This is a genomic window from Pseudoalteromonas sp. P1-13-1a, assembly GCF_001401875.1.
Taxonomy (GTDB): Bacteria; Pseudomonadota; Gammaproteobacteria; order Enterobacterales; family Alteromonadaceae; genus Pseudoalteromonas.
In genome coordinates this window covers 1-57,671 of the sequence record NZ_LKDV01000025.1, presented here as the reverse complement: position 1 = coordinate 57,671, position 57,671 = coordinate 1, and the positions used below count along the sequence as shown (strand labels likewise).

Here is a 57,671-nt window from a genome sequence, read left to right as displayed (position 1 = left end):
CATATTGGCAATTTCTTCAACGCCTGAACTAATTTGTGCAACGGTTGCTACTTGGTTTGATGTGGCTTCTACAATTTCAAGCACATTATTTAATGAGTCGTTGGCTTGTTGTTGTATTTGGTTAAGCAGCTCATTTGCCTCGTGGGTTAGAGTTAAGCCATTTTCTACCTGGGGTACGGTGGTTTCCATAGCGGTCACCGACGCTTGCGTGTTTTCTTGCACTTGTAAAATCATTTTTTCAATGTCGCCGGTCGCATCGCCTGTACGTTGGGCAAGCTGCCTTACTTCGTCGGCTACAACAGCAAAGCCTCGGCCAGATTCACCCGCTCTTGCTGCTTCTATTGCCGCATTAAGTGCTAATAAATTTGTTTGATCAGAAATACTGCGGATCACACTTAATATATCGCCAATGTGTTTTACATGTTCTTGCAGCACATTCACTTGATGTACGGTGGCTTTAACCGTTACGGAAATTTGCTCAATTTCGGCTGCCACCTTTTGCACTGCAATACTGCCTTGCTGCGATAATTGCGCGGTTACCTTTGAGTTATCTTCAGTTTGTTTAACAGAGCCTGCAACTGCGTTTATACTGCGGCTCATGTCTTCTAAGCTACTTACTGCAGAGTTTGTGTAGGTAACCTGCGCATCGGCTGCGCTAAGTGCTTGTTGTGAGCCAGAGGCAACACTTGCCGAGTGCGTAGAGAGCTCATCAGATGAATTAATAATGCTATCTACAATAGTTTTTAATTTACTTTGCATAACGGCTACTGAGGCCATCATGCTATTTGGGCAGCACGAATCTACATTTGCAGTTAAATCGCCTTGTGAAATTAGCGCTATTACTTTAGCGGCTTCTTGTGGCTCACCACCTACAGAATCTCTTATACGCAAACTAATTACGTACGCCACGCTTGCACCAATTAAAATAGCAAACGCAGTAAGCGCAATCATCCATACTGCAAAGGAGCTAGCTACTTCGCGGGTTTCAACGGTTGTGGCCTGATTTGCTTGCTCTTGTAAATCTATAAACTGGTTTATAGTGTTTAACCAAAGCGTAAATGCAGGGCGGGCATCGGTTAATAAAATACGCGACGCCTCGTTTAAGTTCTCGCTATTTTTAGCATTAATAACCGCTTTAATATACGGCTGCGTTTGTTGTTCTATTTGGTTAATTTTAGTTATTAACGCGCGCTCTTCGCTGCTCATTTCACTCACTAAAGCATGCATAGCACGACTTGAGGTTTGATAAAATGCATCCAGCTCTTTTATATCAGTTAACACTGTATTTAATGTGCTTTGCTCGGTTATTAAAACTACATCTCTAAGTGCTATAGCACGGTCGTGTACGCTACCTCTAAAGTTAATTGCGTAACGCTGTTTTACCGAATTTACGTCGGTCATATGCGTTATGTTGCTATTAATAAGGCTTACCCGCGATATACCAATCACAGTCAAAATAAGCATCATAGCTAAAATAATGCCAAAGCCCGTTACTAGGCGCATGTTGATTGTCATAGTTATTTTCCAATTTAAACACTAACCAAAGGTGATTAATGAGGTATTTATAATATTATGCACCCAAAAAAGTGCATTTAAGCAATAATAGACCGGTAATTGTTAATTTATTTTACAAATTTTATCGGGAGGAGTGCATTGTTGGGAATCATTGAAGCAGACGTATTAAAAAAGGGGCTTAAAAGCCCCTTTGGTTTATCTGTGTTTTGTACTTAATCGTATTTAGCTTCTAGCTCATTAGCCGTATGAAACTTTTCGTGGCTTTGTAATTGCTCATCGTATTTAACGAGGTTTTTAAAGTGGCCTAGCTGACCAGAGTTTTTAACAATTTCAACAATAAACGACATCATAATATCGGCACCAGTTAAGGTGTCGCCTACTAAATAACGTTTACCTTGCAGTCGGTCGTTAAAGTAGCTAATTACTTTAACGGTTTCTGCGTCTGCGTAATTTTCTAAAAAGGTTGTTTTAGCGCCATCTTTTAAAACAAACATTTTAAGTAATAGCGGTAAAATAGCTGAGCTTTCAGCAAAGTGCAGCCATTGCTGATAATCTACATATTCAGCGGTGCCTGCCTTTGGCGCAAATTTTCCGTTACCGTACTTAGTAATTAGGTAATCGGTAATGGCGCCAGATTCGGTAACAATTAAACCATCGTCTTCAATAACAGGTGACTTACCTAATTGGTGTACTTTTTTAAGTTCGTCAGGGGCTAAAAAAGTTTCTGTGTTGCGCTGGTAGGCAACAATTTCGTAATCAACATCTAGCTCTTCTAAAAGCCAAATAATACGTTTAGAACGGGATTTATTTAAATGGTGTAGTTTTATCATGTCAGTCCTTGTTGGCGTTACTGCGTGTGCAGTAACGCTTTGTAAAATTTAAAGAGGCTCGTTAATTTTAACCACGGTTTTACCAAAGTTTTTACCACTAAGCATATCGTTAAATGCGCTTACAGTGTTCTCAATACCTTCTACCATGTGTTCGCGGTATTGTACTTTGCCTTCTTTAAGCCATTTTTGCATGTCTTGTGCAAATTCATCGTAGCGATGGCCGTAATCGTCAAAAATTATAAAGCCTTGCATTTTAATACGTTTAGTAAGCAATTGGCCCATTAGCATACCCATACGGTCAGGCCCATCAGGCAGGCTGGTAGAGTTATATTGTGATACTAAACCACATAGTGGAACACGGGCTGCGGTATTAAGTAGAGGCAATACGGCATCAAACACTTTGCCGCCCACATTTTCGTAATAAACATCTATGCCATTATCACAAGCTTTTTCTAGCTGATCTGCAAAGTCATCGGCTTTGTGATCAATACAAGCATCAAAGCCTAGCTTTTCAACTGCGTGGCTACATTTTTCGCTGCCACCAGCAACGCCTACCACTTTACAACCTTTAATTTTAGCTATTTGGCCAACGGTTGCACCAACCGGCCCTGTAGCGGCGGCTACTACAACAGTTTCACCTTCTTTAGGTGCGCCAATATCAAGTAAGCCCATGTAAGCGGTAAAGCCTGGCATACCTAAAATACCCAGTGCGTACGAAGGATTCTCTGGCTCTTTACCTAATTGCATTAAGCCTTCACCATTACTAATGGCGTAACTTTGCCAACCAGTGTAGGCAAGTACCCATTCACCTTCGCTAAATTTATCGTTTTTAGACTCTTCTACTTGGCACACGGTAGCGCCTACCATTACATCGCCTACATTGACCGGATCGGCATACGATTTAGCATCGCTCATGCGGCCACGCATATAAGGGTCAAGTGAAAGGTATATAGTACGTAATAGTACTTCGCCATCCTCAAGCGCTGGTAAATCTACTGATTTCAGTTCAAAGTTTTCATCGGTTGGGGCACCGTGCGGACGTGATGCTAAAGTAAGTTGACGACTAGTTGCAGACATAAAAATCTCCTTTTGGGTTAACCCACTTAACGAGTGTTTATGCGTTTAATAACCTAATTGGCATAAACAATAATGCGCGCTAAGCAGTATATGTATGTACAAATTTGTACCTTATAACAGGAGTTTTGGGCGGGGGGCTGGTAATTCAACCTTTACAGAGTATTTATTCTAAATGGTTTATTTTAGTTTGCTAAAAATATGGCTATCGTAAAATACACCATTTTTATAAATGGCTTGTTTAAGTATGGCCTCGGCTTCAAAGCCGCATTTAGTCAGTGCCTTTATAGAGCCGGTATTACCAGCAAACACAGCGCCAAAAATACGGTTTAGATTTGAGTTTTTAAAGGCCTCATCGCAAATTTGTGTAATTGCGTGAGTTATTATTCCTTGCCCCCAAAAGTGACTATTAAGCCAATAACCAATTTCGCCACTGCGGTTGTACTCAAACTCTCCGGGCGTTATGCCAATGCACCCTGCAAATTGCTCATTTACAACAATGGCTTTAATAATCCCATTTTTAGCGCCTTGGTTTATCCACCAATCCGCATCGGCTTGCGTATACGGGAACGGAATTTTAGAGGATAGAAAACGCGTAACCTTTTCATCGTTTAAGGTTTTAATAATGTGTGGTGCGTCTTGTTGTTTAAAGTCTCTTAGGGTGATCATTGTTTTAATTAAGTGTGTGGTGCATACGAGGCAACTTAGCAAGCAATTAGAGATTGCACAATCACAAAGATTAACCGTTTACGCCTATAACTTTGTTTTAAAGTACTCTAATATAAGCAAAATATGATACCTGTTTAAGATACCTTTATGCACCCACACATAGCCGCCCTTTATAATAGTGCCCAAAAACCAAGCCGTTTAATTATAGGTTTAATGAGTGGTACCTCGTTAGATGGGCTCGATGTAGCACTGTGTAAAGTAACGGGCGCAGGTATAAATACGCAAATTGAAGTTTTAAATTTTACCACCGTTGAGTATAACAACGATTATAAAACTAAAATAAAGCAGGTATTTGCCAAACGAGAGTGCGATTTAGAACTAGTAACCTTACTGCATCCGTGGGTAGGTAAACTCCATGGCGATATGGTTAATCAGTGCTTACATACTTGGCAGGTAAAGCCGGCAAGTATTGATGTAATAGCCAGCCACGGGCAAACCATTTACCACTGCCCCCAGTCGCAGCATAATCATAAAAGCTTTACTAATGGCACATTACAAATTGGCGACAGCGACCAAATAGCCGTTACCACCGGCATTACAACAATTGGCGATTTTAGGCAAAAACATATAGCAGCTGGGGGCGAAGGCGCACCACTTGCGGTATATGGCGATTACTTATTTTTTGCAAATCCCAATGAAAACCGCATTTTATTAAACATGGGCGGTATTGCTAATTTAACGTTTTTACCTAAAAGCGGTGATGCAAATAGCGTATTTAGTAGCGACATAGGTCCAGGTAACACCATTATGGATGCGTACGTGCAGCAGCATTTTAAAGGCATGCACTTTGATGATGACGCAAAAATAGCTAAAGCCGGAAATGTAAATACACCCTTATTAAATGCATTGTGTGGCAACGACTTTTTTAAACTTGAGCTGCCTAAAACAACGGGGCCAGAGGTATTTAATTTAGCGTACTTGCATGCTGCTCAGCTGCAAACAAATACACAGCACTTAAGCCATGAAGATGTAATGGCTACTTTAAATATGTTTAGCGCGAGGGTAATTGCAAATGCGTTAAATGAATGCGGGCAAAGTGCTAAAGAGTGTGTGGTGTACGCAAGTGGTGGCGGTATTCATAACCCGTTATTAATGGCGCACCTTAATGCGCTGTGCCCAAGTATAAAAGCGTTTAAAAATACCGATGATTTGGGCATAGACCCTGATGCAAAAGAGGCTGTATTATTTGCTATTTTAGCAAACGAATGCCTAGCCGGTGAGCAGCAACACCTAAATAACACTGCGCAGGGTATTGTTGGGGTGACTATGGGTAAAGTGAGTTTTGCTGATTAAGCTTTTGTAAATTCGTATATCAACACATTAAAAAAACGAAAATAAACTTGAGCTCATATTACGAAAGTACTTTTTAACGCCGTGAGGCTTAACTTGGCTTTTAAGCTGCTGTTGTTTTTTATAACCTGCCTCAAATGCAGTTACTTGCATATCAAACTGCAAACTATTTTTTAAAGTGGCGTTTAAGCCGTGCAGCATTAATTGCATTACCAAGCAGTGGCTTTGGGTAATTTTACTCAAGGTTAAATACACATAGCCACGCTCTAAATCGGCATTAGTGAGTGCTTTTTCAGTAAAGTATTGCGCATCACGGGCACTGGGATACGTTGCGCTCAACGAAATAATATCGTTTTCGTGGGCGTCGTCGGGCAATACGCATTGCAGCGTTATTTCATGCATAGCACTGGCTTGTAAGGTTAACTGCTCGTATTCCATTGTGTGGCCCATCGCCGCAGAGAGAGGATCTTCAAAAGACTGTAACGCAAATGTGAGTTGCGTCATTGGTGTGCTCATTTACTTCAACTTCTAGATTATAAAAAATACAGTTCGAGTTTAAATTATCACCTATTTTGATTGCAGTTTTATGACAAATTGCACATAAGTGGATAATCGCAGTTTTTAGATCAAAAAAGATCGCTATATGTTCTTTCTCATTCAACTTTGGAATGGTTTGTCACACATCTGGAATGAAGAGCTATATGTGGCAAGGCTTGTAGCGGTGGTGTTATTGTTCCTTATTTGGGTTTTTATCATAAGGTTTGGAATTTAGTTTTTAGGCTTAAAATCAATAAAACGTAAAATCGAGATGCCAATCTAAAGTTTCATTCTTTATTTTTTTTGGTTCAATACACTATGGATAGCGGTATATTGTTGGAACCCGTATTAAAAGACTGTCCTCATAGGCCAAGTTATTTGACGCTAAAAATTTAGCAAGGCGTTTATGAGCGAATAGCAGATGGGTGCTAACTCATTTTTGGGTAAAAATAGTCAGTTACATTACTAAATTAGAGAACAACGGATTATTTAGAGTATTACAAAAACCACTTATCTAGAGACCGACTCTAGAAGCAATTCATAAAAACGTTTTGTAGCTTGTCCCGTTTTTGCCCCTTTAGGTAAAGTCAGATGTAATGGAACCTGATAACCACCGCCATTTTCCACATTCAAAATAGCCAGTTTCCCACTACCTCGGCTATCAACAATATGCTTTGGCAGCCTGCAATAACCCACACCCTGTTCTACCGCACTAAAGGCATGGTCGAAATTATCAACCGTAATACGCTGACTCGACTTCAACCAACCCACATCTTTTTTCTCGCCCAGCTTTTCAACCGAACCTAAATCCCTCACCACGATTTGTGGTAGCATCGAGAGCTGATTGAGCGATATAGACGTCATCCTAGTTAACGGATGTGAGCTCGCCACAACGGGCTCCATCATGGTAAAACCAAAGGCTTCCGCAGGGTAATTGGTAATGGGTAGATTAATAATGGCAACATCGGCCACTTCTTGAGAGACCATTTCAGTGGTCTTCGATAGCGAAGTTTCTACCACTTGTATCGATGTACTGTTATTTTCAGCTAGAAAATTAACCATCGGTTGATAAAGGCGCTCAAGACAGCACAAATGATCAACTGCGACCACTATTTCAGACTCAACCCCCTTTGCTAACTGCGCACTGATCAGCTCAAGTTCTCGCGCTTGTTCTAGTATGCTGCTAGCCCTGCGCAATAACGCTTTACCGTCTTCAGACAACACTGCTCTGCGACCTTCAACCTGAACCAACGACACACCTAGTTGACCTTCCAATTTTCTCAACGCATAAAGCAGCGTGGTATGGCTCTTATTTAGTTGCAATGCCGCAGCCTGAATGCTTCCAGCACGATCTATCTCATAAAGAGTTTGCCATTGATCTAGGGTTGTTTTTAATTTCATCGGTCTAAAATCCTGACAGTTAATGGCAATATTATGAACTTTTTTGTCTATTTTTTACAGGTAATATATATCCTAACTGGCAATCAAGCCTCTTATGTTTGCGATTTGACCATGAGTCTCAGCGCAATACCATGTATCTGTTTGGAGAAATAACCATGAAATTATTACAAGTCGATTTTGAATTTAACGGCCCATTTGGCGAAGAGATGTCGAACGCACTCGTTGACCTAGCAAAATCTATCAACTATGAACCAGGTATGATCTGGAAAATATGGACAGAAAATCAAGCCGAAAAACTGGCTGGTGGTGTTTACCTTTTTGAAGACCAACACAGCGCAGAGATTTACCTAGCAATGCATAGCGCACGCTTAAAAGAGATGGGCGTGGATGAGGTCCGCGGTGTGATTTTTGACGTGAACCAACCATTAACTACCATTAATAAAGGCCCGATCAACGGCTAATTCAACCGTTCATTCTTGAGTAAAAATAGAAATAATGATGAGGCCTAAATTTTATAGATATTACATGTAAAAAATTAGGCCTAATCTCATACAATAACTCCTGATGTAAATCGAACGAAACAAGTAATGGGTCAAAACCAATTTGCAAAATATGCAGTTTGCTAACTCGAAAAGGGGCAGAAATGAGTTAAACTGGAAGTGCAGTTTATAGCAATAATTCGAACTTTGGCTAAGAGCGATCAGCAGACGATCGATCAAAATCATTTTTGAACATGAATCTTCTAAAGTCCTTGCTAGGTTCTGATGGACGGGGTTAGGAAAAGTATGACTAATTCCCCCCCGCTTTATTTGGGTTTAGATCAAGTTTGGGCGAAAGTAAGAAAAGGGTTAAAGGGGTCAAATCTTGACTTAAAAGGGTTAAAGGGGTCAAATCTTGACTTAATACATCAAGGTATACCAGTGCCTGCTGATGCCGCACTAGCGAAGTTTGCCAGCGTACGCCTATCAAATTAACTATAGCCTTATACCTTTAATGTAGTTGAGTGGCTAGTAACGTACGGGTGAACCCTTCCTGCGTTAATTGAGAAATAAGCTCAATTCCAGCATTGAATGGGAAATATTCAGACTCCTATTGGAAACTTACTTATCAAAGCCTCGCCTTATAGGGGGCTTGCGTTTTTTATTTGGTTTTTAGGCTTTAACTAATCAAAGCATTAAATAGAGATTCCAAATTAAAAATTCATACTTACCTTAAATGTTTTGGGGCGGTTATGGGCGAGGTATAGTCTTTCTGATGAATCGTTATTAACTTAGTAAGGGAAAATTTACCGCTTTTTGACATGCTTATATAAACTTCAGAAGACATAATATTTATAGCCGACAATAGCTTACACTATTTCCATTGATATAAGTTCATTAAATGGGGATGTTTTCGTGCTAAAATAGGGTAAGTGTTCTCTAGTAAGGTTGTTAGCTGCTTTGAGGCTAATCATTAGTAAGGTGTGGTGATGAGAGTTTTAGTAACAGGCTCTGCCGGTAGAGTCGGGCGTGCAATCTATATTAAATTAATGCGCACCCATGACGTGGTTGGCATTGATAAAACGCCTTGCTCAACAGCCGATTACATTGGTGATATTCTTGATAGTGATCTGATTGAACGGGCTCTTAAAAATGTTGATGTCATCATTCATACAGCGGCTCTTCACGCTCCCCATGTGGGTTTAGTACCTGATTCTGCGTTTCAGTCTATTAACGTAGACGCGACCGAGAAACTCGCTCTGGCTGGATTAAAAGCAGGTATTAAGCACTTTATTTTTACCAGCACTACTGCATTGTACGGCTATGCTTCAACACCTAAAGGTATTGCAGGTTGGATTAATGAAGACGTTACTCCTCAACCCAAGTCGATTTATCATAAAAGTAAAATTGCGGCTGAAGCTAAGCTAGAAGAAATTTCAAAGTTGTTTCAGCTTCCAGTTACTGTGCTGCAAATGTCGAGATGCTTTCCTGAACCTGCGGATTTAATGGCAGTATTTCGCCTTACTCGTGGTATAGATGCTCGTGATGTAGCAAACGCTCATTTATGTTCTGTGGAAAAACGCTTAAGTGGTTTTAATCGTTTTATAATCTCAGGCGCTACACCTTTTCAACTTTCTGATTGTGAAGCGCTATATACTGATGCTGCATCTGTCATCGAGCGTCAATGTCCTGACATCGCGCTAGCATTTAAACAAAGAGATTGGCAACTACCTCAAAGCTTAGATCGCGTATATGATTCATCATCTGCATGTGACAAATTAGGGTGGTCACCTATACATGGCTTTAAAAGCGTTTTGGAAATGCTAGATACTGAAACACCAGAAGTATTGCCAATTTTGAAACGCAGCTAACAAAGCAATTAAGAGTGATTCGGCATGGGTAGCATTTTTACTATGCATTGCTTTTAACATTAGGCAAAGCGAGTTCGCCCTTAGTACACTTTTTTAAAAGTTTTTTACTTTGCCCCTAAACCCGTTTGCAAGTTTAGTTTATCGATAGCGGCCTGTACTAGCCCATAGCTCACCTTTTGTTCACTAAGTTTCACTGTAATTAGTACTTTCAAGCTAGTGGAGTAAGTACCAGCTTGATAAGTAACTTTCAAAGAGTGTGTATAATCATATTGTTTATAACAGCCCTATTAAAATAGCCCCTGTATTAAACGTAACGTGTAACACAGGGGCTTTATAGTTTTAGGTTAACCGATTAAACACGCTAAGCCCATTAAAACGAATACTGCAGCCTTAATGAGATTGCATTACCCGATGTGATAGTGCCGCCTGCCTCAAAGTAATCGGCTTTAATGTAGTCGGCCATAAATTTTATGTTTTTGTTTACGGTGTAGTTAACGCCAAGGGCGTAGGTTTTTGCGTCTTGGTTTTCTTGCTTGAGCTTAAGTAGGCTGTAGCGGCCTGTGATTTCCCAGCCTGGCTCTGAGCTTGCGCCTAGTTTTGCGTTTTTATACTTACGGTATCCGCCTGATAGTTGATAACCAAATTGCAAATAGCCGCCTTCGTAATCATTGGTTGACTCTTCAATACTGGTTACTTGTGCTTGTTGCCACTCGGCCATCATGGTAAATCTATCCTTAAGCCATAGTAGCTCTACGCCTTGTTGCGAGAGGTTATCGGCATTAATTTTATCGCCTTCTATTAATGAATCGGCGGTATAAACTTCAAGAGGTTCATTCACTCTAAATTCGTTGCCATCGTACTGCCTTTCACTAAATGCAACGCCAAGATGTAATAAGTTAGTATCTTGCTGCCATGGCACCCAAGTTACGCGCCCTGTAACAACAGACGTTGCTTCGTCTTCGTCGGGCTCGTAATAGCCTAGTTGCCAATTTACTGAGGCTATGTCTCCCGAAAGGCTAATACCTAAGCTACGCCCTGGTGAAAACGCTTCGCTTATCATGCTACGTTCGAGCATTAATAATTTACGCGAGCTGGTTAGTTTTTCTAGGCCAAAACCTTCTTTTTGTTGGCCTATGGTTAAATCGGCAAATTCCCAGCCAGAGTATTCTAGGTAGGCGTCTTTTATTTCGGTTTCGCCATCGGCAAAGCCAAGCTGAAATTTACTTTTCCAGTCTTTACTTATGTCTGATTTAAAACTTAGCCGTGCGCGGCGTATTTCAGAGGTGCTTTCTGAGCTGTTGCTGTCGTATTGCCCCTCTAGTAATGCGGTATCAAATTTGTTGTAGTCGAGCATGATATAGCCGCTTAGGTCTATATCGTCGTTAATTTTGGCAAAACTTGCGTTACTAACAAAGCAAAGCGCTGAAAGAGCCGCATAAGTAATCGTTTGTTTAGGGGTCATGTTAGGCTACCTTTGTTTGTTTTTCAGCTAAGTAACTTACTTTTAGTTGCGCTACGTCTCTTAAAAAGTCGATGTGTTCTATATCTACGGCCACTACGTTTAGGCCTGTGCGCTGTTTTAAATCGTTGATGAGTGTGGCTTGGTTTTGCGGGGTTATGTTTTCTATTCGCTCGTAGCACACGCTTTGTACTTCGTAGCGTTTGACAAATACGCTTGAGTCAATCAAAAAAGCAATTAAGCAAATAATGCCATTAAGAATACTTAGCTCAATTAGGCTCATTTGCCCTACAGAGGTCAGTAAAGCAATGGCAGTAACAAGGAATAAGTAGGTCATTTCTTTAATAGAAATAGACTCTGTGCGGTACCTTAGCATGGTGAATACGGCAAATAAGCCAAAGGCAAACTCCATCGACATATCAACCCCGTGCAGTAAAAAGGTAATAATAAAAACGCCTACGCCAAATAAAATAAACGAGCCTGCCACTACTGCATTTTTACTAAACCGAAAGTAACAGCCATAACAAAGTACAGCCAACGATAAGATGTTTATTAAAAAGCGGGAAAGAAAAATAAGATCTAATTTGGTCATTTTAATTATTCTCTAAAGGTAAAAGTGGGTTAGTGCGGTTAAGGTGTTTTAAACGGGCTAAAACAGGTTTAAAGCGGTTTACTTTTAAGCGCTCGGGGTAGAGCAAAGCACAGCCAATGCAGTATTTACTAAACGAGACTGGGAATATGTGGTGTTTGCTCATAAGCTTATAAAATGGCGAGTGTTTTGTTTTTTTACTTTGCTTAAGCTCGGCAATAAAAAAGCCCGGTAAGGTTATTTTGTTATCGCCTTTTGGGGTGTTGTACCACAAGTTAAAATCAAGCGTTAAGCGCTCGGCTTTTTCTTCGTTAGCTAGGGCTATGCGGTTATAGCCGCTTTGCTGTGTTACGTTTAAATGTGCAAAGTGGTTTTGCATTTGCTCTTTAATAAACGCCGTGTTGTTAGCGTGCTGGTTATTTTTTTCGAGCTTTATACGTGTTTTAACTGTGCGGCTTTGGTTGTTTTTTAGTTTTACTTCTAGGTATTCGGTAGCGGTATCAACATAGCGCCTTTGGCGTACTTTGTAGCGATTAAGCTTACCGTTATGGTGGGCTTTATATAAATCGAGTTCGGGCGTGTCAAAGTACTGATTATAATAAGAAAATAAACGTTTTCCTTGTATGTCAAGTACACGGTACTGCCCTTGTATATGAGTAAGCAGCTCAGGTAAAAACGATAGTGGTAGCATAAACTTGCTGTCTACACGGTTCATTAAATTAGCGTTGTTAAGATCGTTTAATCCGTAACCTTCAAACGGAATAAGTAACTCGTTAATTAAGCTTGTTAATGGGGTACGGGCATTTGGCTTTTCAGGTTGTGCCTGTTTATTTTTAGTGTTTATAGCAGTAATTGCTACTGGTGATATTGAAGCGTCCTTTTCAAAAATTTCATCCTTAAAACGTGCTTGAATTGTCATAATTTTCTCAGATTATTAAATTGCAAAGTAGTAAAGTGCAGTGCCAGCGTACTGGCACCGCACAAAGGATGGATTGTTTATCTTGAGCAAAATCCGCTGCCATCACCCGCTGAGGGCAATGTGCCATCAAGCTGCGCGGCCATATTTGCTACGCGGTACTGCATAAACGAGGTTAAGCCGTAAAACTGCCCGGTGGTAGAGGTTAGGTTTTGCTCAAAGTAAGTTGAGCCATAAAAGCTAGTTGGGTCGTTTTGTACGTGCTCACGAATTAAATCGGCTATTTCATTGACGCGTGCGTTAAATGTGTCGCTTGAAAGTGAGCCATTAATAAGCTGCGTTAAATAACTGTGGTATGTATCAAGGTTGTTTTGCTCGGCAAATACATTAGCAATTAATGGGCGCTCGCTTAATGCGCCGCTTACAGGCTCATCAATGTAAAGCTCTCTTACATCTACGCCATTACAGTTCATGTTAAATGTGCCGAATGACTCGTTAAAATCCCATGGCAAAATGCTAAATACGCCATCGTCATCATAAATATAGTAGTTATGTGCAAGCGGCCCGTGGTAGCTATCTAAATTAGACAGTGAAGTACTTACCGACATATAACGCAGCAGTGTATCTATATCTATGGTACTGGTTTCGCCTTTATCGAGCGATTCTACAAAGTTAATAAAGGCGCCGTTATCGGTGCTCTCTTCGTTGGTTTGCAGGTTTATATCGGTGTAGTTTTGTATGTCGTCACCTAGCCATAGTAAATCGCTGCCTGTGCCATCTGGCTTGTATAAATCGCCATTACTGTTGGCAAAGTGTTTTTCTACAAATTCGCCATCTACGGCTTCTACCATTAAGTACAAACCAAATAGTTCGCCGTTTACATAAAAGTTAACGTAGGCATGCTCAGGCGTTGGTACGCCCATTTCATCCATTAGCTCGTAGGCGATTACTTCACGCATATACGACGGGTCGTTGAACGAGTTTTGTAGTGTGAATTTTTTTAGCCCAAAAAACGTTTGCCCCGACACGTATTCGTTAATATCAACCTTAAAGCTGTAACGGTCGCTGCTAGAGTTTGCAACGCTGCTTAAGCTTGAGCCGCCTTTGGTGCGAATAGCCACGCTATCGAGTGTTACCCCATTAAAGGTAATAGCGGTTTCGTGGTACTCCTCATCTAGTGGGTTATCTAGAATGTCTTGCCAGTTTTCGTCGCTAATTGTAATAGAAAGCGTATTTACCGCTGTGGGTGTAAAGGCGGTTGCAACTGTATTTTCACTACTTGGGGTAGGTGTTAAAAACGCATGAGTAAAGCCTGTACTACTACTTAGGCCGTAACTAAAGCCTGTGGCTACATCACTTTCATCCCAGTCAATGTAGTCAACTACTTCATCGTTGAGTATTAAGCTTAGCTCGTCTTCTTTGCCTAGTTTAAAGGGTACGTAGTAAGTACCTGGATCTTCATCGGTGGCATAAATAGTAATGTATTGGCCTGCGTATAAATCTATGTCGGGCAGGGTTACGGGGTCTATGTCGTCGCTTTCATCAATAACTTTGTAGTTGGCTAAGTTAATTGTATTTTCGCTGTTATTGTATAGCTCAAACCAGTCATTGCCATCGTCTGCGGCACTTGCCACCACTTCGTTAATAACGAGTGGCCCGTGGGTTGCTTGGCTGTTTGAGCTGAGCTCTGTTGGAGTTAATACCGCAGTTGCATCGCTGCCATCTGGGTAGCGGCCATAACTGTAACCACTTAGTGCTTGGCCTTTTTTCCATGCGAGTTGTTCTATAATTACATTGTTACTGTAAAGGCTGACGGTATCGCTTGCGCCTAATTTAAACGCTACGCTTGGCAGGTCGCCTAAATCATCGGTGCTTGCGTAAATACGGTAAAACTCACCAGGCGATAACGTAATATCGGGTAGAGCAAATTGCTCGTTATTGTCATCACTTAGTGTGTAGTCTGCTAAATAAACATCGCTACTGCTTGTTACATAAAGCTCTATCCAGTCCTCGCCGCCGCTGCTGTCTTTTGCTACTACTTCGTTTATACGCAGTGGCGCATCTTCAGCAATTAGCGTGGTAACAAGTGTAGAGGTATCGGCTGTTTGGTTAGCTGCGCCCTGTGTTGGCGTTAGTGTTTGCGCGGTGCCGGTGCCATCGGTGTATAAGCCGTAACTAAAACCTTCAGCGGCTTCGCCTTCTTCCCAATCAAGTACAGAGATAGCAGTGCCGTCCTCGTATAACGTAACCGCATCGTCGCTGCCTAGTTTAAAGGTAACGTAATAACCGCTATCGGGCGGTGTATCGGTTTCATCAATGGCTTGAATAACAATAAACTCACCTTGCGAAAGCGCTACTGCGGGTAAAGCTTGAGGCGCTCTGTCGGCGTTATCATCAACAAGTGAAAATACCGATAAGTCGGCTATATCTTCAGTGGCGTATAGCTCAATCCAATCGTAGGTTGTATCGCTTGGGCTTGCGACAATTTCGTTAATAACTAAACCAGTTGACGTGATTGTTGATGATGAGTCAGTACTTTGATCTGTGCTGCTATCGGTTGTTTGCTCAGTACCGCCACAGCCATATAAAAATGTAGTAGAGGCGATAACTGAATAAAATATAAAAGGTTTTATATTCATGTATGCACGCTTATTATTTTATTAAAGTGGGCAAACTATAAAAATAGAAGGTGCAAACAATGTGTAAACTTTTAGTAATCTTCAGTATAGTGAGCTTAATTACTCACTTTAAAAGTTACTTTAACCTTATGTTTAAACAATTAATTTTATTGTGCGCGTTAAGCATGCCGCTTGTAAGTAATGCCGCTACTGCGCCATTTTCAGGCGAGATAAGTACTCAAACCCTGTTAAGCGATTACGATAAGTTTAATAAGCAGTACAACGCATTTACGCCAACCGAGCAAGATATAGCCCTAATGCAAAAGCTAGAAGGCAAGGCATTAGTTGTATTATTTGGCACTTGGTGCCACGACAGCCATCGCGAAGTGCCAAAGCTTATTAAGTTACTTGATGAATCTAAGGTAAAACTTGCAAGCGTTAAATATGTGGCCGTGGGTTACAACAAGCAAGACGACGCCGGAATAGCACAGGCGCACGACTTGCAATACACACCTACGTTTATTGTTAAACAAAATGGCAAAGAGTTAGTTCGCGTAGTTGAAAAGCCAACGGGTACGTTAGCACAAGATTTAACACAGGGTTTGTGAGTAGAGCTTAGGAATATGAGAGCTTACCGGTTAGCTGTTATGACTAGCTCATGAGTATTTTAATGTGTGAAGTCGAGGTTTAACTCCTTTGGCTGAGCAAAAATAGGAATTCAGCTATGGTTTGCATATCAATTAAAACAAATAAAAAACGAATTAATCTACAAGCTCGTTGTAGCATTTCTTAATATGTCTAAAGATCTACGTAAAAATTTGATTGCTGCGATTCTTAGTCCTTTAATTGCATTACCAGTCCTTGGTTTTTGTTATTTCTATGCGGGTATCGAAAACTATACTTCTGTTAGTTCATTAATTTCAGGAGTTGGTTTTGGTGTATCAATAGGGTTGGGAAGTTTATTTTATTTTTATCCTTTAATGTTCATTTACGGATTACCTATTAGCTTATTACTCCAAAAGTTAAATTTATTTAAATTACCGGTAGTTTTAATCTTAAGTATACTTCCTGTTTTTTTACTTAGTCTATTTGGTGAATTTAATCGTGAAACATTGGTTCTTCATTTATTAGTACTTTCAATGGGTTTAACTAGCTGGCTTATATATAATAAATTAAGGTAACACCACTACAAGCGACTCATGTTACATAACCTTTTTATTACCTGCCTTACAGCTCAGATCTAATTTCACTCACATAATCACTACCCACTAAACAGGCTTTTTTCGAACGCTTGCGCAGCGTGTGATGACGGCCTGTCCTTATAATGTAGTTGATAAAGTGGCCGAGAGAGTTGCTCGTTATTTTTTTGGCTCAGGCGTGTTAATTTACCTAACTGGACTAAATCTTCTGTGACTACGTTTGGCAATAAAGCAACGCCCATACCTTGCGCGACGGCCCTTGCTATGGCTTCGTTGCTGCCTAGTTGCATACTTTGCTCTGCTTGTATGCCGTGCTCTGCTAATAACTTTACCGACATTTCTAACGTGCCAGAACCTGGTTCGCGTAATAACCAAAACTGCTTATTTAACCATGCTTTTAAGTTTTTAGTGGGCTTAACGTTACTCGGTATAACGACACTCATTAAATCGTTTTGCCAGTGCTTACTTATTATATGTGGCTCGGTAGGTGTGCCTTCAACCAATGCTAAATCGATAGTGCACTCTAGCAACGCATGCTCAATTTGCGCGGTATTAGCCACTTGCACTTCTACTTTTATATGTGGGTATTGGGCGCAAAATTTAGCTAAATAAGGCGGTAGCCAATAACTGGCAATAGTGGTGCTGGTGCCAATAACGAGCGTACCGCGCTTGAGCCCCGTGCGCGATTTTATATCGTCAACGGCGGCTTTTTCGATAGCAAAAATACTACGTGCGTGATCGTATAGGGCTTGGCCGCCTTCGCTTAAGGTGAGTTTTTTACCTTTAGATGCACGTTCAATAAGTTGTATGTTTAGTTGATACTCAAGCTCTTTTAAAGCCTTTGATACCGCAGGCTGGCTTATAAAAAGCGCTTCGGCTGCGCCTGAAAAACTACCCAATTTAGCCACTGTATAAAACACCCGAAGTGCATGTAAGTTCATTGTATAACCTTAAATTGCATAACTCTTAATTGTATAACTTTAAGTTATCAAATCATGATTTTAATATATTGGAGTTATATTTTGAGCTTTCTTACAATTAAGTCAACACATCAACATGGTTTAAGTGAGGGAATAGTATGCTTAGCGCTATTAAAAATGGGTTTCAGCCTTTGGGTATTAATACTAAGCAGTACAGTGATACGCGCTGGTGGTTAGGTATGCTGCTGGTGGTTGTATTAGCGGGGGCATCTGTTGCATTAAGTAAGTTACAAATAATGCAAACTGCGCAATTTAGCTCCTTAACAATTGGTATTGTGCTTGGCATTATTGTGGGCAACAGTGTGTTTTCGCGCATTGCTACGCGTACCGATGTAGGTGTTGATTACGCTAAAAGTATATTACTTAAAGCAGGCGTTATTTTATTTGGGTTTAGAATTACCTTTGCGCAAGTAGCGGGCGTGGGCTGGCATGGCTTACTAACCGACGTTATTATGCTTGTTGGTACGTTTATATTAGCAGTACAGCTAGGTAAGCGGGTTTTTAAGCTTGATGAGCAAACAACCATATTAATAGGTGCAGGTAGCTCTATTTGTGGCGCCGCAGCGGTAATGGCAACAGAACCCGTTATAAAAGCACAAGCGCATAAAGTATCAGTAGCGGTGGCAACGGTGGTGGTGTTTGGCACGCTAAGTATGTTTGCCTACCCAATTATGTTTGATTATATGGGGTTGAGCGAGCACGCATACGGCGTTTTTGTTGGTTCAACCATTCACGAAGTTGCGCAAGTAGTTGCAGCAGGTACCGCGGTAAGCGCTAATGCAGCCGACACCGCCGTGATAGAAAAAATGCTACGCGTGATGATGCTTGCGCCATTTTTAGTAGGCTTATCTTTTTGGCAAACTAAAAAGCATGCAAACATACACGCACATGGCAGCGAGCATAAATCGGGAATTACGATTCCTTGGTTTGCGGTGTTATTTATAGTGGCGAGTGGCGTGCATTCGTTATCGGTTATACCTCAGGGGGCTTCAAACGCCATTGTATGGTTTGATAATATATTACTTACCATCGCGATGGTGGCTTTAGGTTTGCGCACACATGTTGGCGCTATTCGCCAAGCAGGTATAAAGCCACTGTTATTAGCAGGTTGTTTATTTTTGTTTTTAACTTTGGGTGGCTTTGCCATTAATGTAGGCATTGCTGAGCTATTTTAAATTTGGGATGAATAACCTGAATTCAGGTTAACTAGATTGGCTTAAATAGGCCAATCTACCTCGTTTAAGTGATCGAGCTGCTGTGTTTTATTACTGTGCCCGTACCATTTATTGGTATAAATACCTTCAGGGTCAAACTGCGCGGTTTGCTTTTGTATATTAAAGTGGCGGCCACCACGCGGATCAACCCCCACACCGGCTATGTACTGCCAGTTGCCCCAATTTGCTGCTACATCGTAATCAATTAATTGCTGCTCAAAATAGGCTGCGCCGTATCGCCAATCAAGACCAAGCTCGTTTACTAAACAGCTTGCTGCAATTTGCCTTGCACGGTTTGAAATATAACCCGTAGTGTTTAGCTCTTTCATAATGGCATTTACAAGCGGGTAAGGTGTTGTGCCATTACACCAAGCTGCAAAACGTGTAGGTGTAAAAGTAGTAAGCGGCTTAGTTTGTTTTTGGCCTTTAAAGCTAAACAGGCTACTACCTGCTTTAAGTGCGTGCCATTTAAAATACTCTCGCCATAGCAATTCAAATTTAATCCAGTAAGTAGACTCGTTTGCCGTGTTGCTTTGCTCATAATCCTCCACGGCTTTATATACTTGTTTTGCACTTATACAGCCAAAGGCAAGCCAAGTACTAAATTTGGTGGTGTTGTTAAAGCCATCCAGCTCGTTGCGAGTCATTTTATAAGTGCTTGGCATTGCGCCTGAAAAATACTGCTTTAAATGTGCTTGCGCACTGTTAAGCCCGCCATGCATTTCGCCTTTATTTGTTATACGTTCTATAGGTTTTTTTGCGCATAAAGTTATTGGCTTAGGGAGCAAACCGTTTGGCAAAGTTGTTGGTGTAATAGGGCTATTAGCTGCCTCTACCTTTTTACGAAACGGGGTAAAATGTTTAGGTAATTCGCTTAAATCAAAGGGGAGAACACTTTGCTCAAAGAGCGTGTCTTGCTGCGACCCTGTAAATTGTGTATTGGGGCAATGTGCTTTGAGTAAGTTTATTTGGCGTTGCTCGTACACGCCAAATTGTTCGCTGTATACAACTTCATCAATATTTTGCTCATTTATACGCGCTTTTAAAAGCGATACGGGTTCGCCCTCAAGCACATGCAGGGTTTGCCCACGCTCAATAAGTGCTTGTTGTAGTTCGTACAAGCTTTGCATTAAAAACTGCTGTTTGTGTATGCCGTAAGGTTTTTGTTGGTAGTTATTATTTTTAAACCAGTGCGGGTTAATAACAAATACAATATCAAGCGCGCATTGCTGAAACATAAGGTCACTAAAAATTGGGTTGTCGGTTAGGCGTAAATCGTTTTGTAGCCAATATAAAATGCGTTTGCTCATACTTATGCTCTTGTTTTTGTAATCATTAAGTTTACGAAGCATAAGCGGGTAGGGATTAGTTTTGAGGCGTTTAAAAGGGTTTAAAAAAGAGGCGGCAAATAATACCGCCTCCTTTGATGTTAAATAGCTGCTTTTTGCTCTGCTATCCAATCGTTTATAACGTCTTCAAGTACTGCCATAGGGAGCGAACCTTGGCCTATTACAGTGTCGTGAAAGCTGCGAATATCAAATTGTGTGCCGAGTTCTTTTTCGGCTTTTGCACGTAATCCGCGTATTTTAATTTCGCCCATTTTGTAAGAGAGCGCTTGGCCTGGCCATGATATATAACGATCTATCTGATCTTCCACGGCGCTTTGTGGTAAAGCGGTGTGGCTTGCTAGGTAATCAATTGCTTTTTGACGGCTCCAGCCAAAGGCATGAATACCGGTATCAACCACTAAACGCACAGCACGCCACATTTCGTAACCTAAACGGCCAAAATCGCTGTATGGGCTTTGATAAAAGCCAGCTTCTTTACCTAAGCGTTCTGTATACAGGGCCCAACCTTCGCCAAAAGCAGAGTGGCTAAGTGTGCGTCTAAATTCGGGTACATTTAGCTCCATAGCAATGGCATTTTGTAAGTGATGCCCTGGTATGGCTTCGTGCAGGCTGAGTGCTTCTAAATTATATAAAGGCTGAAGTTTAGGTGTTGAGGCTAAAAAGTAAGTACCTGGCGAGCGGTTGTCGGCCGGTGGCATATAAAACGCGCCACGACTTGCTGAGCCTTTAATAGTAAAGGTGTTACGCGGTAAGTGGCCAAAGTAAGTGGGCAATTTACCATACATTTTTTGCGTGATGAACGCGGTTTTTTCTAGCAAGTCTTGCGCGTCTTTTGCGTAAAATTGCTCATCGGTTGCTAAAAATTCTAAAAACTCACTATAGGTACCATCAAAGCCTACTTCATCAATAATATTTTGCATTTGCGTTTTTATACGCGCCACTTCTTTTAAGCCAAGCTCATGAATTTGCTTTGGTGTGGCGTTTGTTGTGGTGTAGTAATTAACCGTGTATTTGTAGTAATCAAGCCCGCCTTTAACGCTTGCTATGCCCGGCTGCGCTCTACAATGTGGCATATAGTCATTTTCAAAAAAGTCGTAAAAATGCTGATACGCAGGAATTACTTTATCTTTAATTACGGCTTGTGCTTTTTGTTTTAAGTTTGATTTTTGCGCTGTACTAAAGGTATTAGGTATACGAGTAAAGGGATCGTAAAGGGCGCTGTTTTCGGGGTTTTTAACTATGTGCGCGCTAATGCTTTGGCTGTAATTTTCAAAGGTTTTACAGTAATGGGTAAAGCCTGTTTTTATTCCTTCTTTCATTAAATCAATATTTTGCTGATTAAAGCGCGGGTAGTCGGCAAGGCTGATTAAAAATGCGTTGTAATCATCAGCTGTTAAAAAAGCCATATTAGCGGGCGCTTCTGCAAAGTAGGTATGCCAGCCACTTAAAAAATTAACCGGAAAATACTTATCCTGATAAAGGTAGCTTTGCTGCTCGGTTTCTCGCTCATATTTAAATAAGCGGTAGTTCATTAGCTGCTCGTTGTTGAGTGTTTTTGGGTCAATACTGGCTAAGCTTTTTAGTACGCTGTTGTTATAAGCTTGGCGCTTAGCAATGGCTTGCTCGCTCCAATCGGGTAATGTGCCATTTGGTTTCCAGCCGTCTGGGTCGGTTCGAAAAAATATTTTTTCAGCTTTGGCGTTTTGCCAATGGTTATCAATAATGGTTTTTAAATCGCTGTTACTGTCGGCAAGGCTTGGTAGCGAGGTGGTTGCTAAGCACATAGCTAAAATACGTTTTTTAAACATAGTCATCCGTTATTGGCGAGTTAGTCGCGCTTTTTTATTTTAATTTGTGTTTAATATAGTACCAAGTTAACTAAATCAATGCGCTCACTTTTACAGCCCATATTTAGTGGTTTTATTTTTGATTGAACAAATTTCACTGCATAACTGATTGGCGCACTAGTTTATTGTTTTATCAGCGTTTAGAATAATTAAAACTTATTATAAAAAATGACCGCCATGTTTAATAAAGTAATCGCCCTAATTGATGAAGCTAACAACCAAGACCCAAACACTGAGCAATTTAATGGGCAAAGCGTGCCCAAAGAAAGCCTTTATGCTACTCGTATGAGCGACATGCTTAGCCGTTTTAACCCAGGTGCTGATGAGCTAATGCAAATTGCAGTGCGTGGGCAGCATATTCAGCGCTGGAAGTCGCCGCGTAGTGACTTTGCAATGAATAAGCAGGGCTATCATCAGTGGCGCGGTGCACTTTATATATTTCATGCAAGTAGTGTTGTAGCGCTTATGCAGCAAGCTGGGTACGGTGAGGCTGAGCAAAACAGAGTGTACGATGCAGTTGCTAAAAAGAATATTAAACGTAACCCCGACAGCCAATTAGTAGAAGATGTAGCTAGCCTTGTATTTATTGAGCATTACATGCTCGGGTTTGCTAATAGCAAGCCTGATTACGATGAGCAAAAATGGATAGGGATTATTCGCCGTACTTGGCAAAAAATGTCAGACGAAGCACATGAGTTTGTATTGGCTGGACATATTACATTGCCACCACCGCTTGTTGGGCTTATTCATAAAGCACTTGAGTAAAGTAGTGTAAGTTAAGTATTAAAATAAAAGGATTTTAGAATGTTATGCCCACGCACAAATACCTCTCTTGAGCCGCTATTAATTGGCGGGATTACTGTTTACACGTCAGCACAAGGCGGCGTATTTTTTGATAACAGCCAAATTTTTAAGTTTAGCTCGCCTGAGTTAAAGCATGGCCAGGTGCTACTTAAGTACTTGGGTGAATATAGCGAGAGTGAATACGATGTATCGCAACGAATTAATTGCCCAAAGTGTATAAAAGTGGTGATGATGCGCCGGTTTTTTTCACCGCTCAAAGTGGTTGAAATAGACGAGTGCCCAGGTTGTGCAGGCATATGGCTCGATAGCGGCGAGCTTGCAAAAATACACGAAAACCATTTAACCCCCAAAGAGCGAAAGCTGTTAGCGCACGAAATGGCAACCAATCATGGGTTTATAACTATTAAGTCGCCAAAATCTAAGTATTACCCCAAAGCGCCCAAAAATACCCAAAACACCACGGTTGAGCGGCTGGTGCAATTAGCATTACTTAATCTTTAATACCAAGCCTCAAAATAGCTCACTTAATTAAGTGAATTGGTATAAAGCATAAAAAACGGCGTACTAAAAAGTACGCCGTTTTTTTTGAAATAAATTAATGCTTATGCAGTTTATTTATTACGGTTTTCTTTTGCAAAGGCACGTATTTTACGTTTTTGCGAAAGCGTTACTTTGTTTGTACGCCCTGCAAATGGGTTATCACCTTCTCTAAATTCAATTTTGATTGGTGTGCCCATAATTTTAAGTGCTTTACGGTAGTAGTTCATTAGGTAGCGTTTGTAGCTATCTGGTAAATCGTGAACTTGGTTACCGTGAATTACAATACGTGGCGGGTTATAACCACCGGCATGTGCGTACTTAAGCTTAACACGACGACCACGAACAAGTGGCGGCTGGTGATCGGCCTGTGCCATGTCCATAATACGGCGTAGCATTGCGGTGCTAATACGCTTAGTTGCTGACTCGTACGCCTCATCAACCGACTCAAATAAGTGGCCAACACCTGTACCATGAAGCGCAGATATAAAGTGTAAGCGTGCAAAGTCGATAAAGCCTAAACGGCGATCAAGCTCTGTTTTAATACGGTCTTTAACGTAATCATCAAGCCCATCCCATTTGTTCACAGCAATTACTAATGAACGCCCTGAGTTAAGCGCAAAACCTAATAAACTTAAGTCCTGATCAGAAATGCCATCGCGAGCATCAACAACTAGTAGTACAACGTTTGCATCTTCAATGGCTTGAAGTGTTTTAATTACTGAGAATTTCTCAACTACGTCGCTTACTTTTTTACGCTTACGAACACCTGCGGTATCTATTAAAATATATTCTTTGTCGTTACGGGTCATCGGAATATAAATAGAGTCGCGGGTGGTGCCTGGCATATCGTATACAATTACACGTTCTTCACCAAGTATACGGTTTGTAAGTGTAGACTTACCTACGTTAGGGCGACCAATAATAGCCAGTTTTACTGGTTTATCGGCAAACGCTTGATGGTCTGTATCGTCGCCTTCGGCTTCTTGATAAAGGTCAATTAATTCTTCGTCATCATCAGCAACGTCTTCGTCAAGCGCGGCAAGCTCAGCAATTACAGGTTGCAGCGTTTGTTCAAGCAATAGTGTTATACCACGGCCATGGGCTGCCGCGATATGATGTACTTCACCTAATGATAATTGGTAAAATTCAGCACAGTTTGAGTCGGCGTCAATGCCATCTGTTTTGTTGGCAACCACAAAGCACTTTTTCTCTTGCTTTCGCAAGTGATTTGCAATGGCTTGGTCGGCTACGGTCATGCCTACGCGGGCATCAACTAAAAACAGCACAATATCGGCTTCTTCAATGGCGAGTAATGACTGATCAGCCATTTCGGTTTCGATGCCTTCTTCGGAGCCATCAATACCACCCGTGTCTACCACGATAAATTCATAGCCATCGTAATTAGCTTGGCCATATTTTCTATCTCGTGTTAAACCTGGAAAATCGGCTACGAGTGCATCACGAGTACGTGTTAAACGGTTAAATAATGTGGATTTGCCCACATTGGGTCGCCCAACTAGAGCGATCACGGGAAGCATAAACTACCTCTTTAAAAAACAACAAAAGGCTTCGCAGTGCGAAGCCTTACAAAAAACCTTTAAGTGTTAGCTAGTTAGTTCGGTATTGTAACCGCGCTAACTTCACCATCACGGGTGTATAAAATTAGCTTGTCGTCGGCTACAACCGGCTCTACAAAAAAGCCCGAGCTGTCAAATTCTTCACGAGATACTAACTCGCCAGTGTCTTTGTTTAACCAATGAAGGTTACCTTCTTGGTCACCTAAAGCTAAATGGCTACCTGCTACTGCAGGGCCTGTTAGGTACCAACCACGCAGAGCGGGTTGGCTCCAACGTTCAATACCTGAATTTTTATCTAGTGCGTAAATTACGCCTTCGCTATCTACTAGGTAAATAGTTTGGGCATCCATCGCTATTTCGCGATAGCTGCTGTATTCACGTTTCCATACAACATTACCTGAGCGAATATCTACCGCTGCTAGGTTACCGTTATATGCAATAGCATAAGCGTAAGGACCGCTAATAATAGGTTGCGTGTCTACATCCACTAAACGCTCAAATTCTGATGCGCCTTTAGCAACGGCAATTTCTGCGCTCCATGCTGAGTAGCCGCTTTCTGAAATAAGCACACTTAGTTTGCCTGTTTCTAGGCCCAGTAACACCCCACCGTTTGCTACAGTTGGCGAGCTTTGGCCGCGTAAAGTAAGCGGTGGCACTTCTTGCTCAAAGTTCCAGCGTTCTTCGCCTGTATCTGGGTGAAGTGCTAATAATTTACCCGAGCCTAAGTTTACAAAAATTAGGCCATCGCCTGCGGCTGGTTTAGACAGCGCTTCGCCAGGTACATTTTTACGCCATACTTCTTCACCGGTTTCACGGTCAAGCGCAATAATAAAGCCGTGCTCAGAGCCTACGTAAATTTTACCATAAGCTTGTAGTATACCGCCTGATAATTTTGCAGTGCCGTTATCTGACCATGGCCAAAACGATACGTCTTCACGTATGTCGGTTTCCCATAGTGTATCGCCATTAGTAAGCGACAGCGCTTCAATTTGGCCTTCACGGCTGGCTACATAAATGGTGTCTTTGTAAACAGCAGGCGATAAGCGAGAAAAATAATGCTCTACACCACTGCCAACCGACTCTTGCCACACTACCTCTGTTTCAAACTGATTAACAATTTCAGGAAGTACTAACTCGTCTTCGTCATCACTTGATGAGCAACCCATAAGTGTTGCCATGCATAGTGCGAGCGTTGCTGTTGTTATTTTTTTCATACCTAAAACCTTATGCCGCTGGGCTAGTTACTGCTAGGTCGTCTAATTTAATTTGTAATAAAGGGTTTGTAGCTGAGCCCGCTGCTTCAGCCGCTGCTTGGTATGCAGAGCGAGCTTGGTCTTTATTACCTTGCGCAATGTAAATATCGCCTTTAAGTTCTGCTACATTGGCGCTGTATGCTTCTGGTAGTGGCGAGTTTAACGTTGTAAGTGCTTCGTCATACTTGCCTTGTGCAAGTTGAATACGTGCTAAGCGCGTAATGGCAATGGCTTTAAGCTCTTCGCTTTGAGCGTTTGTAACAATCCAGCTTAGTTTTTCACTAGCTAAGTCTAATTTTTTTGCATCAACAGCGTCTTTTGCCGCAACAAAAGCGGCTAAAGTTGCATAGCTTGTGTCTTGGTTGTTTTTAATGAATGTATCGGCCGCGCCAAGTACATCGTCACTTTGTACAAGTGTTGTATATTGGTCAGACGCTTGCTCAGCCGTTGTAATTTGGTTTTGGTTGTAGGCTTTCCAGCCGTATAATCCGCCTAAACCCACAATTACACCTAGCGCAAGTGAAATACCGTTTTCGCGAAAAAAGCGCTTAATGGCTTCTGCTTGTTGTTCTTCTGTTGAATAAATGTCCATTATTACCTCTTAAGTTAGCTTAGCTATTGATAAGCTCAGCTAATAGCGCTTTAGCTTGTTCTAATTCTAGTGTGACTTGCTCTTTACGCTCACGTAAATATTTGATGGTCACAACGCCTTTTTCTAATTCATCTTCGCCGATAATAACAGCCACTAGTGCATCGCTTTTATCAGCTCGTTTTAGTTGTTTTTTAAAGTTACCGCCGCCAGCATGCACCATAACGCGTAAACCTGGCACGTCGCTACGCAATTGAGCTGCAATGGCTGGGGCTTGAATGCTTGCTTTGTCGCCCATTGCCGCTAAATATACATCAGCATTGCGGCGAATGTCACCTACACACTCAAGTGCTTGGAGTAACAGCACTAAACGCTCTAGGCCCATTGCAAAACCTACCGCTGGGGTGGCTTTACCGCCAAGTTGCTCTACTAAGCCATCGTAGCGTCCGCCGGCACATACTGTACCTTGTGCGCCAAGGCTATCTGTTACCCATTCAAACACGGTGCGGTTATAGTAGTCTAAACCACGTACTAACTTTTCATTAACCGTGTATATGACGCCAGCTGCGTCTAAACGTTCACATAAATTTGCAAAATGTTCTTTTGATTCAGCATCTAAATGCTCAGACAATTTAGGTGCACCCACTAAGATTGCTTGCACGTCTGGGTTTTTGCTATCAAGTACACGTAATGGGTTTGAGTACATACGGCGCTTTGAGTCTTCATCAAGTACGTCGGTATGTTGTTCAAGGTAGGCTACAAGTGCATCGCGATAATCGGCGCGCGCTTCGTTAGAACCTAACGAGTTAAGCTCTAAACGGACGTGCTCGCTAATGCCAAACGCTTTCCATAATTGCGCTGTTAATAATATAACTTCTGCGTCTATATCGGCTGTGGCAATACCAAATGTTTCTAAGCCAAATTGGTGAAACTGACGGTAGCGGCCTTTTTGTGGGCGCTCGTGACGAAACATTGGGCCCATGTACCACAGGCGCTGCTCTTGGTTATAAAGCAAGCCATTTTGATTACCTGCGCGTACACATACTGCGGTGCCTTCTGGGCGAAGGGTTAGCATGTCGCCGTTACGATCGGCAAAAGTGTACATTTCTTTTTCTACTATATCGGTTACTTCACCAATAGAGCGTTTAAATAAGTCGGTTGATTCTACAATAGGAAAACGAATTTCTTGATAACCGAACGATGCTACTGTCTCGCGTAAAATGTTTTCTACTTTCTGCCAAACTTGCGTGTCGCCCGGCAGACAATCGTTCATACCGCGAACTGCCTGAATTTGTTTTGCCACTGATAAATCCTAATTACTGTTTATGTGTAATAAAAAAATGCTTACACAACAAGAATGCTAAAAATTGACCCGTCATTATATACCCAAATGACCCCATGATGCGAGCGTCGTTTGAATTAAAAGCGATTTAGGCAAGGCATTGATTGAAAGTAATAGTGGTTCTATTGTTAAAATCAATAACGCAGTATAAATCGCTTTTAAACCAACCCGTTGGGCGGTTTACAGACACTTATTCTCATCGTTGTTACTTTTTAAAAGGGATTGCCATTTTTGCAAAGTAACGCCTTGATATTAAGAGCCTGTGAAACGCTGAATTCTGTACCTTGGGGTCGTTTGGGTATCCTCTAGCTATAAAGGTAAACGCCAAACAGCATGGTTTGGCGCTTTATACGGTATTTATTCGACTATTTTAATGTCGATAGGTGTTTGCTGCTCTTTTTGAGCAATAAAGTCGCGCACGTAGCCTTCAAGCTGGTCAACAATGTTGTTGTTATCAATACGCGCTTTTTGACGCTCGCCATTAATGTATAAACCTGAGCGGCGGTTTGCACCGGCAAGGCCAATATCACTCACAAGGGCTTCGCCTGGGCCGTTAACGACACAACCAATTACTGAAACAGACATTGGCTCAACCACATCTTCAAGGCGCTCTTCAAGCTGGTTCATGGTGCTTACGACATCAAACTCTTGACGTGAGCAGCTAGGGCAGGCAATAAAGTTAATACCGCGTGAGCGTATACGCAGCGATTTTAAAATATCAAAACCGACTTTGATTTCTTGAACTGGGTCAGCAGCAAGTGATACACGCAGCGTATCACCAATACCTTCGGCAAGTAACATGCCTAAGCCTACAGCCGATTTTACCGAGCCTGAGCGCATGCCGCCGGCTTCGGTGATCCCTAAATGCAGGGGTTGATCTATTTCTTTAGCAAGTAAGCGATAAGCGCCTACAGCTAAAAATACGTCTGATGCTTTTACCGATATTTTAAATTGGTCAAAATCAAGGCGGCGTAATATATCTACATGGCGCATTGCTGATTCAAGTAATGCCTCGGGAGTTGGCTCGCCGTATTTTTCTTGTAGGTCGCGCTCTAATGAGCCGCCATTTACACCAATACGAATAGGAATATTATGCTCGCGCGCTGAGTCTACAACAGCTCTAATACGCTCTTCACTACCTATATTCCCTGGGTTTATGCGCAGGCAATCTACGCCATATTTTGCCACTTTTAACGCTATGCGGTAATCAAAGTGAATATCGGCAACAAGCGGAATGCTCACTTGCTCTTTTATACTTTTAAACGCTTCTGCGGCATCCATTGTTGGGACAGATACACGCACTATATCAGCGCCGGCATCTTGTATTGCTTGGATTTGCGCAACCGTGGCATCTATATCTAGGGTGTCGGTATTGGTCATCGACTGCACGGCAATAGGGGCTCCGTCACCAATAGGCACGTTGCCTACATTGATGCGGGTTGATTTTCTGCGTTTAATTGGAGATTCTGAAAACATAGCGACTACTCTGCTAATGGTAATTTAAATTTGGCTAAACGATTTTTAGGATAACCAGAGATATCAACTGGTTCGCCGTTTAGAGAAACACTAACTACGTCGTGCTTACCTAGCACAACCGAAAAAGGCGGGGTACCGCTTACAGTCATTTTATAGCCTGCTTTTTTTACGCCAAATGCAATGCGCTCACCCTCACCATCGTGTATTTCTACCCAGCTCTCATCGTTAAACACCATGTTAATTGTACTGGTGTTACTTTGCGTGTCGGGCTCGTTAGTGGCTGCTTGGGTGTCAGCGGCAATAGGCGCCGTGGCATTAACGGCTTCACTTAAGGGGACTTGTTCAGCACTTATAGGCATCACCGCCGGTGTGCGCTCAACAGCCTGTGTTGCTTGCATTTGTGAGGTGTTCTGACTTTCGTTATTTAGCGCGTTGTTAGTTTGCAGGTTATCTAAAATTGAATTTTCAATATTGATTGTGCTTGTTTGCTCATCGATAGGGGTGGCATTTTGCCAAAACCATAAGGCAGATGAGCCAATAACAATGGCTAAAATAATGTAGCTCACCAGCATTAGGCGGCTGTCGTGGGCTTCTTTTTCTGTGCGGCGCGAAAAGCTTTGCATGTTAGCCGGCTTTGTAGGCTCAGGCGGTGCGGGCAATCTGGCTAATATAGGGGCGCTATCGACGTGTAGTTCACGGCAATAGTTTTTAATGTAGCCTTTTACAAAGGTAATAGGGCCTAATGTTTGATACTGATCGCTTTCTAAGCGTTGTAACTGAGAAATAGAAAGCTTAAGTGGGCCAGTAAGTGACTCTAAGCTTACATTAGCCTGCTCTCTGTGCGCTTTTAATAGTTGCCCAACACTTGGCTCATCGCTTTGTTGCGTAGTTTCTTCTGTCATAATAGGTACGAATTTGGATCCACTAGTAATAGTCTATGCCCAGGTGTAAGTTCTATATCTGGGCTTAATTTATTCCATCGCATTAATTCATCAATTAATACATGCCGCTGGGTAGCTATGTCGTAAAGGGTATCGCCAGCTTTAATCTCGTAATAAATATTAGGATCGTTTAAATAAATTTTACTTCCGTTGATCACACGATCCGACTCCTTTAGACCATTCCACTGCAGGAGTTTTTGTAGTTTAACATTGTATCGCACTGAAATGCTAAATAGGTTTTCACCAAACTCAATAATATGAAAAGGCACCTTTAAAGGGGGGACTTTTGGATTAAGCATTGGTGGCACTTGTTTTACACTTGGTTGATAGTTTTTGAGTGTAATGTCTTGGTTGTCGCTGTATGAATTACCACTAAATACAGCACTGTCTTTTTTAGCCTCGTAAAATACAACTGCATTATTTAAGCCCGTATTCTGTGGGCCATTTGCAGCAGAACGTGTATTTTGTGGAGTATTAAAGTTAGCTTGTTTTGGTGCGCCAAATGAAATTATTTTTACTTCGTCATCCTCTTTAGCTGCTTGTGTAGCGGCAGTTTTTGGCGGCTCAGCTTTGGTTTTAGACGTGTGTTGCGCTTGGTGATCCGTTGTTAATGCCATAAGCACGGCTGCGGTATCTGTTTTAGACTCTGCAGGTGTAGGCTTGTTTACCTCTTGGGCAGGTTGTTCTTTGTTAGTTTCAGGCGCTTGGGCAGTATTTTTTACGGTTGGAGCCGCTGTCGCAGCAGGCACTACTGCTTTAGTTGTTGTAACTACTTTAGTTTGCGCGGCTGGCGTGAGAGTGTTAGCGTCATCACTTTGCTCAGCTACGCTTTTTTGTTTGTTTACAGCGGCGATGGTTGCCTGCGCGCTTGGCGCCTCATTTAATACTGAGCTTGAAGGCTCAACCCCTGGTGAAATTAAGCTGGTCGAATTATCGGTAGTTGGGCGTTTTTTACGAATAATTTTAATTTTTGGTTGCTCAACCCTAATTTGCTCTTCGCCGTACTGCTCTTGAAGCTCTTCAAGCTGCGCTTTACGGTATTTTTCGCGTAGAATTTCAAACTCAGTTTGTTTGGTACGATTATCGCGAATAGCATAGGCTTGCTTACTTGTCGGGTAAGTTTGCATTATAGTAGCGGCAATTTTTTCTGCTTCTTCTATTCTGCCCATACGCTGCTTAATTAAATAACCAAGCAATAAAGCCCGTGCAGACACTCGGCCGGTGTCGTCATGGCGCTTTAGTACTTCGCTGGCTTTATGCAAATCGCTTTTAGCATAAAAAAGGGCGGCTAAGCTTATTAGGGTCGATGTACGTTGCGAGCTGTGATTAAGTGCTTGTTTAAAGTAACTCTCTGCATTTTCAAAGTCGTTAAATTCAATGGCACATAATGCAAGGTTTTCGTAGCTTTCGGCAACGCGTATATAGCTTGGGATATCAATTGCTTTTAAAAACTGATCGGTCGCGCGGTCATACTCTTCAATGCTACATAAAAACACACCGTAGTTATTAAGCGTATTCGGATCGTCAGGGTTAATTGCTAATGCTTTTTGATAGGCTTTATCGGCACGCTCTTTTTCGCCTACTTGTTGGTAATAATAAGCAAGAGAGTAATGTACTTCAGGCAGATCAGGGGCAAATTCTATAGCTCGCTCAAGGTTATACTTTGCTTGCGAGTTGTTGCCTGTTTCTAAATATTGTAAAGCGAGGGCGATACGAGTGCGTGCTGCGCCTGCATTATTGATTTTGTTTTCGACGACGGGTTTGTCACTGCCGTTATAACTACTTTCACTTACACATCCGCTAAGGGCTAGTGTTGAAAGTGTTAAAGCAAGTAAAGATCGCATTACCTTGTCTCTGTTTTTCTATCCATAGCGCCTATCTTACCTAAAACCTTTAGTGTTGCATCATTTATTTAAAAATAAACAACTTAACCACCCTGTATAGGGAAAATACACAGGGTGGTGGCAGGCTTATGCTTGCTGAATATTTACACTAATGGCGTTATCGTCGCGCATTTTCTTTTTCGCCATACGTTTTGTACGGTCAACAACATCGCCAGCTAATTGCCCACAGGCGGCGTCAATATCGTCACCACGGGTACGGCGCACAATACACGTAATACCCGCTGCTTGCAGTACTTTAGAAAAACGGTCAATACGGCTGTTGCTAGAGCGTGTGTATTCGTTACCTGGGAACGGGTTAAACGGAATAAGGTTAACCTTAGAAGGTGTACCTTTAAGCGTTTTAACCAGCTCATGGGCTTGGTCGGTGCTGTCGTTAACGCCATTTAGCATAACGTATTCAATGGTTACGTCTTTATTGGCTTTAGAGCCATCGATATAACGACGACACGCAGCTAAAAATTCTTCAATAGGGTATTTTTTATTAATTGGTACAAGTACGTCACGCAGTGCGTTATCGGGTGCATGAAGTGAAATAGCAAGTGCGACGTCTATTTTTTCTTTTAGTAAATCAAGCGCAGGTACAACGCCTGAGGTACTTAATGTTACGCGGCGCTTAGATAAACCAAAGCCCCAGTCGTCCATCATTAGCTCCATTGCTGGCACGACGTTTTTAATATTAAGTAGTGGCTCGCCCATACCCATCATTACTACGTTGGTAACAGGGCGTTTTTCGCTGTTGCCATCAAGGCCTATGTCTTTAGCTACACGCCAAACTTGGCCAATAATTTCCGATACTTTAAGGTTACGGTTAAAGCCTTGTTGCGCAGTTGAGCAAAACGTACACTCAAGGGCACAGCCCACTTGTGAAGATACACATAAAGTGGCGCGGTCTTTTTCTGGGATCCATACCGCTTCAACTTCTTGGCCGCCATCGAGCACTAAAGCGTACTTAATAGTGCCGTCGCTTGCTTGCTGGCGCACTGAGATTTCTGGCGCAACAATTTCGCATTCGTTTTTAAGCTTTTCTTTAAGCTTTTTATTAACGTTGCTCATATCGTCAAAGTTATCAACGCCAAAATGATAAATCCATTTCATCACCTGGTCGCCACGAAATGGCTTTTCACCGAATGATACAAACAGCTCGCGCATTGCATCTCGGTTTAAATCTAATAAGTTAATCTTTTTTTGCTCGGTCATGAAACAACCTCAATCGGTGACGGTGGAGATAAAATTTACAAGGATAAATTGTACACAATTCACCCACTTTAATCATTAAGTAAAATATCAAAAATGTACTTAAGGATACTTTACGTAATGACTAAAAAAGGGCTCGAAAGCCCTTTTCTTACTTTGCATTACAGCGTTAGCTGTAAAGCTCGAATTAACGAGTACGTGGGCAAAGCTCTTCGTCAGCGAAGAAGTACGCGATTTCGCGAGCAGCAGATTCAACAGCATCAGAACCGTGAACAGCGTTTTCGTCGATGCTATCAGCGTAGTCTGCACGTAAAGTACCTGCTAGTGCTTCAGCTGGGTTAGTAGCACCCATGATTTCGCGGTTTTTAAGAACAGCGTTTTCGCCTTCAAGAACAGTAACCATTACTGGGCCAGATGTCATGAAAGATACTAAAGCACCGAAGAAAGGACGCTCGCTGTGCTCTGCGTAGAAACCTTCAGCTTTCTCTTTTGAAAGGTGAACCATTTTAGCTGCAACGATTTTAAGACCCGCAGTTTCGAAACGGTTGTAGATTGCGCCGATGTGGTTTTTTGCTACTGCATCAGGTTTTACGATTGAGAAAGTACGCTCTAAAGCCATCTTTATGCTCCAATAATTTTTAAATAAAAGTGTGAATATTTACGGGCGCGAATTATACGCGTTTTAATTGAAAAAACCTAATTTTATTAAAAACCAGTTTGGTTGCAGTTTTATGATCTTGATCAAAAGCACATTGTTTGGCGCATTTATAATGCCGCGCTTGTAAATTAATTAATCACATAGCCGATGAGTACTCGGTTAGCTGTATGGAGCGTTTATGCCAGCTGGTTCTTCTATCACTGCTTTTATACCTGAACTGTTATGCCCTGCGGGGAGTTTAAAAAACATGCGCTACGCCTTTGCATATGGAGCTGATGCCGTTTATGCCGGCCAGCCTCGCTACAGCTTGCGGGTACGTAATAACGAGTTTGATTTAAAGACGCTACAAATAGGCATTAATGAAGCTCATGCGCGAAATAAAAAGTTTTATGTGGTCTCTAATATTGCGCCGCATAACAGCAAAGTTAAATCGTATTTACGTGATATAGAGCCGGTGATTGCGATGGGGCCCGATGCGCTGATTATGTCAGACCCTGGCTTAATTATGTTGGTACGTGAAAAATGGCCCACTATGCCTATTCATTTATCGGTGCAAGCAAATGCCGTTAATTATGCAAGCGTGCAATTTTGGGCAAAACAAGGTATTGAGCGGGTGATTTTATCGCGCGAGCTTTCGCTTGAAGAAATAAAAGAAATTCGCACACTATGCCCAAATACTGAACTTGAGGTGTTTGTGCATGGTGCATTATGTATGGCGTATTCTGGGCGCTGTTTGCTCTCGGGGTATATTAATAAGCGCGACCCAAATCAGGGAACTTGCACTAATGCCTGCCGCTGGGATTATGATGTAAAACCAGGCACTGAAAACGAAACGGGCGATATGGTGCACAAAGTTGACCCTAACCAAGTTATACCAACGCTTGGTGAAGGTGCGCCAACCAATAATATTTACATGCTTGAAGAGCAAGGACGCCCAGGGGAGTATATGCCAGCCTTTGAAGATGAGCATGGCACCTACATTATGAATTCAAAAGACTTACGCGCCGTACAGTATGTTGAAAAGCTGACAGAAATGGGCGTACATAGTTTAAAAATAGAAGGGCGAACTAAGTCGTTTTATTACGTCGCCCGCACTGCGCAAGTTTACCGTAAAGCAATTGATGATGCGGTTGCAGGTAAGGCGTTTGATCCTAACTTATTTAAAACACTCGAAAACTTAGCGCATAGAGGCTACACCGAAGGCTTTTTAAAACGCCATGCTCATCAAGATTACCAAAATTACGAATATGGTCATTCGGTATCGACTAAGCAGCAATTTGTAGGAGAGGTGTTAGGACGCGATGAAAAGGGGTTAGTAAACATAGACGTTAAAAACAAATTTTGTGTAGGGGATTCTTTAGAGCTAATGACCCCGCAAGGTAACATCACTTTTGTACTTGATAGCATGCAAAACAAACAGGGCGAAAGGATTAGTGATGCAAAAGGGTCTGGGCATAGTGTAAAAATACCATTAGATGAGAGCATTAATGTAGAGCATGCCATTTTGATGCGTAATTTAGATGAGCAGCAAGATACGCGTAACCCTTATAAAAAAATAGCAGGTGTGTAAGGGATAGGCATGGCACTACTTATTAGTGATAAATGCATTAACTGTGATGTATGTGTAGATGAGTGCCCCAACAGCGCCATTTTTATGGGGGAAGAAATCTATCAAATAGACCCAAGTAAATGCACAGAATGTGTGGGGCATTACGATAAACCCACTTGTGTCATAGTGTGCCCTATTAAGTGTATTAAAAGCGATCCTTTAAATAAGGAGTCACTTGAGCAGCTCGCACAAAAGTATGTAAACCTTGTTGAAAGTGATAGCTGAACACATAAAAACAAGCTTATGCTTAAAAATAGAGTAAAAATTTAGCTTAAACTACTTATTAATTATCGCGTTATCATTAATACCTTCTATACTGAAAGTAACTTGATTTAGTGTTTTTTGGTAGGGAAATTAATGTTTTTTTCAAAAGGTAAGCAAAACGAAATAGCCGCTTTAAAAGCCCAGCTGTATCCCTTGGAGCAGGTATGGGAAGGGCTTTACAAAGAAATGCTGGTACTTAATGTACTTTATGATGGACGAATTTCGCATGCTAACGATAACTTTTTAAACGCACTTGGCTATAACGAAGATAATTTAACAAATAATCAGTTAGGCGAATTTATTGCTGAGCAGTCGCGGTTATCACCAGAATACGAAGAACTTGAAAAAGCATTCCAAAAAGAAGGCCACTGGAGTGGTGCCATAGAGTTTATACGCCAAGATGGCAATGCAGAATGGCTAAGGTTAATAGTGCACCCAGTGGTGGGCGAGCAAAACCAGTTATTGTATTTTTCTGTGTTTGGCACTGTGCTTACCAAAACGATTGCGACTTCTCGCGAGCAAAGCGACACAATAAAAGCGATTTATCGCTCTATGGCCGTGATTGAGTTTGATTTAGCGGGCCACGTGTTAACGGCAAACGATCAGTTTTTGTCGGCCATGGGGTACAGTGAATCAGAAATAATAGGTCAACATCACCGAGTGTTTTGTGAAACCGAAGAAGCTAATTCGGCTGAATACCAAGAATTTTGGAGTAAATTAAGGCAAGGCCAATTTATTGCAGATAGGTTTAAGCGGATAGATAAGTATGGCAACGTGATTTGGTTAGAAGCGACTTACAATCCAATATCAAATGATGCGGATCAACTTTATAAAGTAATGAAGTTTGCCACCGTAATTACTGAGCAAGTAAACCGCGAAATTGCTATATCGCAAGCTGCCGAAATTGCCTACGGCACCTCTACAGAAACAGATAAAACCGCAGAGCGTGGTAGTAGCGTGCTACAAGAAACAGTTTCTGTTATGAATGAGTTAGCCGTTAATATGGAGCAAGCCGCTAATGAAATATCGGCACTTGATCAGCAGTCACAACAAATAGCCAGCATAGTGCAAAGTATTAGTAGTATTGCTGAGCAAACCAATTTGCTTGCCCTTAATGCTGCAATAGAGGCTGCGCGTGCAGGAGAGCAAGGGCGCGGCTTTGCTGTAGTAGCTGATGAAGTAAGGCATTTGGCGTCAAGAACATCAAAGGCAACAGAAGAAATTGTGGAAGTTGTGCAGCGTAATCAATCACAAACTCAAAGTACAGTGGCCGTTATTGAGCAAGGTAAAGAAAAAGCCGAGCAAGGTTTAGCGCTTTCTAAAGAGTCAGGTGATGTTATGGCTGAAATTCAAGATGGAGCACAAAAGGTAGTGAATGCGGTGGGGCAATTCACAAGCCAATTAAACTCTAATAGTTGATTGGCTATAGCGCGATAAAAAACAAGCATATACTAAAACCGCGTTCGCGGTTTTTTGCTTTATGGCGTATTTTAAACAATACCCTAGGCGTTTTTTTACACTTAAAACAGCGTTTAAAACTAGCCATATAAACCAAATATGCCCTAGGTAGTGAGGTGTAAGTCAGTTTTTAAATCATGATAAGGGGAAATTAAGCCATACGTTAACAATAGATTAAGTTTCGCCATGTAAACTTTGCGAAAATTTACTATTGCGTACCTCAATACGTTGACGGAATCACTTATTTGCTTAGCTAAAAGCAACATAAATGGAATAGTTATAAAAATGATTAATTGCCCACGTCATTACCCCTTTTCTAAAATATATAAATCTTTGTTTTGTGTATCCCTTATTAGCTCAAGTTCGCTTAGTTTAGCCGATGGTGTTACCTCACAAAACGCTAAAACTCCGCTTAAAAAAAACATGGAAGTAATTGAAGTGCGAGGAATACGCACAAGTATGGCTGAGAATTTAGATGTTAAGCGGATGTCTGGCTCTGTGGTGGATGCAATTACAGCCGAAGATATCGGGAAATTTCCTGACAAAAACGTAGCGGATTCGTTGCAGCGAGTGCCTGGTGTTGTTATTGAACGCGACGGCGGAGAAGGGGCATCGGTTAGTATTCGTGGCTTATCATCTGAGCTTACATTTACTCAGCTTAATGGCAATTTTATAGCGTCATCACCCGGAGAGCCTTCTCGTTCGTTCGATTACACTTTACTGCCCTCTGCCATGATAGAAAGCGTAGAAGTGTATAAATCGCCAGAAGCACGTTTAGATGAAGGCGGAGTGGGTGGCACAGTATTGATGCATAGCCGCAAGCCTTTAAGCATGGAGGCAAACTCAGGTGTATTTAATGTTGAATCCACTTACGCTGATGTAACAAAAGAATACGAGCCGCAATTTACTGGCTTATATTCATGGAAGAATGACGACGACACCTTTGGCGTATTAATGGGTTATACCTATCAAGAGCGTACTAATCGCACATTAACAGGCAGCACCGATGCCAATGTATGGCGTTACACTGGTGGCGGCCAACCTGCTGATATTAATGGAAATGCAGTTGATAACAATAATGGCTGGGATACTATTAATGATGCCAGTGGTAAGAGTTACGATGGCGTGTGGTTTCCGCAGGTAGTACGTGCTTCAGTGCTTAATGAAAAACGTGAGCGTGAAGGTATTCAATTTAGTACGCAGTGGCGACCAACTAACAACTTAGAGCTTGGCTTTAACTACTTTGGGTTTACGCTTGGGCAAGACAGAACTGAATCAGTCATTGATATACCAGAATGGTCACTCAATCCTGATTTTTTAACCGCCGTTACACTTGATCAAACAGGCACTATTGCAACGGGTATGCAATATAATGCCAGTGTTAGCGGTGTTGAAAACGATATGCAGTTTCCGTGGATGCGTGGCAGTTATGTACGCGAAGAGTCTACCTCCGATACGTTTGATTTTAATTTAACCTACGAAGGCGATACCTTTAAAGCACGTTTTGTTATTGGTAACACGCAATCTGAGGGTGGGCCTGAAGAAAGCTGGGAAGCGGCATATAAAAGCTCAAACGCTGGTGAAAACCAAGCCGTTATAGAAAATGCAGCTCAAACAGCTGGCTGGTCAATAGCGCAAGATAATGTATCACTTAATATTGACCCAAATACATTCGCTAACTTGCAAAGTGGTTTGGGCGGCGGCCGTGATGCTGGCTCGTCAAATTCAAGCTTTGTTCGCAGTGAACTCGAGGAAGATTATTATCAGGCCGACATCGACTTTTATGTTGATTGGGGGTTTTTAAAAACCATTAGAACCGGCGCTAAATATCGCCACGCTAACTTACACCGCGAGACCGGCAATACGTTTTTTTTAGACTCTAACTTTGATATTGCTGCAGGTGAAGCAAGTGAGCAAGGTATAACGCAATTTGATAGCTATCAATGGAATGGTGGTATGCCACTGGCCGAGGAGGTGTTTATTAATCAAACCAATATAGTGGGCGGGTTTAACATAAACCAAATGCCCAGCATAGATTGGGATAAATACCGAAATTTAGTAACAAACAACTACACACCTTATACCCGCATAGAAGATAATTTTGTATACGATATTGAAGAAAAAATATCCGCGTTTTACATTCAAGGCGATTTTGAATTGAGTGACATTAGAGGTAATTTAGGTGTGCGCGTAGTACACACTAAAACATTAACCTCTTCTACCGATTTATATACTTATCAACGTGACCACACCAATGATGAAACAGGCGAGCCGGTAACTGGCGATGCGCGCTTTGTAGATGACTATCAGTTGGTTACACAAAAAAACACCGACACTCAAATTATACCAAGCTTTAACATAGCGTGGGATGCCACCGACGATTTAGTGATTAGAGGCGCTATTGCTAAAGTGATGGCGCGACCAGATTACAGCGATTTAGGCTCGCAGCAGCGTATTACGTTTGTATCAAATGAATGGGCAGATGACAGAGCTGCATTTAACGAGCTTGCAGGCTTTAGTGGCAGAGGCGGTAATAAAAATTTAAAACCTTTTGAATCAGTGCAGGCCGATTTATCTATTGAATATTATTACGCCGAGGGCTCAGCATTGGGGCTAGCGCTATTTCATAAAAAGGTTGATAACTTTGTTGTGCCGCTGGTAATAGATATGCAGCAAGAGTTTGCAGGCAAAGAAAATATAGTAGAAAGCGGGGTAATTACCGTTGCGCCATACAGCACCGTGGGTAACGGCACTGATGCGGTATCAAAAGGGGCTGAAGTATTTATTCAACATGCATTTGCAGGCGGTTTTGGCTTTTATGCTAATTACACCTATAACAAAACCAATAAAGCCGATGTAAGTGTAAATGGTGAAGAATTTGGCCAATCGCCATTAATTGGAAGCGCTAAATACCAATACAACACCTCCGCTTATTACGAAGGCGAGTACTTTACTCTTCGCGCGTCGTACAATAAACGCGGCGAAACTGTACTTGGCTTAAACAGTGGTTTAAATGTATACCAAGACCCTTACGAGCAAGTTGATGTAAATGCCGCCATTAATATATCTGATAGCTTAAGTTTAACAGCCTCTGTTATTAATTTAACTAAATCGGAAACTGTTACGCGTTTAGGTAACGATACTGATGCGCGTTTATTAAGTTCAAGTTACTCAGGTAGGCGCTACTACGCGGGTATAAATTATAGTTTTTAGGTAAAAACCCACTATACGTTTTTAGCACACTAACCTTGTTAATAAATAGCATGGCTATTATGATGAAATTATTATAAAAGGATGAAGAAAATAAATTAATGAGCTACCAACCGTTTATAGATGATTCTGCTTCGCTAATCGAATTTACGCGTGTGTATTTAGCGCTTTTTTACACGTTTGTGGCGGGGTTTTACACCGTTAGAATTATTTATAAAAACCGTTCTACGCCTGCGGGTGTTATTTTTCCTGGCGCTAAGTTTTGTACTAGCTGGTGGAATCATATGGCGTTTAAGTTTTTTCGGGCTGCTATATGGTTAGTGTGTGTGCTGCGTGTGTTTGTACCTGTCACCGACAACTACTTAGGTATGTTTAATTCCTTAAATGGGTGGCCAGGTGTTATGTTTGGCAATATTTTGCTCACGGCGGGCTTTGCACTTAGCATGGTGGTGCATTTTCATATGGCGTCACTTTGGCGCTCGGGTATAGATCCAAATGGACCGCAAACGCTTAAAACCACAGGCTTATATAGTTTTTCGCGCAATCCCATGTATGTAGGCGTGGCAACTGCTCAGCTGGGATTCTTTTTAGCCTTACCGAGTGTATTTAGTTTAATTTGCTTGGCCGTGGGCTTAATTGCACTTTATAAACAAATAGTGGTTGAAGAAGCGCATTTAGCAACGCGCTTTAATAGTGACTACCTAAACTACAAGCAAACCGTACCGCGCTGGCTGTAATTATTCGGTGGTGGCTTTTATTTGCAGATGGCTATTTATAAAGTTTTGCTTTGAAAGTGGCTTTGAATATAAATAGCCCTGAATATAGTCACAGCCCAATGCAATTAATTGCGCTTGTTGAGTGGGTGTTTCTACCCCTTCGGCGACCACTTCTACCCCTAAGTTATGCGCCATTGTAATTATGGCTTTAATTAGCGCTATACTGCTACTATTGGCTTCAATATTTTGTATAAACGATTGATCTATTTTAAGTATATCAATGTCTAATTGTTGAAGGTACGCAAGCGATGAGTAGCCAACCCCAAAGTCATCAATGGCAATGTCTATATCAAGCGCGTTAAGCCGCTTTAAATGGTGTTGGATTGCGTTATCTGGGTCCATTAAGCTGTTTTCAGTTATTTCAATTAGAATCGTGTGAGGGGGCAATTTATAAAGTTTGCATGCCTCTACCCATTGTGTAACCCACACACCGTCGCGGTCAATTTCTAAAGGTGAGGTGTTTACACTAATTTGCACCGGTGTATAACTTAGTTTATTAAACTCTACAGCATCACGAACAGCTTGCGATTTAACCCATTCTCCTAGCTCTTTTATTAAGCCATTTTGTTCTGCTACATCAATAAATTCGGCAGGGCCAATAATGCCTTTTTTTGGATGATTCCAACGGATCAGCGCTTCCGCTTTTTTTAGCGTATGTGAATGTGGGTCCCATATTGGTTGATAGTAAAGTTCAAACTGGTTTTTATGCAAGCCGATGCGTATCTCTTCTATAAGACGACGTTTTTCAATAGCGAGCTCTTCCATTTCATAGGAAAAAAATTCGAACCTATTGCGCCCCTTACTTTTTGATAAATACATTGCTTGGTCGGCTCGTTTGATCAACGTTTCTACCGAGTCGCCGTCTTGTGGGAAAAATGCCACGCCCATACTTGCAGTTACCTGAACATGCTCGTTTTTAATAGTTATGGTTCGGGTAAGGCTTTTCATTACATCGTGAGCTATATGGGAGACCGTTGTTGTATCGTTTACCCCTTTAAGTATTAGGGTAAATTCATCACCGCCTAAGCGCGCCACTATATCTTGCTGTTTTAAGCAGCGGCGAAGTCGCTTAGCCACCTCGTGGAGTAATAAATCACCAAAGTCATGGCCTAAGCTATCGTTTACTTCTTTAAAGCCATCTAAATCAATAAAAACCAAAGAAAATTTTTGTTCAGGTGTGCTTACAAGCTGTTGCAGGTGCTCATAAAAATAACGGCGGTTAGGTAGGTCGGTTAAGCCATCTTGATAGGCATATTGATGCAGCTGAACATTGGCATTTTCGAGCTCTTTTGTTCTTCGTTTTACTTGGTTTTCAAGTAGGTTATCCCGCTGCTCTATGGTTTGTAGCATGGTATTAAAACAGCTGGTTAGCTTACCCACTTCGTCCTTTGAAAGCTCTTTAGCTCGTAAACTATAGTCGTTAGATGAGGTTATCTGCTCCGCAGTTTGTGCTAAATATAAAATGGGGTTTAAAAAACGCTTTCTAAGCATTAGCGATACAAGCAAACTTAAAATAAAGCTAAAAATCATTAATACAATAATAAACCGGCCATAAAAAGCGGCTCTGTCGTTGAGGTCACTGTCGTCGGCGCGCACAATTAGCGTACCGTAGCGCTGTGCGTCAATTTTTAGTGGTGTTTTTACTTCTGTAGTGTGCGCAGCTGAGTTTTCTTTATTGTATTTAGGTGATGCAACGCTTGCGAGTTGTTGGCTAAAATTGTCTAGCACTTCTACAGAAACAATGTCGGATCGCATTAATAGCGGCTCAATGAGCTCTTTAATGGCAGCAATATCGTAAAAAATTAAGGCCGTACTTATATTGGGGGCCAATATTTGAGATAGCGATTTTAGGCTTTGCGTTTGTTCTTGTTTTGCGGTTTTTAGCTCATACGCGCTAAAAACAGCAGTTACAGTCGCCGTAGAGATAAGCGCAACACTCATTAAAATAAACAGCAGCTTTTTACTCATTGAGTTAAGCGAGAAGTAGTTTTTCATTATTTACCCCTCAACTACACGTGCTAGGCGAAGCACTTTTGAGCTCATAGTAATGCCTGCTTTTTTGAGCTTGTTTGGGGCAACTTCAAAGCGTACCTTACTACTTGATAGAAAAAATCGAATATGTCCATTTGTGGCTATAAAGCCATCGGTTTCGCCAACTACCATTGTATTTTTTAACTCAAGGGCAGAGTGAGCCTCTAACCATAATTTGTAGGTATTATCGGTAATAAAGACTATATCACAGTCCTCAAGTACGGTTGTCTTAAGGGGGGTGTATTTATTACGTAGGTAGCGATTATGCACTTTGCGATTTTCTAAAGCGGCATTGGCTATGGCTATAAATTGGCTATCGGGGCTACAGATTAAAAAATCGGGTGTGTTTTCTTTAGCTGATTGCCATTGGCCTAATCGGGCAAAGTTATATAAAAAGCCTGCTTTAAGTACATATTCTTTTTGCACAGCAAAGGCGCTTGGGCTTGTACAAAGCCCAAGGCATAAAAATAGGTAAAGCAGTCGATTTAAAAGCTTAAGCATTGGCTCTCTTAAAATGTTGCGCTAACAGAAAACGTGACACACTCGTCTATGTAATTAGGAACCGTAAATGTTTCGCGAGTATTGCCGTATTCAATATGGGCGCCTGCAAATAAGTTTTTGCCTGATACGGCTGTGGCCCAGTTGTTGTTTATTTTCCAGTTCCATGTAAGGTCTACCGCCGTGTAGTTATCTGTATTATAGGTGCTTGAGTTTTCGGCTCTTAATGTAGCAAAAACAGTATGCTGTTCATTCAGATGATAGTTGAGTTTTGTAAATAACTGCCTGTTTATCGAGTCGTAGCCAATAGTGGGGCGCGTTGCATTAGGTAAATCATAATCTATTTTAGTGTAGCTGTAGCCAATTTCGCTGCTTAAGTCGTCTATTAGTTGCATTGAAAATAACAAATCACCGCCGGTGGTGGTGGTTTCACCGAGCGAGACAAAGTCGTAATCTAAGCTTGTTTTTTGCAGTGCCGCAAACGCTTGAGGTATTTGTCCTGAAAGGTAAAAATTTAATGCAGGTATAAATTGTTCTACGTGAGGGTTTAAGCCAATTACGGCAACATCATCTGCTTGCGTATTAAACGCAGAAACATCTAAAGACCAGTCAGCCTTAGATACACGGTAACCTAGCTCGTAGGAGGTATAGTTTTCAGCTTTTACTTTATCGTTCCCATTTAAAAATGTGGCTATATGGTATTCATCTATTTCGGGTACGCCCGATTGCATCCCAATGACGTCTGAAATTTTTTGGCCATTGACTCTAAAGTTATCATTATATTCAATCAGGGTAGGAATACGCACACTTCGAGAAATTGAGCCCCAAGCTAAGTGATCGTGATTTGGTTGATAGGTAAAACGAACTAAAGGTTGGTTTTCCCAGCCGGTTAAATCGTTATGCTCTATTTTTGTACCTACAATGAGGTTTAACGTATCAGGTATAACACTGTATTGTGCTTGTAGCATGGCACCGTATTGATAAAGATTATCTAAGTCTTTATCGCTATTAATAAAAATACTATCTTGGAAAGAAATATTATTAAAGCGATAATTTAGGCCCCAATCTACCTGTAATGCGCCGGCAATAAAGTTCATTTGATAATCAATATCAATCGATTCAAAATCTTCATTTATATAGGGCTGATCGCCTTGCTGTTTAAGCCACGACATTTGCAACATTTGATTTGCATTCTCAGAAAGGCGATGCTCAACACGGGTCATTAAGCGCGTGTCGCGCCTGTCAGCGGTTGTTGGAAACTGCTGGCTACGATTCGACGAATCTAAAACGCCAGTAAGGTTTTGACCGTGCTGCGTGTGAGTATGATCCCCCTGGAAGAGTATTGACCACTCATCGCTTGGCGTAAAATCGGCTCTAAAGCCACCGGAATGTTGCTTAGTAAAGTCATTCGGTTTAATGCGACTGCCTTTTTTAGAAGGTGCAGTATTTTTAGTATTGTAATAGCCCCTGTAACTACCAATATCTGAAATATCGCCGCCATGGCGAAGGCTTATATCTGCATTAATTTGATTACCTGTAATTGCTTTAGCGTATGTGTTGCGTGTATCTATGCTGTTTTTAGTAATGATATTAATAACGCCGTTATTTGCATTATTACCCCATAACAACCCACCCTGACCTCGAATAACTTCAATGCGCTCAATGTCGTATAAGGGCACATGTAATGACTCCCAGTAAACAGCGGCAAATTTCGGCGTATATAAGCTTTGCCCATCTATCATTACCAGTAATTTGCTTGAATAACGAGAAGCAACCCCGCGGGCAGAAATAGCCCATTGATTGTTATCAAGCTGTCTTACGGCAAGTCCTGGCACCATTTTTAACGCCTCAGGAATAGAGGTGGCTCCCGAACTTTCAATTTGCTCTTTGCTTAGTACGTAAATAGACGAGGCTGTATTAAAGGCCGATTGTGCTCGTTTCATTGCAGAGGTGGCCTGCACATCCATTCCCATTAACGCATCAAGGTCTAAGTCATCGTCGTTTAATGGTTCGGCAGCAAGTATTGGTGAGGCAATAATAAGTGAGCACACTAACTTTTTAGGTATTTTCACCTAGGTTTCTCCACAGGATCAAAAATCAAAAACAGGATATATTTTTGTAAAGCATTTGTTACCACAAAATATTAGCATACTTTATATGGCTAAAAGTACACTTAATTGGACTAACAAGTATAAATTGCTTGGTAGCACGTATGTTTAAAATTAGCTCAAAATTATTAAAGTTTTGCAGTTTTAAACACAATGCTTAAAAATTAAATTAAAGGAAGTGTAAATTGGCGGCTGTTTTAAATAATAAGTAAAACGCAGCGCATTTGAGCTCATGTTTTAAAAAGGCAAATTACTTTCTGTTGTCTGGTTCATAGGGGCAAAATAATTTACCCTTAGTATATTAGTCACTTTTATATTAATTGTTTATGAGCCTTCTTTTTTCTATTGCGTTAACAAGCCTTCCTGCTCTACCCGAACCCGTTGCAAACAATGCTGTTGCTAAGGTTACTATTGAAAACCAACGCTATTTTTTAAGCTTTATGGGCCTTGGTAAAAACAAACAACACACTGATGTGCACAATAAGGTGTTTTCACTTAAATTAGGTGAGAACGAATGGCAGCAGCAAGCGAGTGTACCTTCAAGCTTACCCTTAAAAGGGCGTTTAGCCAGTACTGCTGTGGGCTTAGGTGAATACGCTTATATATTTGGTGGTTATACGGTAGATAGCGATCATACTGAAATTTCCAGCCCCGATGTTTACCGCTTTGATATAAAAAGCAATACATATAAACACCTTGCAAGTATGCCAGTACCAGTTGATGACAGCGTAGCGCTAAGTTACAAAGAGCGTTACATATACCTTATTAGCGGTTGGCATAACGATGGCAATGTAAATTTAGTACAAGTATACGATACCCAAACTGACACATGGCAACAGGCATCGCCGTTTTTAGGAGAAGCTGTTTTTGGCCAAGCAGCAGCCATTAGCGGTAATACTATAGTTATTTGCGATGGGGTTAAAACCCAGGCCAACCCAGATTCACGTCGCTCGTTTGCAGGCGTTGCGCAGTGTTTAAAAGGCACTATTAACGCAAGCAATCCGCTAAAAATAGATTGGCGTACTTTGCCGCACCCTACAGGTGAGTCGCATTACCGTATGGCTGCGACTAGCTACAATGGCAATATTTACATGCTGGGTGGCTCTAATAACCCGTATAACTACAACGGTATTGGTTACAATAAAAAGCCCGCTCCGGCGAGCAGCCATGTGTGGCGTTTTAATATAAAGCAAAACTCGTGGCAAGTATTACCTAATGTAGCTGTTGGCAGTATGGATCACCGTGGCTTACTTGAGCACAATGGGTTTTTATACCGTATTGGCGGAATGAACAACCAACAGCAAGTAATAAGTGATGTATTAGGGTACGAGGTAACACAGTGAATACGCTTTATATTACCGGCGCAGGGGTAAGCGCAGCCAGCGGCATACCTACATTTAGAGGGGAAGATGGCTTTTGGACTATAGGCAGTAAAAATTACACCCCCATGGAAATGGCCACGCGAGCTATGTATCAAAATAATCCACGCGAGTTTTTAGCTTGGTATTACAACCGTTTTGCAGCCTATCGGAATCATGGCCCTAATGACGTTCACCATTGGCTTAGCGATAAAAATTTAATTACCCAAAATATAGATGGCCTTGATGGCAAAGCAGGTAACAAAAATTACATTGCTATACACGGCAGGCTCGATCAAATGACATTATTTCATGAGCAAGGCGAAGCAGTTAAACCGCTTATGACCCCGTGGGATAGCGTAGACGAAAGCCGCCTGCATGACTCTCTTTTTGAGCTATTTAATATTCAAAACCAAACACCTGAGCTAAATCATTCATTTAAGCCCTTTGTTTTGTTATTTGATGAATACTACACCGAGCTTTACAGAATAACCGAAGCACAGCAGCGTATGCTCAATGCCGATAAAATTGTATTTATGGGCACTTCATTTAGTGTCAATATCACGCAAATGGCAATTGAAATAGCACGAAATTACGATATACCCGTTGAGGTAGTTGACCCTGAGCCTGCACATATTTTGCACGCTAACGTCACGTATAAAAAAATGAATGCATTAGATTACATTCAATCTAATTAATAAGTGCTATATTTTAAGGGGATTGCTAATGTTTTCTCAAATATTACAATCTCTTTATATAATATTAACGAGTCAATAATGTTATTATTATCCTGATTATAACAATACCAAAGAGACTTGAATGAGCGACTTAACTGCAATAGCAAATTTGTCCATTTTACTTGTAGAACCTTCAGAGGTTCAGCAAAAAATAATAATAAAATCGCTTGTAGAAAGTGGGGTTAAGCAAGTTGAAACAGCGGCTACTCAAGAACAAGTTCTATCTATGCTTGAAAGCTACCACCCAGATTTAGTGATTAGTTCAATGTACTTATCTGACGGTACAGCCGACTCATTGTTGCAAAAAATAAGACTTAATCCTGCCACAGAGCATCAACCTTTTATGCTTATATCGAGCGAGCGTAATAAAAAATACCTTGAGCAATTACGCCAATCGGGTGTGTTGGCTATTTTACCTAAGCCTTTTAGCGCAAAAGCTATTACTCGCGCACTCAAAGCAACCCTCGATATAATAAGCGAAGAAGAAGTAGAGCTTGAACTTTTTGATGTAACGCTACTTCGTGTACTTGTAGTAGACGACAGCCGCTTTGCACGTAAACACATTATACGCGTACTCGCTGGCATGGGTATTCCTGAGCCAGTAGAAGCCGAAAACGGTAAAGAAGCAATCGAGCACCTTAGCGAGCAGTCGTTTGATTTAATTGTTACCGACTACAACATGCCAGAAATGGACGGCCGTGAGCTAACCGAAACAGTACGCGGCTCAAATGCTTACTCGCATATTCCTATTTTAATGGTGAGCTCAGAGGCAAACGACACCCACCTAGCTAATATTGCGCAAGCGGGAGTTGATGCCATTTGTGATAAGCCGTTTGAGCCCGCCACAGTGCGAGAATTACTGTATAAAATAATGTCTTAGTCTTTTTAAAAAACAGCTAACAACAGCGTTGGTTAAATACATAACTACCGCTGTTTTGGCTTATTGGCTAGGCACGCTATACAACTGAAAGGCCACAAAACATAAAATAACCGCAATACAGCTATCAAATATGCGCCATCTAAACGGGGAGCTTAAAACCTTTTTTAATTTTGGTGCAAACAACACCAAGCTACTAAACCAAATAACAGAGGCCACGCAAGCGCCAATAGCAAAATGCAAAGGCGCAGGCTGAAGTGCGCCAATACTGCCAAGTAGTAACACGGTATCTAAATAAACATGTGGATTAAGTAAGCTTATAGCAAGGGCCGCAAGGGCAGTCTTCCACCAGCTCACTTTTATTACCTGAGTTACTTTTAACCCCGATGTGCCTTTAATTGCACTGCGCGCAGCGCCAAATGCTAAGTAAAGTAACATGGCTATACCACCCCACGTTAACCACGGTAATAACCCCGGCAGCCATAGCTTTAATTCATTAGCGGCAAATACACCTACTATAATTAAAGTGGCGTCGCAAAGTATGCAAACTGCAGCTAAAACAAAGCGGTTAGCGCCCGCCATACACTGGCTTAAAATCCAAATATTTTGCGCCCCAATGGCAATAATTAAACTCAGCCCCAGCATAACACCCGACAAAAACGACATACTTTAAATCCACCCAAATAAAACCAGCTATTCAATGCCTTGCAGGGTAGGGGCTATTCTGTTACAAATCCAATGAATATATTTATTGTTATATGCGTAAAACTCATGATTGATTATCAGTTACTCAATGCGCTTAGCGCCGTGATAAGTGAAGGCGGATTTGAAAAGGCCTCAAAAAAATTATTTATTACCCAATCGGCGGTGAGCAGGCGTATTCATCAGCTTGAGGCCAAACTAGGCGAGCCCGTATTAATAAGAACCCAGCCGCCATCGCCCACGGCACTTGGCAAGCGTTTACTTAACCATTTACAGCAAGTATTGCAGTTAGAAGTGGCCCTTAATGTAGAGGCGCTCAACGAGCACACAGATTTAAACACCCCGCTTAGCGTAAAGCTTGCCGCTAATGCGGATTCGCTTGCAACCTGGCTGCCCGAAGCACTCGCTGTGCTTGATACAGAGCTTGCGTGCAAATTACGCTTTGAAGTCATTAGTGAAGATCAATCCATTGCCCATAAAAGAATGAAAGACGGCGAAGTAATGGTGTGTATTAGCTCATCCCCCGAGCCAGTAAATGGCGGGCTTGTAAGCCCGCTTGGCGCCATACGCTATAAAGCCATTGCAAGCCCTGATTTTATAAAACAACATAAGCTTAGTGAGCTTTCGCAATTAGCACATTTACCATGCTTGGTATTTAGTGAGTATGACAAGTTACAACACCAGTTTTTAGCAGATATTAATGGCTCAGCCCCACTGTTTACCCATATTTACCCTTCGTCAGAGGGATTTAAACAAGCCATGATAGCAGGGCTAGGTTATGGGCTATTACCGACCTTACAGCTAGGAGACTCGCTGGTAAAAGGGGAGTTAGTTGATTTATTCCCGGAATATTATATTGATACACCGTTGTATTGGCACTATTGGCAAACCGAAAGCCCGCAGCTTAAAACGTTGCGTAAATTTGCGCTGCAAGTAGCAGGCAAACGGTTAGAGCCTATTAACCCATAAAGGCTAAGTCTGCGTTTATAACTGCCCTAATCTGTATATAAGTAACGCTGTTTTAGCAGTGTTTTTATTTAGAGAGGTTAAATCAGCGGTTTCGTTTTTAGTGTGTGCGCCACTGCCCATTAGGCCAAGGCCATCCAGCGCCATATCAACATGGTTTGCAGCAAACGAAATATCAGCAGCGCCGGCATTACGAGGGTTTGCAGCCACCACTTTGTTATAACCTAAGTCTTGGCTTGCTTGGCTATACAGTGCAAGCAGCTTTTTATTACCCTCGGTAAGCCCCATTGGTGGGTAGCCGTCTTCAAAAATAAGCTCGGCTTGGCTGCCATTTAAGCTTTTAGCCACTATTTGCTGCATCACTTTTTTAGCGCCCTCTACCTGCTTTGGCGAAAGCGCACGTAAATCACCCGCCACATGCACGGTTTGTGCAATTACATTACTTTTACCAAACGCTATGGCTGACGAGTTAGCACTGTTGTAATCGGCATTTGTACCGCCTACAATAAGCCCCGGGTTAAAGGTTAAATTAGGTTGTGTAGCTAGTTGCTCTCTAAAGTCATTTAAAATACGCGACGCCTCGTAAATAGCGCCATAGCCTACACTTTTACTAAATATTTGCGACGAATGTGCAGCATTGGCCGTTACATTTAATGTCCAGCCGGTATAGCCACGGCGCGCCGCCATCGCGGTTTTAATATTGTTATCGCCGTTCTCAAAACCAAGTGCTACATCTGCCCAAATTGCTGCATCAACAATCGCCTTTTTAGATAAACTAAGTGGACGACCGCTGCTTTCTTCATCGCCGGTAAGCAGTACTTTTATGCTCACGTTTTCAAGTAAATTAAGGGCTTGTAAGCTTTTAAGCGCGGTAATTATTATCGTATTACCGCCTTTCATATCGGCAACACCTGGGCCGCTTGCGGTGTGTTCATCAATTTGTTTATAGGTCGTAAAGTTATCGTGTTTGGCAAACACCGTATCAAGATGGCCGATCATCAGTATTTTTATTGCATCGGGATTATTACTCTCATGGGTTGCTAATACATGCCCTGCACGGTTAAACGCACTGCCATCAAGCCATTCAACTTTAAAACCAATGGCTTTGAGCTGCTCGCTTGTAAGCGCGCCTACTTTTTTTACACCTTCAATATTAAGCGAACCGCTATTAATATTTACGGCTTGCTCTATTTCTTTAAGTGCTTGGGGAATGTTTTTATCGACCTGTTTTACTATTTCACGCTCATTTTTATTAAGCGCTGCATGGCTTGTAAGCGGTAGGGTACTAGCAAGTGTAAGGATAAGTGCATGGCTAAATTTTAAAAGTGACATAACAGCCTCATAATTGAAGAAAAGAGTTAGGGCGTGTTTATCTTTGATGGTTGGATTTGCAGCAGTGTGTTTGGTTTTTAGGCAAGGCAGAGCCTATGTAGTGTGGTTACTCCCCATAAATAGGCGATAACGTAGCATAAATGCCAAACATGCGCTGCCCTTCGGGTTCTTTCTAGGGGCGATAAACTCTTTGTTGCTCGGTTTTTACTTAGCCCACTAGGTTACAAACCTCGCGCCGCGATTTAATCACCCCTAAATTGAACAAATTTCAATCCGCAAAGGTCAACACGCCCCAATATGAAGTAAAAATACTGAGGATTCAATAGAAGTAGCTTGTGATTCTTAACTAATTTTATAAGCAATAACGGGTTACAAGTTTACGGGTTAATGGGTATATGCGTTATTGATTTAAACACAGGTGTTTAAAATAAAACCTCTTAACTAATAACCAGCCTGTATAGCTAAACAACAGTTAGTCTGATATTACTGAACTCCACCATTTTGGGGTTTTGCTGCATTTAGAAAGGTAAAGCGAAGCTAACTATTTGTTTACACGTGTTTATCTTATAGCTAGGATGAAAATAGTATAAAATAGGGACATTCGGTACTTTGTAAAATGACAAATGTCGTAGACTAAATTGTTAGGGTTAAAATTAGGCAATGAAATGGACTGAACCTTGGATTAAATCAATCCAAAATCAAGAGAAATACAGCCTCATTTCAAAGGGGCTGTTAATTAGTTGCTTATTATGGACGCTGTTTTTTGTTTTTTTGGCCGCAATAAGTCTGCTGACTAAAGATGACTTTATCCATCACGTAACTAAAATTATTTGGATTGCGCCTGTGGGAGGTTTCATTTTAGCTTGGGTCTTGTATACGATTACTTGGCTGTCACCAGTTAAAATTGACTCAGGCCCCAAAGGCCTTGTTAGAATTAAAGCGGATAACATTACTTTGATACCTTGGGAACTGATCTCTTCATACAGGTTTATTTTAAAAGGCATCGTTTTTAAGTTTACTGATGATAGTGAAATTACATTCTTATTACCTGAAAAAATGGATCGAAATTCAATATCTAAGGAACTCAAAGCACACTCAATCAAACAAGATGTTTTGTAACCCATACAAGTTGCTTAAACGGACAAAAAACAGTTGGTTTTTGCTCGTTCATCAAATATTTTAGCTCGTATGTCTTTGCGCCTTATTTAGAAATTTGCTACCACGACAAAGTAATGCACAGCATCCTGTACATGTGATAATTTTCCAGCTAAACTTGTCCTATATAATGTACAAGTGAGGTGCGAAATGAGAATAGTCTCTTTTACCGAAGCCCGAAATAGTCTAAAAACCGTTTTGGATAATGTAATTAATGATGCAGATACGACAGTAATAACTCGTCGTGACACTGAAGATGCGGTTGTAATGTCATTAGATTACTACAACAGCCTTATGGAAACTGTTCATTTACTTCGCTCTCCAGCGAACGCTGAACATTTAAACCGTTCAATTGCGCAGTATAAAGCGGGCAAAACGACTCCACGAGAACTTATTGATGAGTAACAGGTTATTATCATGGACTGATGAAGCTTGGAATAGTTACGTCTACTGGCAGACTCAAGATAAGAAAACCTTGAAACGTATAAATAAGCTAATTGTCGATGTTAAGCGTTCTCCATTTGATGGGATTGGAAAACCGGAACCCCTTAAAGAAAATCTTTCAGGCTTTTGGTCTCGCAGAATAGATGATACAAATCGTTTGGTATATGCCGTGGATGATACAGCAATTACAGTTATCTCGTGCCGTTACCATTACTAAATAAACAAGATAAATAAACACGCAAATAAACAAGACACCCATCTTAAATTCTTCATTCTATCCAGCCAGTATTTATCAAAAACAATCGTCAGGTTTAACGCATTAGCATTAAACCTGACAGCCCGAACTCAACCAATTAACGTTTTAATTAGTCGGCATTAAATAGATTTCGCGTACACTGTTGCGCTGATTTGCTTCTATGGCAAACAGTACCGCATCGGCTACGTCTTGCGGGTCGAGCTTATCGGGCTTAGCTTCATCAAAAAATGGGGTGTTTACCATGCCAGGGGCTATGGTTGTGCAGCGGCCATTCCACTCGCTCATTTCCTCAGCTAAGTTTTGGCCAAACCCGTAAGCAAACCATTTAGTTGCACCGTAAATAGAGCCTTTAATTGGCTTACGGCCAGCAGCTGAGCTGGTTAATATAAAATGACCTTTGTTTTGGCGTAAATGGGGCAAGGTTGCTTTTGCGGTCCAAAGTAGGGCTTTAATGTTTATGTCTATCATGGTTGACCATTCATCGGGGTCGCCTTTTTCGGTGCCTGCGGTTGAAACGCCCATACCTGCATTGGCAAATGCGGCATCTAGTCGGCCAAATTTTTCGAGCCCTTTTGTTACTACATTTTCAAGCTCGGTAAAGTCGGTGGCATCTGCAGGTACACTCAGTGCGTTATCTTCACCTAATGACTCAACTTGTTTAGCTAATTTATCTTCACTTCTGGCGGTAAGAATGACTTTGTGACCGTTATTAACCAATGTTTTGGCCGTTGCTTCACCAATGCCACTTGAGGCACCTGTAATGAGGACTACTTTTTCTTTCGCCATGATTATTTCTCCTATGTTTACATATTCAAAATGATAAGAACGCTTTATCTAATACGTGCTGTTCACTGTAACAGTACTGGGTTAACAGGGGTTGAATGAAGAGGCTGTTTATCTTTTTAGGTTGAATTTTCAGCGCTCACTATTAGGGGGCTTTAGACATAAAGTTGCTTAATTTACAAATGATGACACTTTTTAATTGGCTGATTTTTAATCGTTTTTTACCTAGTGTGGTATATAAAAGATCACCTAGCGACTTATATACATAGTAGGTTAAATTAACTCGGTTGCTTCAATAATAGCGTCAATAACACACTTTATACGTTTGGGGCGGCTGCTTATTTGAGGGTATAAAATATATACATCTTTTGTCTCTATTTGGTAGCTATTAAACAAACTGACTAGAGTCCCTTTTTCTAGCTCTTTTTGCACCATATAACGAGGTAAACGCGCTATACCTTTATGTGCTAGGCACGCTTTTTTTAACACTTCGTTGTCTGATGACATTAATTTACCTTGTAACTGAATATTTATAGCTAATTGCTCTTTATAAAATGTCCATTCTCTCCAATGCGAGAGTACTAAGCATGGAAAGTCTGTTAACTGATCAGGTGTGACCGGGGAGTTATTTAGTGCAATAAACTCCGGTGAAGCACAGCATACGTATTTTACTTGGCCTATTTTTTTGGCAATCATATCTTCAGGTGGGGCGTTACATATTCTGACTGCAAAATCGTAATCATCAGCAATTAGGTTGTGAGTAGGGTTTCCGGTGTCAAGACAGATAGAAAGGCCGTTATGCTTATTCATAACGTCAGATAAAATAGGCCATAAGCTATATTGAGCAAGCCCCACAGGTGCTGTACATTTTACTTCACCTGCTATTGAGTCTTCGTTGTTATTTAACAACGTTTGAGTATCGGACCAAAATCGGGTTAATTTACTCGATTGTTCAAAAAGAACTTCTCCAGCAGATGTTAGTCGCATAGTGCGCGTATTCCTCACTAATAGTTGTTTTTCTAGCTGGGCTTCTAGTTGCTTTATTTGTTTTGATAAATACCCCTTCGAAACGCCTAAACTAAGCGCTGCTTTTGAGTAACTACCTTGCTTAACTACTTCAGCAAATAGGCGTACATCATCTAATTTCATAATAGTGCTTATGTGGTTTATATAAAAACATTATCAGTTATTGTTTTTATATGTAAACAGTGATTTTGTTTTTAGGCGGTTGTTCTCGTTTTTAAATACTCGACAATAGTGCCACTTTTACTCAACAGAGATCATTAATGGTACTTAAAAATATAATATTAAATAAAGCGTATGCTTTTACTTTTTTTGTTTCGTTGTTATTTTTAAACGGATGCAATACCGTGCAACCACAAGATAAATTGCATGCTTATGAACCCCAACCGTATGTAGAGTTGACTCATCCTCAGTGGAGTAAAAATGCCACTATTTATGAGGTTAACATTCGTCAGTATACGCCCGAAGGTACTTTTAACGCGTTTGCCTCGCACTTACCTCGATTAAAAGACTTAGGCGTAGATATACTGTGGTTAATGCCAATTCAACCCATAGGTGAAAAAAATCGCAAAGGTGAACGAGGCAGTTACTACGCTGTAAAGGATTACCAAGCCGTTAACCCAGAGTTTGGCACTATGGATGAGTTTAAGTCGCTAGTTGAGCAAGCACATGAACTTGGCATGTACGTCATACTTGATTGGGTGGCTAATCATTCTGCGTGGGATAACCCCCTCACAATAAATAACCCTGAGTGGTACACAAAAGATCACAACGGGAGTTTTCAGCCTACCCCATGGTGGGATTGGACCGATATTATTGATTTTGATTACGAAAACCCACAGCTGCGTAAATACATGACTGACTCATTAATTTATTGGGTTAAAGAAGCAAACATTGATGGTTATCGTGCAGATGTGGCTGGGTTTATTCCTACCAACTTTTGGGACACTGTTCGCTTTGAGCTCGATAAAATAAAACCTGTTTTTATGCTTGCAGAATGGGATGCAAGAGACTTACATAAAAAAGCGTTTGATATGACCTATGCATGGGAGCTTCACGATACATTAGTAGATGTAAATAAAGGTCATGGCGATGCATCAACAGTATATTCTCACTTTGCGCATGCGTTAAGTGCTTGGCCTGATAATGCAATTAAAATGAATTTTGTTGATAACCACGATAAAAATTCGTGGGAGGAGTCTATGTTTGCGCGCCATGGTAAATACCTAAATGCGGGTATTGTATTAACAGTAACAGCAGAGGGAATGCCACTTATTTACAGTGGCCAAGAAGCTGGGTTGGACAGGCCATTGGCATTTTTTGAAAAAGATGAGATCACTTGGAAGGCGCACCCAGTGGGTGATTTATACAAACAATTATTTAAACTAAAGCATAAAAATCAGGCGCTTTGGAACGGTAATTGGGGTGGTAAAATGATTCCTGTGCCTAATAACAACAGTAAGGCTATTTTTTCTTTTGCTCGCCAAAAAGCTGAAGACAAAGTATTTGTAGTCATTAATTTTTCAGATAAAGCGCAAAGTGTCTCTTTTAATGAAACAATTCAATTAGGTGAATACACCGAATATTTTTCAAATAAGGCCACAGTTATAAATGCAGACACTCAGCTATTTGTACCTGCGTATGGCTATAAGGTATTTGTAAAATAAGCGTGCAGTTTTAAAAATATTTTTTATAACTGACGCCACCCGTTTTCCACTTTAAATAGCCATACTACGACCGCAATTGCGCATGGTTAGAGTTTGGCTATTCGCTATTTTAAAATCAAAGTTGAGGGATCTTCTATGAGTGCAGATGTTGCATCGGCATCTAATCAGTTAAACAAAGCGGCTATTTTATTAGTGTTAGCGCTAGGTACATTTATTTTAGGATTATCAGAGTTTTCAATGAT

General features: G+C 41.3%; 51 protein-coding genes (1 of these 51 running past the window's edge). 22 read left to right on the top strand and 29 right to left on the bottom strand.

All coding sequences use genetic code 11. The annotated features are described in order from the left end of the window. The 4 genes from AN391_RS14810 to AN391_RS14795 form a co-directional block, all read right to left on the bottom strand. On the bottom strand, nucleotides 1-1,515 hold the 5' portion of the coding sequence (locus AN391_RS14810; RefSeq protein ID WP_055016117.1) for a methyl-accepting chemotaxis protein. Its footprint begins 108 nt before the window's first position; the window shows 1,515 of its 1,623 coding nt (coding positions 1-1,515); the start codon lies at nucleotides 1,513-1,515; the stop codon falls past the left edge of the window. 212 nt (nucleotides 1,516-1,727) lie between these two features. After that, nucleotides 1,728-2,345 carry a glutathione S-transferase family protein gene (locus AN391_RS14805; RefSeq protein ID WP_055016116.1) on the bottom strand — a complete coding sequence of 206 codons (618 nt, stop codon included), beginning with the start codon at nucleotides 2,343-2,345 and terminating at the stop codon, nucleotides 1,728-1,730. 48 nt (nucleotides 2,346-2,393) lie between these two features. Then, nucleotides 2,394-3,422 carry an NADP-dependent oxidoreductase gene (locus AN391_RS14800; protein ID WP_055016115.1) on the bottom strand — a complete coding sequence of 343 codons (1,029 nt, stop codon included), beginning with the start codon at nucleotides 3,420-3,422 and terminating at the stop codon, nucleotides 2,394-2,396. Between the two features lie 177 nt (nucleotides 3,423-3,599). Then, nucleotides 3,600-4,088, bottom strand: a complete 489-nt coding sequence (locus tag AN391_RS14795; protein ID WP_055016114.1) for a GNAT family N-acetyltransferase — start codon at nucleotides 4,086-4,088, stop codon at nucleotides 3,600-3,602. Between the two features lie 147 nt (nucleotides 4,089-4,235). Between AN391_RS14795 and AN391_RS14790 the strand changes: the two genes are divergently transcribed. Continuing rightward, nucleotides 4,236-5,441, top strand: a complete 1,206-nt coding sequence (locus AN391_RS14790) for an anhydro-N-acetylmuramic acid kinase (RefSeq protein WP_055016113.1) — start codon at nucleotides 4,236-4,238, stop codon at nucleotides 5,439-5,441. 27 nt (nucleotides 5,442-5,468) lie between these two features. Here the strand turns inward: AN391_RS14790 and AN391_RS14785 are convergent, their stop codons facing one another. Both AN391_RS14785 and AN391_RS14780 read right to left on the bottom strand, forming a co-directional pair. Next, the gene (locus AN391_RS14785) at nucleotides 5,469-5,954 is read right to left on the bottom strand and encodes a hypothetical protein (protein WP_055016112.1); all 486 of its coding nucleotides are present in this window, start codon (nucleotides 5,952-5,954) and stop codon (nucleotides 5,469-5,471) included. 531 nt (nucleotides 5,955-6,485) lie between these two features. Further along, complete coding sequence (locus AN391_RS14780; RefSeq protein WP_055016111.1) at nucleotides 6,486-7,376, bottom strand: LysR family transcriptional regulator; 891 nt, start codon at nucleotides 7,374-7,376, stop codon at nucleotides 6,486-6,488. Nucleotides 7,377-7,507: 131 nt separating this feature from the next. Between AN391_RS14780 and AN391_RS14775 the strand changes: the two genes are divergently transcribed. The 3 genes from AN391_RS14775 to AN391_RS14765 all read left to right on the top strand — a co-directional run bounded on the left by AN391_RS14775 (nucleotide 7,508) and on the right by AN391_RS14765 (nucleotide 9,726). Next, a complete protein-coding gene (locus AN391_RS14775) occupies nucleotides 7,508-7,837 on the top strand; it encodes a monooxygenase (protein ID WP_327077729.1) in 330 nt (109 codons plus the stop codon). 324 nt (nucleotides 7,838-8,161) lie between these two features. Beyond that, entirely contained in the window at nucleotides 8,162-8,350 is a 189-nt protein-coding gene (locus AN391_RS14770) for a hypothetical protein (protein WP_152967906.1), read from the top strand. A gap of 494 nt (nucleotides 8,351-8,844) precedes the next feature. Further along, the gene (locus AN391_RS14765) at nucleotides 8,845-9,726 is read left to right on the top strand and encodes an NAD(P)-dependent oxidoreductase (RefSeq protein WP_055016108.1); all 882 of its coding nucleotides are present in this window, start codon (nucleotides 8,845-8,847) and stop codon (nucleotides 9,724-9,726) included. 370 nt (nucleotides 9,727-10,096) lie between these two features. Here the strand turns inward: AN391_RS14765 and AN391_RS14760 are convergent, their stop codons facing one another. The 4 genes from AN391_RS14760 to AN391_RS14745 all read right to left on the bottom strand — a co-directional run bounded on the left by AN391_RS14760 (nucleotide 10,097) and on the right by AN391_RS14745 (nucleotide 15,329). Beyond that, nucleotides 10,097-11,188 carry an OprO/OprP family phosphate-selective porin gene (locus tag AN391_RS14760; protein WP_055016107.1) on the bottom strand — a complete coding sequence of 364 codons (1,092 nt, stop codon included), beginning with the start codon at nucleotides 11,186-11,188 and terminating at the stop codon, nucleotides 10,097-10,099. Nucleotide 11,189: 1 nt separating this feature from the next. After that, a complete protein-coding gene (locus tag AN391_RS14755; protein ID WP_055016106.1) occupies nucleotides 11,190-11,777 on the bottom strand; it encodes a DUF4956 domain-containing protein in 588 nt (195 codons plus the stop codon). 1 nt (nucleotide 11,778) lies between these two features. Beyond that, nucleotides 11,779-12,693 (bottom strand): polyphosphate polymerase domain-containing protein, encoded by a 915-nt coding sequence (locus AN391_RS14750; protein WP_055016105.1) that lies wholly within the window; start codon nucleotides 12,691-12,693, stop codon nucleotides 11,779-11,781. Nucleotides 12,694-12,770: 77 nt separating this feature from the next. Beyond that, complete coding sequence (locus AN391_RS14745; RefSeq protein ID WP_055016104.1) at nucleotides 12,771-15,329, bottom strand: CotH kinase family protein; 2,559 nt, start codon at nucleotides 15,327-15,329, stop codon at nucleotides 12,771-12,773. Nucleotides 15,330-15,457: 128 nt separating this feature from the next. Here AN391_RS14745 and AN391_RS14740 point away from each other — a divergent pair, with 128 nt between their 5' ends. Together AN391_RS14740 and AN391_RS14735 are read left to right on the top strand one after the other, a co-directional pair. Then, entirely contained in the window at nucleotides 15,458-15,916 is a 459-nt protein-coding gene (locus AN391_RS14740) for a thioredoxin family protein (RefSeq protein WP_055016124.1), read from the top strand. Nucleotides 15,917-16,102: 186 nt separating this feature from the next. Next, a complete protein-coding gene (locus tag AN391_RS14735; RefSeq protein WP_055016103.1) occupies nucleotides 16,103-16,489 on the top strand; it encodes a hypothetical protein in 387 nt (128 codons plus the stop codon). 80 nt (nucleotides 16,490-16,569) lie between these two features. On the opposite strand, the gene AN391_RS14730 is transcribed toward AN391_RS14735, so the two are convergent. Further along, nucleotides 16,570-17,448, bottom strand: a complete 879-nt coding sequence (locus AN391_RS14730) for a LysR family transcriptional regulator (protein WP_055016102.1) — start codon at nucleotides 17,446-17,448, stop codon at nucleotides 16,570-16,572. A 137-nt stretch (nucleotides 17,449-17,585) separates the two neighbouring features. Here AN391_RS14730 and AN391_RS14725 point away from each other — a divergent pair, with 137 nt between their 5' ends. Next, entirely contained in the window at nucleotides 17,586-18,662 is a 1,077-nt protein-coding gene (locus AN391_RS14725) for a YeiH family protein (protein ID WP_055016101.1), read from the top strand. A gap of 41 nt (nucleotides 18,663-18,703) precedes the next feature. On the opposite strand, the gene AN391_RS14720 is transcribed toward AN391_RS14725, so the two are convergent. Together AN391_RS14720 and AN391_RS14715 are read right to left on the bottom strand one after the other, a co-directional pair. Continuing rightward, nucleotides 18,704-20,011, bottom strand: a complete 1,308-nt coding sequence (locus tag AN391_RS14720) for a DASH family cryptochrome (RefSeq protein ID WP_055016123.1) — start codon at nucleotides 20,009-20,011, stop codon at nucleotides 18,704-18,706. A 119-nt stretch (nucleotides 20,012-20,130) separates the two neighbouring features. Then, nucleotides 20,131-21,858 (bottom strand): DUF885 family protein, encoded by a 1,728-nt coding sequence (locus AN391_RS14715; protein WP_055016100.1) that lies wholly within the window; start codon nucleotides 21,856-21,858, stop codon nucleotides 20,131-20,133. 216 nt (nucleotides 21,859-22,074) lie between these two features. Here AN391_RS14715 and AN391_RS14710 point away from each other — a divergent pair, with 216 nt between their 5' ends. Together AN391_RS14710 and AN391_RS14705 are read left to right on the top strand one after the other, a co-directional pair. Continuing rightward, nucleotides 22,075-22,662, top strand: a complete 588-nt coding sequence (locus AN391_RS14710) for a DUF4202 domain-containing protein (protein WP_082429335.1) — start codon at nucleotides 22,075-22,077, stop codon at nucleotides 22,660-22,662. A gap of 39 nt (nucleotides 22,663-22,701) precedes the next feature. Beyond that, nucleotides 22,702-23,202 (top strand): zf-TFIIB domain-containing protein, encoded by a 501-nt coding sequence (locus tag AN391_RS14705; protein ID WP_055016098.1) that lies wholly within the window; start codon nucleotides 22,702-22,704, stop codon nucleotides 23,200-23,202. 110 nt (nucleotides 23,203-23,312) lie between these two features. On the opposite strand, the gene der is transcribed toward AN391_RS14705, so the two are convergent. The 9 genes from der to ndk all read right to left on the bottom strand — a co-directional run bounded on the left by der (nucleotide 23,313) and on the right by ndk (nucleotide 34,136). Then, nucleotides 23,313-24,779, bottom strand: coding sequence for a ribosome biogenesis GTPase Der (gene der / locus AN391_RS14700; RefSeq protein WP_055016097.1), 1,467 nt, complete (start codon nucleotides 24,777-24,779; stop codon nucleotides 23,313-23,315). 74 nt (nucleotides 24,780-24,853) lie between these two features. Next, nucleotides 24,854-26,032 carry an outer membrane protein assembly factor BamB gene (bamB, locus tag AN391_RS14695; RefSeq protein ID WP_055016096.1) on the bottom strand — a complete coding sequence of 393 codons (1,179 nt, stop codon included), beginning with the start codon at nucleotides 26,030-26,032 and terminating at the stop codon, nucleotides 24,854-24,856. A gap of 10 nt (nucleotides 26,033-26,042) precedes the next feature. Beyond that, nucleotides 26,043-26,663: a tetratricopeptide repeat protein gene (locus AN391_RS14690; RefSeq protein ID WP_055016095.1), complete on the bottom strand. Its 621-nt coding sequence runs from the start codon at nucleotides 26,661-26,663 to the stop codon at nucleotides 26,043-26,045. Nucleotides 26,664-26,682: 19 nt separating this feature from the next. Continuing rightward, a complete protein-coding gene (gene hisS, locus AN391_RS14685) occupies nucleotides 26,683-27,963 on the bottom strand; it encodes a histidine--tRNA ligase (protein ID WP_055016094.1) in 1,281 nt (426 codons plus the stop codon). A 396-nt stretch (nucleotides 27,964-28,359) separates the two neighbouring features. Next, nucleotides 28,360-29,478 carry a flavodoxin-dependent (E)-4-hydroxy-3-methylbut-2-enyl-diphosphate synthase gene (gene ispG / locus AN391_RS14680; protein ID WP_055016093.1) on the bottom strand — a complete coding sequence of 373 codons (1,119 nt, stop codon included), beginning with the start codon at nucleotides 29,476-29,478 and terminating at the stop codon, nucleotides 28,360-28,362. A gap of 5 nt (nucleotides 29,479-29,483) precedes the next feature. Continuing rightward, complete coding sequence (locus AN391_RS14675) at nucleotides 29,484-30,380, bottom strand: RodZ domain-containing protein (protein WP_055016092.1); 897 nt, start codon at nucleotides 30,378-30,380, stop codon at nucleotides 29,484-29,486. Next, a complete protein-coding gene (gene pilW / locus AN391_RS14670; RefSeq protein ID WP_055016091.1) occupies nucleotides 30,377-32,263 on the bottom strand; it encodes a type IV pilus biogenesis/stability protein PilW in 1,887 nt (628 codons plus the stop codon). The genes AN391_RS14675 and pilW overlap by 4 nt, the downstream gene beginning before the upstream one ends. A gap of 126 nt (nucleotides 32,264-32,389) precedes the next feature. Beyond that, the gene (locus AN391_RS14665; protein WP_004586995.1) at nucleotides 32,390-33,520 is read right to left on the bottom strand and encodes a bifunctional tRNA (adenosine(37)-C2)-methyltransferase TrmG/ribosomal RNA large subunit methyltransferase RlmN; all 1,131 of its coding nucleotides are present in this window, start codon (nucleotides 33,518-33,520) and stop codon (nucleotides 32,390-32,392) included. Between the two features lie 184 nt (nucleotides 33,521-33,704). Further along, nucleotides 33,705-34,136: a nucleoside-diphosphate kinase gene (ndk, locus tag AN391_RS14660; RefSeq protein ID WP_004586996.1), complete on the bottom strand. Its 432-nt coding sequence runs from the start codon at nucleotides 34,134-34,136 to the stop codon at nucleotides 33,705-33,707. 217 nt (nucleotides 34,137-34,353) lie between these two features. Here ndk and yegQ point away from each other — a divergent pair, with 217 nt between their 5' ends. The 5 genes from yegQ (at nucleotide 34,354) to AN391_RS14635 (ending at nucleotide 41,453) form a co-directional block, all read left to right on the top strand. Then, a complete protein-coding gene (yegQ, locus tag AN391_RS14655) occupies nucleotides 34,354-35,745 on the top strand; it encodes a tRNA 5-hydroxyuridine modification protein YegQ (protein WP_055016090.1) in 1,392 nt (463 codons plus the stop codon). A gap of 9 nt (nucleotides 35,746-35,754) precedes the next feature. Next, on the top strand, nucleotides 35,755-36,009 hold the full coding sequence (locus AN391_RS14650) for a YfhL family 4Fe-4S dicluster ferredoxin (protein WP_055016089.1): 255 nt from the start codon (nucleotides 35,755-35,757) through the stop codon (nucleotides 36,007-36,009). Nucleotides 36,010-36,141: 132 nt separating this feature from the next. Beyond that, nucleotides 36,142-37,467 carry a PAS domain-containing methyl-accepting chemotaxis protein gene (locus AN391_RS14645; RefSeq protein ID WP_055016088.1) on the top strand — a complete coding sequence of 442 codons (1,326 nt, stop codon included), beginning with the start codon at nucleotides 36,142-36,144 and terminating at the stop codon, nucleotides 37,465-37,467. Nucleotides 37,468-37,791: 324 nt separating this feature from the next. Then, the gene (locus tag AN391_RS14640) at nucleotides 37,792-40,719 is read left to right on the top strand and encodes a TonB-dependent receptor (protein WP_055016087.1); all 2,928 of its coding nucleotides are present in this window, start codon (nucleotides 37,792-37,794) and stop codon (nucleotides 40,717-40,719) included. 98 nt (nucleotides 40,720-40,817) lie between these two features. After that, nucleotides 40,818-41,453, top strand: coding sequence for an isoprenylcysteine carboxylmethyltransferase family protein (locus AN391_RS14635; RefSeq protein WP_055016086.1), 636 nt, complete (start codon nucleotides 40,818-40,820; stop codon nucleotides 41,451-41,453). Here the strand turns inward: AN391_RS14635 and AN391_RS14630 are convergent, their stop codons facing one another. From AN391_RS14630 to AN391_RS14620, 3 genes are read right to left on the bottom strand one after another with little or no spacing between them, the layout of a single operon-like run. After that, on the bottom strand, nucleotides 41,454-43,487 hold the full coding sequence (locus AN391_RS14630) for an EAL domain-containing protein (RefSeq protein ID WP_055016085.1): 2,034 nt from the start codon (nucleotides 43,485-43,487) through the stop codon (nucleotides 41,454-41,456). Nucleotides 43,488-43,490: 3 nt separating this feature from the next. Beyond that, a complete protein-coding gene (locus tag AN391_RS14625; protein ID WP_055016084.1) occupies nucleotides 43,491-44,024 on the bottom strand; it encodes a YfiR family protein in 534 nt (177 codons plus the stop codon). Between the two features lie 8 nt (nucleotides 44,025-44,032). Continuing rightward, on the bottom strand, nucleotides 44,033-46,093 hold the full coding sequence (locus tag AN391_RS14620; protein ID WP_055016083.1) for a TonB-dependent siderophore receptor: 2,061 nt from the start codon (nucleotides 46,091-46,093) through the stop codon (nucleotides 44,033-44,035). 362 nt (nucleotides 46,094-46,455) lie between these two features. On the opposite strand from AN391_RS14620, the gene AN391_RS14615 reads away from it, so the two are divergent. The 3 genes from AN391_RS14615 to AN391_RS14605 all read left to right on the top strand — a co-directional run bounded on the left by AN391_RS14615 (nucleotide 46,456) and on the right by AN391_RS14605 (nucleotide 49,104). After that, complete coding sequence (locus AN391_RS14615; protein ID WP_055016082.1) at nucleotides 46,456-47,472, top strand: kelch repeat-containing protein; 1,017 nt, start codon at nucleotides 46,456-46,458, stop codon at nucleotides 47,470-47,472. Continuing rightward, nucleotides 47,469-48,185, top strand: coding sequence for a Sir2 family NAD-dependent protein deacetylase (locus AN391_RS14610; RefSeq protein WP_055016081.1), 717 nt, complete (start codon nucleotides 47,469-47,471; stop codon nucleotides 48,183-48,185). The genes AN391_RS14615 and AN391_RS14610 overlap by 4 nt, the downstream gene beginning before the upstream one ends. A gap of 121 nt (nucleotides 48,186-48,306) precedes the next feature. After that, complete coding sequence (locus AN391_RS14605; protein ID WP_055016080.1) at nucleotides 48,307-49,104, top strand: response regulator; 798 nt, start codon at nucleotides 48,307-48,309, stop codon at nucleotides 49,102-49,104. Nucleotides 49,105-49,164: 60 nt separating this feature from the next. Here the strand turns inward: AN391_RS14605 and AN391_RS14600 are convergent, their stop codons facing one another. After that, on the bottom strand, nucleotides 49,165-49,767 hold the full coding sequence (locus tag AN391_RS14600; protein WP_055016079.1) for a LysE/ArgO family amino acid transporter: 603 nt from the start codon (nucleotides 49,765-49,767) through the stop codon (nucleotides 49,165-49,167). Between the two features lie 105 nt (nucleotides 49,768-49,872). Here AN391_RS14600 and AN391_RS14595 point away from each other — a divergent pair, with 105 nt between their 5' ends. Then, nucleotides 49,873-50,772 (top strand): LysR family transcriptional regulator ArgP, encoded by a 900-nt coding sequence (locus AN391_RS14595; protein ID WP_055016122.1) that lies wholly within the window; start codon nucleotides 49,873-49,875, stop codon nucleotides 50,770-50,772. Nucleotides 50,773-50,787: 15 nt separating this feature from the next. On the opposite strand, the gene AN391_RS14590 is transcribed toward AN391_RS14595, so the two are convergent. Then, entirely contained in the window at nucleotides 50,788-52,101 is a 1,314-nt protein-coding gene (locus tag AN391_RS14590; RefSeq protein WP_055016078.1) for a M20/M25/M40 family metallo-hydrolase, read from the bottom strand. A gap of 660 nt (nucleotides 52,102-52,761) precedes the next feature. Here AN391_RS14590 and AN391_RS14585 point away from each other — a divergent pair. The 3 genes from AN391_RS14585 (at nucleotide 52,762) to AN391_RS14575 (ending at nucleotide 53,917) form a co-directional block, all read left to right on the top strand. After that, a complete protein-coding gene (locus AN391_RS14585; protein WP_055016077.1) occupies nucleotides 52,762-53,220 on the top strand; it encodes a hypothetical protein in 459 nt (152 codons plus the stop codon). A gap of 186 nt (nucleotides 53,221-53,406) precedes the next feature. Next, nucleotides 53,407-53,661: a type II toxin-antitoxin system Phd/YefM family antitoxin gene (locus AN391_RS14580; protein ID WP_055016076.1), complete on the top strand. Its 255-nt coding sequence runs from the start codon at nucleotides 53,407-53,409 to the stop codon at nucleotides 53,659-53,661. Next, the gene (locus AN391_RS14575) at nucleotides 53,654-53,917 is read left to right on the top strand and encodes a Txe/YoeB family addiction module toxin (RefSeq protein WP_004587014.1); all 264 of its coding nucleotides are present in this window, start codon (nucleotides 53,654-53,656) and stop codon (nucleotides 53,915-53,917) included. Before AN391_RS14580 ends, AN391_RS14575 begins: the two co-directional genes overlap by 8 nt. 144 nt (nucleotides 53,918-54,061) lie before the next feature. Here the strand turns inward: AN391_RS14575 and AN391_RS14570 are convergent, their stop codons facing one another. Both AN391_RS14570 and AN391_RS14565 read right to left on the bottom strand, forming a co-directional pair. Next, nucleotides 54,062-54,742 (bottom strand): SDR family oxidoreductase, encoded by a 681-nt coding sequence (locus tag AN391_RS14570; RefSeq protein WP_055016075.1) that lies wholly within the window; start codon nucleotides 54,740-54,742, stop codon nucleotides 54,062-54,064. A gap of 270 nt (nucleotides 54,743-55,012) precedes the next feature. After that, on the bottom strand, nucleotides 55,013-55,888 hold the full coding sequence (locus tag AN391_RS14565; RefSeq protein ID WP_055016074.1) for a LysR family transcriptional regulator: 876 nt from the start codon (nucleotides 55,886-55,888) through the stop codon (nucleotides 55,013-55,015). A 221-nt stretch (nucleotides 55,889-56,109) separates the two neighbouring features. Here AN391_RS14565 and AN391_RS14560 point away from each other — a divergent pair, with 221 nt between their 5' ends. Next, on the top strand, nucleotides 56,110-57,429 hold the full coding sequence (locus AN391_RS14560) for an alpha-amylase family glycosyl hydrolase (protein WP_235576491.1): 1,320 nt from the start codon (nucleotides 56,110-56,112) through the stop codon (nucleotides 57,427-57,429). The last annotated feature ends 242 nt before the right edge of the window (nucleotides 57,430-57,671 follow it).

What these genes read in the sequence shown, in the direction of transcription:
- AN391_RS14765 (WP_055016108.1), top strand. Translation starts at nt 8,845, where the DNA reads ATGAGAGTTTTAGTAACAGGCTCTGCCGGTAGAGTCGGGCGTGCAATC.
- AN391_RS14575 (WP_004587014.1), top strand. Translation starts at nt 53,654, where the DNA reads ATGAGTAACAGGTTATTATCATGGACTGATGAAGCTTGGAATAGTTAC.
- AN391_RS14645 (WP_055016088.1), top strand. Translation starts at nt 36,142, where the DNA reads ATGTTTTTTTCAAAAGGTAAGCAAAACGAAATAGCCGCTTTAAAAGCC.
- AN391_RS14605 (WP_055016080.1), top strand. Translation starts at nt 48,307, where the DNA reads ATGAGCGACTTAACTGCAATAGCAAATTTGTCCATTTTACTTGTAGAA.
- AN391_RS14780 (WP_055016111.1), bottom strand. Translation starts at nt 7,376, where the DNA reads ATGAAATTAAAAACAACCCTAGATCAATGGCAAACTCTTTATGAGATA.
- AN391_RS14790 (WP_055016113.1), top strand. Translation starts at nt 4,236, where the DNA reads ATGCACCCACACATAGCCGCCCTTTATAATAGTGCCCAAAAACCAAGC.
- AN391_RS14795 (WP_055016114.1), bottom strand. Translation starts at nt 4,088, where the DNA reads ATGATCACCCTAAGAGACTTTAAACAACAAGACGCACCACACATTATT.
- der (WP_055016097.1), bottom strand. Translation starts at nt 24,779, where the DNA reads ATGCTTCCCGTGATCGCTCTAGTTGGGCGACCCAATGTGGGCAAATCC.
- AN391_RS14570 (WP_055016075.1), bottom strand. Translation starts at nt 54,742, where the DNA reads ATGGCGAAAGAAAAAGTAGTCCTCATTACAGGTGCCTCAAGTGGCATT.
- AN391_RS14590 (WP_055016078.1), bottom strand. Translation starts at nt 52,101, where the DNA reads ATGTCACTTTTAAAATTTAGCCATGCACTTATCCTTACACTTGCTAGT.
- AN391_RS14800 (WP_055016115.1), bottom strand. Translation starts at nt 3,422, where the DNA reads ATGTCTGCAACTAGTCGTCAACTTACTTTAGCATCACGTCCGCACGGT.
- AN391_RS14600 (WP_055016079.1), bottom strand. Translation starts at nt 49,767, where the DNA reads ATGTCGTTTTTGTCGGGTGTTATGCTGGGGCTGAGTTTAATTATTGCC.
- AN391_RS14650 (WP_055016089.1), top strand. Translation starts at nt 35,755, where the DNA reads ATGGCACTACTTATTAGTGATAAATGCATTAACTGTGATGTATGTGTA.
- AN391_RS14785 (WP_055016112.1), bottom strand. Translation starts at nt 5,954, where the DNA reads ATGAGCACACCAATGACGCAACTCACATTTGCGTTACAGTCTTTTGAA.
- AN391_RS14705 (WP_055016098.1), top strand. Translation starts at nt 22,702, where the DNA reads ATGTTATGCCCACGCACAAATACCTCTCTTGAGCCGCTATTAATTGGC.
- yegQ (WP_055016090.1), top strand. Translation starts at nt 34,354, where the DNA reads ATGCCAGCTGGTTCTTCTATCACTGCTTTTATACCTGAACTGTTATGC.
- AN391_RS14580 (WP_055016076.1), top strand. Translation starts at nt 53,407, where the DNA reads ATGAGAATAGTCTCTTTTACCGAAGCCCGAAATAGTCTAAAAACCGTT.
- AN391_RS14720 (WP_055016123.1), bottom strand. Translation starts at nt 20,011, where the DNA reads ATGAGCAAACGCATTTTATATTGGCTACAAAACGATTTACGCCTAACC.
- AN391_RS14750 (WP_055016105.1), bottom strand. Translation starts at nt 12,693, where the DNA reads ATGACAATTCAAGCACGTTTTAAGGATGAAATTTTTGAAAAGGACGCT.
- AN391_RS14690 (WP_055016095.1), bottom strand. Translation starts at nt 26,663, where the DNA reads ATGGACATTTATTCAACAGAAGAACAACAAGCAGAAGCCATTAAGCGC.
- AN391_RS14635 (WP_055016086.1), top strand. Translation starts at nt 40,818, where the DNA reads ATGAGCTACCAACCGTTTATAGATGATTCTGCTTCGCTAATCGAATTT.
- pilW (WP_055016091.1), bottom strand. Translation starts at nt 32,263, where the DNA reads ATGCGATCTTTACTTGCTTTAACACTTTCAACACTAGCCCTTAGCGGA.
- AN391_RS14760 (WP_055016107.1), bottom strand. Translation starts at nt 11,188, where the DNA reads ATGACCCCTAAACAAACGATTACTTATGCGGCTCTTTCAGCGCTTTGC.
- AN391_RS14755 (WP_055016106.1), bottom strand. Translation starts at nt 11,777, where the DNA reads ATGACCAAATTAGATCTTATTTTTCTTTCCCGCTTTTTAATAAACATC.
- AN391_RS14615 (WP_055016082.1), top strand. Translation starts at nt 46,456, where the DNA reads ATGAGCCTTCTTTTTTCTATTGCGTTAACAAGCCTTCCTGCTCTACCC.
- bamB (WP_055016096.1), bottom strand. Translation starts at nt 26,032, where the DNA reads ATGAAAAAAATAACAACAGCAACGCTCGCACTATGCATGGCAACACTT.
- AN391_RS14775 (WP_327077729.1), top strand. Translation starts at nt 7,508, where the DNA reads ATGTATCTGTTTGGAGAAATAACCATGAAATTATTACAAGTCGATTTT.
- AN391_RS14675 (WP_055016092.1), bottom strand. Translation starts at nt 30,380, where the DNA reads ATGACAGAAGAAACTACGCAACAAAGCGATGAGCCAAGTGTTGGGCAA.
- AN391_RS14625 (WP_055016084.1), bottom strand. Translation starts at nt 44,024, where the DNA reads ATGCTTAAGCTTTTAAATCGACTGCTTTACCTATTTTTATGCCTTGGG.
- AN391_RS14710 (WP_082429335.1), top strand. Translation starts at nt 22,075, where the DNA reads ATGTTTAATAAAGTAATCGCCCTAATTGATGAAGCTAACAACCAAGAC.
- AN391_RS14640 (WP_055016087.1), top strand. Translation starts at nt 37,792, where the DNA reads ATGATTAATTGCCCACGTCATTACCCCTTTTCTAAAATATATAAATCT.
- AN391_RS14715 (WP_055016100.1), bottom strand. Translation starts at nt 21,858, where the DNA reads ATGTTTAAAAAACGTATTTTAGCTATGTGCTTAGCAACCACCTCGCTA.
- AN391_RS14665 (WP_004586995.1), bottom strand. Translation starts at nt 33,520, where the DNA reads ATGACCGAGCAAAAAAAGATTAACTTATTAGATTTAAACCGAGATGCA.
- AN391_RS14805 (WP_055016116.1), bottom strand. Translation starts at nt 2,345, where the DNA reads ATGATAAAACTACACCATTTAAATAAATCCCGTTCTAAACGTATTATT.
- ispG (WP_055016093.1), bottom strand. Translation starts at nt 29,478, where the DNA reads ATGTTTTCAGAATCTCCAATTAAACGCAGAAAATCAACCCGCATCAAT.
- AN391_RS14730 (WP_055016102.1), bottom strand. Translation starts at nt 17,448, where the DNA reads ATGAACTTACATGCACTTCGGGTGTTTTATACAGTGGCTAAATTGGGT.
- AN391_RS14595 (WP_055016122.1), top strand. Translation starts at nt 49,873, where the DNA reads ATGATTGATTATCAGTTACTCAATGCGCTTAGCGCCGTGATAAGTGAA.
- AN391_RS14740 (WP_055016124.1), top strand. Translation starts at nt 15,458, where the DNA reads ATGTTTAAACAATTAATTTTATTGTGCGCGTTAAGCATGCCGCTTGTA.
- AN391_RS14745 (WP_055016104.1), bottom strand. Translation starts at nt 15,329, where the DNA reads ATGAATATAAAACCTTTTATATTTTATTCAGTTATCGCCTCTACTACA.
- AN391_RS14585 (WP_055016077.1), top strand. Translation starts at nt 52,762, where the DNA reads ATGAAATGGACTGAACCTTGGATTAAATCAATCCAAAATCAAGAGAAA.
- AN391_RS14735 (WP_055016103.1), top strand. Translation starts at nt 16,103, where the DNA reads ATGTCTAAAGATCTACGTAAAAATTTGATTGCTGCGATTCTTAGTCCT.
- AN391_RS14770 (WP_152967906.1), top strand. Translation starts at nt 8,162, where the DNA reads ATGACTAATTCCCCCCCGCTTTATTTGGGTTTAGATCAAGTTTGGGCG.
- AN391_RS14565 (WP_055016074.1), bottom strand. Translation starts at nt 55,888, where the DNA reads ATGAAATTAGATGATGTACGCCTATTTGCTGAAGTAGTTAAGCAAGGT.
- AN391_RS14725 (WP_055016101.1), top strand. Translation starts at nt 17,586, where the DNA reads ATGCTTAGCGCTATTAAAAATGGGTTTCAGCCTTTGGGTATTAATACT.
- AN391_RS14630 (WP_055016085.1), bottom strand. Translation starts at nt 43,487, where the DNA reads ATGAAAAACTACTTCTCGCTTAACTCAATGAGTAAAAAGCTGCTGTTT.
- ndk (WP_004586996.1), bottom strand. Translation starts at nt 34,136, where the DNA reads ATGGCTTTAGAGCGTACTTTCTCAATCGTAAAACCTGATGCAGTAGCA.